55 protein-coding genes and 14 tRNA genes (1 of these 69 running past the window's edge) are annotated in these 57,671 nt (G+C 47.7%); 53 read left to right on the forward strand and 16 right to left on the reverse strand.

Annotated features, from left to right (window positions below):
- Positions 1-14 precede the first annotated feature (14 nt).
- The 20 genes from KNO99_RS08750 to KNO99_RS08845 all read left to right on the forward strand — a co-directional run bounded on the left by KNO99_RS08750 (position 15) and on the right by KNO99_RS08845 (position 6,336).
- Positions 15-89: transfer RNA gene (locus KNO99_RS08750), tRNA-Asn, on the forward strand.
- Between the two features lie 11 nt (positions 90-100).
- A tRNA-Ser gene (locus tag KNO99_RS08755) sits at positions 101-191 on the forward strand.
- Positions 192-211: 20 nt separating this feature from the next.
- Positions 212-286 (forward strand) — tRNA-Glu (locus tag KNO99_RS08760).
- Positions 287-302: 16 nt separating this feature from the next.
- Positions 303-376: transfer RNA gene (locus tag KNO99_RS08765), tRNA-Met, on the forward strand.
- Positions 377-385: 9 nt separating this feature from the next.
- Positions 386-461: transfer RNA gene (locus tag KNO99_RS08770), tRNA-Asp, on the forward strand.
- Between the two features lie 31 nt (positions 462-492).
- A tRNA-Phe gene (locus KNO99_RS08775) sits at positions 493-568 on the forward strand.
- 5 nt (positions 569-573) lie between these two features.
- Positions 574-657, forward strand: a tRNA-Tyr gene (locus KNO99_RS08780).
- Positions 658-660: 3 nt separating this feature from the next.
- Positions 661-731, forward strand: a tRNA-Trp gene (locus tag KNO99_RS08785).
- Positions 732-747: 16 nt separating this feature from the next.
- Positions 748-823 (forward strand) — tRNA-His (locus KNO99_RS08790).
- 7 nt (positions 824-830) lie between these two features.
- Positions 831-905: transfer RNA gene (locus tag KNO99_RS08795), tRNA-Gln, on the forward strand.
- A 4-nt stretch (positions 906-909) separates the two neighbouring features.
- A tRNA-Gly gene (locus tag KNO99_RS08800) sits at positions 910-984 on the forward strand.
- Positions 985-994: 10 nt separating this feature from the next.
- Positions 995-1,068, forward strand: a tRNA-Cys gene (locus KNO99_RS08805).
- A gap of 9 nt (positions 1,069-1,077) precedes the next feature.
- Positions 1,078-1,158, forward strand: a tRNA-Leu gene (locus KNO99_RS08810).
- Positions 1,159-1,224: 66 nt separating this feature from the next.
- Positions 1,225-2,148, forward strand: coding sequence for a HEAT repeat domain-containing protein (locus tag KNO99_RS08815; protein ID WP_214747541.1), 924 nt, complete (start codon positions 1,225-1,227; stop codon positions 2,146-2,148).
- A 336-nt stretch (positions 2,149-2,484) separates the two neighbouring features.
- Positions 2,485-2,555: transfer RNA gene (locus KNO99_RS08820), tRNA-Gly, on the forward strand.
- Positions 2,556-2,622: 67 nt separating this feature from the next.
- The gene (queG, locus tag KNO99_RS08825; RefSeq protein ID WP_214747544.1) at positions 2,623-3,771 is read left to right on the forward strand and encodes a tRNA epoxyqueuosine(34) reductase QueG; all 1,149 of its coding nucleotides are present in this window, start codon (positions 2,623-2,625) and stop codon (positions 3,769-3,771) included.
- Positions 3,752-4,192: a methylated-DNA--[protein]-cysteine S-methyltransferase gene (locus KNO99_RS08830; protein WP_214747547.1), complete on the forward strand. Its 441-nt coding sequence runs from the start codon at positions 3,752-3,754 to the stop codon at positions 4,190-4,192. Before queG ends, KNO99_RS08830 begins: the two co-directional genes overlap by 20 nt.
- A 12-nt stretch (positions 4,193-4,204) precedes the next feature.
- A complete protein-coding gene (gene trmL, locus KNO99_RS08835) occupies positions 4,205-4,678 on the forward strand; it encodes a tRNA (uridine(34)/cytosine(34)/5-carboxymethylaminomethyluridine(34)-2'-O)-methyltransferase TrmL (RefSeq protein WP_026826698.1) in 474 nt (157 codons plus the stop codon).
- Between the two features lie 228 nt (positions 4,679-4,906).
- Complete coding sequence (locus tag KNO99_RS08840) at positions 4,907-5,464, forward strand: DUF5366 family protein (RefSeq protein WP_074032604.1); 558 nt, start codon at positions 4,907-4,909, stop codon at positions 5,462-5,464.
- Positions 5,461-6,336, forward strand: a complete 876-nt coding sequence (locus KNO99_RS08845; RefSeq protein ID WP_214747550.1) for a hypothetical protein — start codon at positions 5,461-5,463, stop codon at positions 6,334-6,336. Before KNO99_RS08840 ends, KNO99_RS08845 begins: the two co-directional genes overlap by 4 nt.
- Positions 6,337-6,386: 50 nt before the next feature.
- Here the strand turns inward: KNO99_RS08845 and KNO99_RS08850 are convergent, their stop codons facing one another.
- The gene (locus KNO99_RS08850; RefSeq protein WP_214747553.1) at positions 6,387-8,174 is read right to left on the reverse strand and encodes a transglycosylase domain-containing protein; all 1,788 of its coding nucleotides are present in this window, start codon (positions 8,172-8,174) and stop codon (positions 6,387-6,389) included.
- Positions 8,175-8,328: 154 nt separating this feature from the next.
- Here KNO99_RS08850 and KNO99_RS08855 point away from each other — a divergent pair, with 154 nt between their 5' ends.
- The 4 genes from KNO99_RS08855 to KNO99_RS08870 are packed head-to-tail and all read left to right on the forward strand — an operon-like array spanning position 8,329 to position 14,517.
- Positions 8,329-9,483 (forward strand): glucose-1-phosphate adenylyltransferase, encoded by a 1,155-nt coding sequence (locus KNO99_RS08855; RefSeq protein ID WP_214747556.1) that lies wholly within the window; start codon positions 8,329-8,331, stop codon positions 9,481-9,483.
- Positions 9,425-10,618: a glucose-1-phosphate adenylyltransferase subunit GlgD gene (gene glgD / locus KNO99_RS08860; RefSeq protein ID WP_251131007.1), complete on the forward strand. Its 1,194-nt coding sequence runs from the start codon at positions 9,425-9,427 to the stop codon at positions 10,616-10,618. Before KNO99_RS08855 ends, glgD begins: the two co-directional genes overlap by 59 nt.
- Before the next feature lie 10 nt (positions 10,619-10,628).
- Positions 10,629-12,062: a glycogen synthase GlgA gene (gene glgA, locus KNO99_RS08865; RefSeq protein WP_214747559.1), complete on the forward strand. Its 1,434-nt coding sequence runs from the start codon at positions 10,629-10,631 to the stop codon at positions 12,060-12,062.
- A gap of 22 nt (positions 12,063-12,084) precedes the next feature.
- Positions 12,085-14,517: a glycogen/starch/alpha-glucan phosphorylase gene (locus KNO99_RS08870; protein ID WP_214747563.1), complete on the forward strand. Its 2,433-nt coding sequence runs from the start codon at positions 12,085-12,087 to the stop codon at positions 14,515-14,517.
- A 53-nt stretch (positions 14,518-14,570) separates the two neighbouring features.
- Here the strand turns inward: KNO99_RS08870 and KNO99_RS08875 are convergent, their stop codons facing one another.
- Positions 14,571-15,386, reverse strand: coding sequence for a sulfurtransferase (locus tag KNO99_RS08875; RefSeq protein WP_074032609.1), 816 nt, complete (start codon positions 15,384-15,386; stop codon positions 14,571-14,573).
- 100 nt (positions 15,387-15,486) lie between these two features.
- On the opposite strand from KNO99_RS08875, the gene KNO99_RS08880 reads away from it, so the two are divergent.
- The 3 genes from KNO99_RS08880 to KNO99_RS08890 all read left to right on the forward strand — a co-directional run bounded on the left by KNO99_RS08880 (position 15,487) and on the right by KNO99_RS08890 (position 18,746).
- A complete protein-coding gene (locus KNO99_RS08880; RefSeq protein WP_214747566.1) occupies positions 15,487-17,214 on the forward strand; it encodes a phospho-sugar mutase in 1,728 nt (575 codons plus the stop codon).
- 126 nt (positions 17,215-17,340) lie between these two features.
- Complete coding sequence (locus KNO99_RS08885; RefSeq protein WP_214747568.1) at positions 17,341-18,099, forward strand: transporter substrate-binding domain-containing protein; 759 nt, start codon at positions 17,341-17,343, stop codon at positions 18,097-18,099.
- Positions 18,096-18,746, forward strand: a complete 651-nt coding sequence (locus KNO99_RS08890; protein ID WP_015880920.1) for an amino acid ABC transporter permease — start codon at positions 18,096-18,098, stop codon at positions 18,744-18,746. Before KNO99_RS08885 ends, KNO99_RS08890 begins: the two co-directional genes overlap by 4 nt.
- A gap of 42 nt (positions 18,747-18,788) precedes the next feature.
- On the opposite strand, the gene KNO99_RS08895 is transcribed toward KNO99_RS08890, so the two are convergent.
- Positions 18,789-19,886 carry an ABC transporter ATP-binding protein gene (locus tag KNO99_RS08895; protein WP_214747571.1) on the reverse strand — a complete coding sequence of 366 codons (1,098 nt, stop codon included), beginning with the start codon at positions 19,884-19,886 and terminating at the stop codon, positions 18,789-18,791.
- Positions 19,887-19,990: 104 nt separating this feature from the next.
- Positions 19,991-20,842, reverse strand: a complete 852-nt coding sequence (locus KNO99_RS08900) for a PucR family transcriptional regulator (RefSeq protein WP_371743066.1) — start codon at positions 20,840-20,842, stop codon at positions 19,991-19,993.
- A 42-nt stretch (positions 20,843-20,884) separates the two neighbouring features.
- Here KNO99_RS08900 and KNO99_RS08905 point away from each other — a divergent pair, with 42 nt between their 5' ends.
- From KNO99_RS08905 to KNO99_RS08915, 3 genes are all read left to right on the forward strand, one after another.
- On the forward strand, positions 20,885-22,003 hold the full coding sequence (locus tag KNO99_RS08905; RefSeq protein ID WP_251131008.1) for a DUF445 domain-containing protein: 1,119 nt from the start codon (positions 20,885-20,887) through the stop codon (positions 22,001-22,003).
- Between the two features lie 36 nt (positions 22,004-22,039).
- Positions 22,040-22,411 (forward strand): YlbF family regulator, encoded by a 372-nt coding sequence (locus KNO99_RS08910; RefSeq protein WP_074032614.1) that lies wholly within the window; start codon positions 22,040-22,042, stop codon positions 22,409-22,411.
- 128 nt (positions 22,412-22,539) lie between these two features.
- Entirely contained in the window at positions 22,540-24,318 is a 1,779-nt protein-coding gene (locus KNO99_RS08915) for an SLC13 family permease (RefSeq protein WP_214747576.1), read from the forward strand.
- A 50-nt stretch (positions 24,319-24,368) separates the two neighbouring features.
- Here KNO99_RS08915 and KNO99_RS08920 read toward each other — a convergent pair whose 3' ends face one another.
- From KNO99_RS08920 to KNO99_RS08930, 3 genes are read right to left on the reverse strand one after another with little or no spacing between them, the layout of a single operon-like run.
- On the reverse strand, positions 24,369-24,587 hold the full coding sequence (locus KNO99_RS08920) for a YhzD family protein (protein ID WP_074032616.1): 219 nt from the start codon (positions 24,585-24,587) through the stop codon (positions 24,369-24,371).
- A 40-nt stretch (positions 24,588-24,627) separates the two neighbouring features.
- Positions 24,628-25,719, reverse strand: a complete 1,092-nt coding sequence (dinB, locus tag KNO99_RS08925) for a DNA polymerase IV (protein ID WP_214747579.1) — start codon at positions 25,717-25,719, stop codon at positions 24,628-24,630.
- A 35-nt stretch (positions 25,720-25,754) separates the two neighbouring features.
- Complete coding sequence (locus KNO99_RS08930) at positions 25,755-26,678, reverse strand: magnesium transporter CorA family protein (RefSeq protein ID WP_214747582.1); 924 nt, start codon at positions 26,676-26,678, stop codon at positions 25,755-25,757.
- An 81-nt stretch (positions 26,679-26,759) separates the two neighbouring features.
- Here KNO99_RS08930 and KNO99_RS08935 point away from each other — a divergent pair, with 81 nt between their 5' ends.
- Positions 26,760-27,719 carry an HD domain-containing protein gene (locus KNO99_RS08935; RefSeq protein WP_214747585.1) on the forward strand — a complete coding sequence of 320 codons (960 nt, stop codon included), beginning with the start codon at positions 26,760-26,762 and terminating at the stop codon, positions 27,717-27,719.
- A 47-nt stretch (positions 27,720-27,766) separates the two neighbouring features.
- Here the strand turns inward: KNO99_RS08935 and KNO99_RS08940 are convergent, their stop codons facing one another.
- Positions 27,767-28,753, reverse strand: a complete 987-nt coding sequence (locus tag KNO99_RS08940) for a peptidylprolyl isomerase (RefSeq protein WP_214747588.1) — start codon at positions 28,751-28,753, stop codon at positions 27,767-27,769.
- Positions 28,754-28,906: 153 nt separating this feature from the next.
- Here KNO99_RS08940 and KNO99_RS08945 point away from each other — a divergent pair, with 153 nt between their 5' ends.
- A complete protein-coding gene (locus tag KNO99_RS08945) occupies positions 28,907-29,245 on the forward strand; it encodes a DUF1878 family protein (RefSeq protein WP_224860194.1) in 339 nt (112 codons plus the stop codon).
- On the opposite strand, the gene KNO99_RS08950 is transcribed toward KNO99_RS08945, so the two are convergent.
- Both KNO99_RS08950 and KNO99_RS08955 read right to left on the reverse strand, forming a co-directional pair.
- Positions 29,229-29,792 carry an HTH-type transcriptional regulator Hpr gene (locus KNO99_RS08950; protein WP_214747591.1) on the reverse strand — a complete coding sequence of 188 codons (564 nt, stop codon included), beginning with the start codon at positions 29,790-29,792 and terminating at the stop codon, positions 29,229-29,231. The two genes, KNO99_RS08945 and KNO99_RS08950, sit on opposite strands and share 17 nt — an antisense overlap.
- Positions 29,793-29,853: 61 nt before the next feature.
- Positions 29,854-30,210: a hypothetical protein gene (locus KNO99_RS08955; RefSeq protein WP_074032623.1), complete on the reverse strand. Its 357-nt coding sequence runs from the start codon at positions 30,208-30,210 to the stop codon at positions 29,854-29,856.
- A gap of 168 nt (positions 30,211-30,378) precedes the next feature.
- Between KNO99_RS08955 and KNO99_RS08960 the strand changes: the two genes are divergently transcribed.
- Entirely contained in the window at positions 30,379-30,714 is a 336-nt protein-coding gene (locus KNO99_RS08960) for a hypothetical protein (RefSeq protein ID WP_214747594.1), read from the forward strand.
- Between the two features lie 38 nt (positions 30,715-30,752).
- On the opposite strand, the gene KNO99_RS08965 is transcribed toward KNO99_RS08960, so the two are convergent.
- Positions 30,753-31,181 carry an HIT family protein gene (locus KNO99_RS08965; RefSeq protein WP_214747597.1) on the reverse strand — a complete coding sequence of 143 codons (429 nt, stop codon included), beginning with the start codon at positions 31,179-31,181 and terminating at the stop codon, positions 30,753-30,755.
- Positions 31,182-31,308: 127 nt separating this feature from the next.
- On the opposite strand from KNO99_RS08965, the gene KNO99_RS08970 reads away from it, so the two are divergent.
- On the forward strand, positions 31,309-32,358 hold the full coding sequence (locus tag KNO99_RS08970; protein WP_214747600.1) for a hypothetical protein: 1,050 nt from the start codon (positions 31,309-31,311) through the stop codon (positions 32,356-32,358).
- A 47-nt stretch (positions 32,359-32,405) separates the two neighbouring features.
- Here KNO99_RS08970 and KNO99_RS08975 read toward each other — a convergent pair whose 3' ends face one another.
- Positions 32,406-32,657, reverse strand: coding sequence for a GlsB/YeaQ/YmgE family stress response membrane protein (locus KNO99_RS08975; RefSeq protein ID WP_031421191.1), 252 nt, complete (start codon positions 32,655-32,657; stop codon positions 32,406-32,408).
- A 170-nt stretch (positions 32,658-32,827) separates the two neighbouring features.
- Between KNO99_RS08975 and KNO99_RS08980 the strand changes: the two genes are divergently transcribed.
- Both KNO99_RS08980 and KNO99_RS08985 read left to right on the forward strand, forming a co-directional pair.
- Positions 32,828-33,565 carry an ABC transporter ATP-binding protein gene (locus KNO99_RS08980; RefSeq protein WP_214747603.1) on the forward strand — a complete coding sequence of 246 codons (738 nt, stop codon included), beginning with the start codon at positions 32,828-32,830 and terminating at the stop codon, positions 33,563-33,565.
- Entirely contained in the window at positions 33,562-34,695 is a 1,134-nt protein-coding gene (locus tag KNO99_RS08985; RefSeq protein ID WP_214747605.1) for an ABC transporter permease, read from the forward strand. Before KNO99_RS08980 ends, KNO99_RS08985 begins: the two co-directional genes overlap by 4 nt.
- A gap of 47 nt (positions 34,696-34,742) precedes the next feature.
- Here the strand turns inward: KNO99_RS08985 and KNO99_RS08990 are convergent, their stop codons facing one another.
- Entirely contained in the window at positions 34,743-36,047 is a 1,305-nt protein-coding gene (locus KNO99_RS08990; protein WP_251131009.1) for an ammonium transporter, read from the reverse strand.
- Between the two features lie 121 nt (positions 36,048-36,168).
- Between KNO99_RS08990 and KNO99_RS08995 the strand changes: the two genes are divergently transcribed.
- From KNO99_RS08995 to lplA, 6 genes are all read left to right on the forward strand, one after another.
- On the forward strand, positions 36,169-36,474 hold the full coding sequence (locus KNO99_RS08995) for a MerR family transcriptional regulator (RefSeq protein ID WP_074032630.1): 306 nt from the start codon (positions 36,169-36,171) through the stop codon (positions 36,472-36,474).
- Between the two features lie 116 nt (positions 36,475-36,590).
- Positions 36,591-37,640 carry a uroporphyrinogen decarboxylase gene (gene hemE, locus KNO99_RS09000; protein WP_074032631.1) on the forward strand — a complete coding sequence of 350 codons (1,050 nt, stop codon included), beginning with the start codon at positions 36,591-36,593 and terminating at the stop codon, positions 37,638-37,640.
- Entirely contained in the window at positions 37,637-38,566 is a 930-nt protein-coding gene (gene hemH / locus KNO99_RS09005) for a ferrochelatase (protein ID WP_214696193.1), read from the forward strand. The genes hemE and hemH overlap by 4 nt, the downstream gene beginning before the upstream one ends.
- Complete coding sequence (gene hemG, locus KNO99_RS09010; RefSeq protein ID WP_214747612.1) at positions 38,559-39,944, forward strand: protoporphyrinogen oxidase; 1,386 nt, start codon at positions 38,559-38,561, stop codon at positions 39,942-39,944. The genes hemH and hemG overlap by 8 nt, the downstream gene beginning before the upstream one ends.
- An 87-nt stretch (positions 39,945-40,031) precedes the next feature.
- Positions 40,032-40,919, forward strand: a complete 888-nt coding sequence (locus KNO99_RS09015) for a Cof-type HAD-IIB family hydrolase (RefSeq protein WP_214747615.1) — start codon at positions 40,032-40,034, stop codon at positions 40,917-40,919.
- A gap of 71 nt (positions 40,920-40,990) precedes the next feature.
- Positions 40,991-41,980, forward strand: coding sequence for a lipoate--protein ligase (lplA, locus tag KNO99_RS09020; RefSeq protein WP_074037667.1), 990 nt, complete (start codon positions 40,991-40,993; stop codon positions 41,978-41,980).
- Between the two features lie 61 nt (positions 41,981-42,041).
- Here lplA and KNO99_RS09025 read toward each other — a convergent pair whose 3' ends face one another.
- Positions 42,042-42,905: an aminoglycoside phosphotransferase family protein gene (locus tag KNO99_RS09025; protein WP_214747618.1), complete on the reverse strand. Its 864-nt coding sequence runs from the start codon at positions 42,903-42,905 to the stop codon at positions 42,042-42,044.
- Positions 42,906-43,095: 190 nt separating this feature from the next.
- Here KNO99_RS09025 and KNO99_RS09030 point away from each other — a divergent pair, with 190 nt between their 5' ends.
- The 10 genes from KNO99_RS09030 to KNO99_RS09075 all read left to right on the forward strand — a co-directional run bounded on the left by KNO99_RS09030 (position 43,096) and on the right by KNO99_RS09075 (position 54,568).
- Positions 43,096-43,569, forward strand: coding sequence for a PTS sugar transporter subunit IIA (locus tag KNO99_RS09030; protein WP_214747621.1), 474 nt, complete (start codon positions 43,096-43,098; stop codon positions 43,567-43,569).
- Positions 43,570-43,669: 100 nt separating this feature from the next.
- The gene (locus tag KNO99_RS09035; RefSeq protein WP_214747624.1) at positions 43,670-45,217 is read left to right on the forward strand and encodes a fatty acid--CoA ligase family protein; all 1,548 of its coding nucleotides are present in this window, start codon (positions 43,670-43,672) and stop codon (positions 45,215-45,217) included.
- A gap of 92 nt (positions 45,218-45,309) precedes the next feature.
- Positions 45,310-45,612 carry a metal-sensitive transcriptional regulator gene (locus KNO99_RS09040; RefSeq protein WP_214739359.1) on the forward strand — a complete coding sequence of 101 codons (303 nt, stop codon included), beginning with the start codon at positions 45,310-45,312 and terminating at the stop codon, positions 45,610-45,612.
- Between the two features lie 11 nt (positions 45,613-45,623).
- Positions 45,624-47,735: a heavy metal translocating P-type ATPase gene (locus KNO99_RS09045; protein ID WP_214747627.1), complete on the forward strand. Its 2,112-nt coding sequence runs from the start codon at positions 45,624-45,626 to the stop codon at positions 47,733-47,735.
- A complete protein-coding gene (gene copZ, locus KNO99_RS09050) occupies positions 47,732-47,938 on the forward strand; it encodes a copper chaperone CopZ (RefSeq protein WP_214747629.1) in 207 nt (68 codons plus the stop codon). Before KNO99_RS09045 ends, copZ begins: the two co-directional genes overlap by 4 nt.
- Before the next feature lie 309 nt (positions 47,939-48,247).
- Positions 48,248-48,910, forward strand: a complete 663-nt coding sequence (locus KNO99_RS09055; RefSeq protein ID WP_015880954.1) for a response regulator transcription factor — start codon at positions 48,248-48,250, stop codon at positions 48,908-48,910.
- Between the two features lie 26 nt (positions 48,911-48,936).
- A complete protein-coding gene (locus KNO99_RS09060) occupies positions 48,937-50,277 on the forward strand; it encodes a sensor histidine kinase (RefSeq protein WP_251131010.1) in 1,341 nt (446 codons plus the stop codon).
- A gap of 127 nt (positions 50,278-50,404) precedes the next feature.
- A complete protein-coding gene (locus KNO99_RS09065) occupies positions 50,405-50,875 on the forward strand; it encodes a competence protein ComK (RefSeq protein ID WP_214747635.1) in 471 nt (156 codons plus the stop codon).
- 86 nt (positions 50,876-50,961) lie between these two features.
- Positions 50,962-54,030: an efflux RND transporter permease subunit gene (locus KNO99_RS09070; RefSeq protein ID WP_214747638.1), complete on the forward strand. Its 3,069-nt coding sequence runs from the start codon at positions 50,962-50,964 to the stop codon at positions 54,028-54,030.
- Positions 54,031-54,157: 127 nt separating this feature from the next.
- Positions 54,158-54,568, forward strand: a complete 411-nt coding sequence (locus KNO99_RS09075; protein ID WP_015880958.1) for a hypothetical protein — start codon at positions 54,158-54,160, stop codon at positions 54,566-54,568.
- Positions 54,569-54,598: 30 nt separating this feature from the next.
- Here KNO99_RS09075 and KNO99_RS09080 read toward each other — a convergent pair whose 3' ends face one another.
- Together KNO99_RS09080 and KNO99_RS09085 are read right to left on the reverse strand one after the other, a co-directional pair.
- Positions 54,599-54,988 carry a hypothetical protein gene (locus tag KNO99_RS09080; RefSeq protein WP_214747639.1) on the reverse strand — a complete coding sequence of 130 codons (390 nt, stop codon included), beginning with the start codon at positions 54,986-54,988 and terminating at the stop codon, positions 54,599-54,601.
- Positions 54,989-55,043: 55 nt separating this feature from the next.
- Positions 55,044-55,424, reverse strand: a complete 381-nt coding sequence (locus KNO99_RS09085) for a truncated hemoglobin (RefSeq protein WP_214696163.1) — start codon at positions 55,422-55,424, stop codon at positions 55,044-55,046.
- Positions 55,425-55,583: 159 nt separating this feature from the next.
- Between KNO99_RS09085 and addB the strand changes: the two genes are divergently transcribed.
- Positions 55,584-57,671, forward strand: partial view of a helicase-exonuclease AddAB subunit AddB gene (gene addB / locus KNO99_RS09090; RefSeq protein ID WP_214747643.1) — the 5' portion only. The gene runs 1,350 nt beyond the window's last position; only the first 2,088 of its 3,438 coding nucleotides appear in the window; it begins with the start codon at positions 55,584-55,586; the stop codon falls past the right edge of the window.

Raw genomic sequence — 57,671 nt, forward strand, 5'->3', positions numbered from 1 at the left:
CCAGGCAAGATCGTTCCGCAATAGCTCAGTGGTAGAGCAACCGGCTGTTAACCGGTAGGTCGTAGGTTCAAATCCTACTTGCGGAGCCACTTTCTCTTTTGGAGAGCTGTCCGAGTGGCCGAAGGAGCACGATTGGAATTCGTGTAGGCGGCAAAACCGTCTCAAGGGTTCGAATCCCTTGCTCTCCGCCAGTTTTTCAAAATTCAAACATGGCCCGTTGGTCAAGCGGTTAAGACACCGCCCTTTCACGGCGGTAACACGGGTTCGAATCCCGTACGGGTCACCATTTAATTTTATATCGTCGCGGGGTGGAGCAGTCTGGTAGCTCGTCGGGCTCATAACCCGAAGGTCGTCGGTTCAAATCCGGCCCCCGCAATTAATGTCCGGTCTCGTGGTGTAGGGGTTAACATGCCTGCCTGTCACGCAGGAGATCGCGGGTTCGAATCCCGTCGAGACCGCCATTTTTATTTTTAGAAAATCAAGACTACATATGGCTTTGTAGCTCAGTTGGTAGAGCAAAGGACTGAAAATCCTTGTGTCGGCGGTTCGATTCCGTCCAAAGCCACCATATGTGGGGGGGTAGCGAAGTGGCTAAACGCGGCGGACTGTAAATCCGCTCCCTCGGGTTCGGCGGTTCGAATCCGCCCCCCCCCACCACTTAGGGGCATAGTTTAGCGGTAGAACTACGGTCTCCAAAACCGTCAGCGCGGGTTCGATTCCTGCTGCCCCTGTTTTAATTTAATCATGGCGATTGTGGCGAAGTGGTTAACGCACCGGATTGTGATTCCGGCATTCGAGGGTTCAATTCCCTTCAGTCGCCCCATTATTATTGGGCTGTAGCCAAGTGGTAAGGCATCGGATTTTGATTCCGACATGCGAAGGTTCGATCCCTTCCAGCCCAGCCATTTTGCGGAAGTAGTTCAGTGGTAGAATACGACCTTGCCAAGGTCGGGGTCGCGGGTTCGAATCCCGTCTTCCGCTCCAATGACTTTTTGGCGCCATAGCCAAGTGGTAAGGCAGAGGACTGCAACTCCTCTATCGTCGGTTCGATTCCGACTGGCGCCTCCAACATAATATGCCGGTGTGGCGGAATTGGTAGACGCGCACGACTCAAAATCGTGTTCCTCTGGAGTGTCGGTTCGACTCCGACCACCGGTATCCGTATGACTCTAACTGAGGTTAGGGTCTTTTTTGTATATCAAAATGTATTGAGGTGATCTTGATATGACGGAGCAACAATTACTCGATTTAATCGAACGAATGAATCACCAAGGTGATACAAATACGAGTGATGACTCCATCTCGTGGCATGCATTTCGTTATGACGAGACGCTACAAGACCGGACTATCATTCCTCTCGCAATCGATTTGGTCGAGCGATTAGAATCGCATGAACAACGTGACTCGCTATATTTTATCCTCTACCATATTGGGCGACACCTAGGTGATCGTGATGTCTTTTTGTTTCTCGTTGATCGGTTAGGTCTTGAATCGAACAAATTTGTATTGTCGAGTTTATTAGGGCATCTCGCAACACTAGACGATGGGTATCAAGGGATTGTATCTGTAAAACAATTGGTTCCGTATGCGACACACTCCGCTTGGCAGGTTAAATATGATGCTATTCAGGTGTTTCATCTTTGTGATCCAATTGAAGCCGAATGTTTCTTACGTACCCAATTAGCGGTTCAAGCTCATGATGCAATGGCTCTTCAATATCTTGTTGGGGAACTGTCGTACGTAGGAAATAAGGAAACGATTCCGTCTCTTATCAAGCTAGCGGAACATCAGAACGGAGGCGTAGCATCATCTGCGATTCGAACACTTACACAACTCGGCGATGAGTCGCTATTACCTCTATTTATTGAATGTATGAGTCGTCGTTCGATTGAAGTGAAGTATAGTGCACTGTGCGCAATTGATGTTCATGGAGATGAACATGCTGTTCCGATTATAATTCAACGTGTCCGGCAACTGATCAGTCGAAAGCGAATCGTTGAGGACGACGCGTTGATTGTGGCGATGACTTTTCTTTCTCGCTATCCTGATCACGTAGATGTGATTCGAATAATTGACTGGATGATTAAGAAAAAGTGGGATTTCTTGTTTTCTCACGAACAAGAGTGGCTGCGGCGAAAGAATATTTGATTTTAGAAAGAGCATCCTGAAACTTACTTGAATGAATCTCCATTATGAGAAGTAGTGAGGGCAAAATAACCATACCTAAGATTCCTTCCTTTAGATCAATATGTATCAATCAGGACGATTGAGGACGTTAACGTATGTTGAGACAGAAGGGCATGGACGAGCATTTCGTGTGATCAGACCACTTGAATCGTTATTTGTACAAACATAATATTAGTGATTAAGGTATATTGAAATATTTTTTTCAGTGATTTTAGAAAAACTTACGAATATTTGTTGACAGTTTAATGGTATAGGTGTATATTAACTGTAGTCGCTTGAACGACAACAATATTTCATGCGGGTGTAGTTTAATGGTAAAACCTCAGCCTTCCAAGCTGATGACGAGAGTTCGATTCTCTTCACCCGCTTCATATCTCTCTGCCGAGTGGCGGAGAGATTTTTTGTATGCGAAAATATATAAAGGAGGTGAACGGAATGGACCCGTACACATTAAAACAACAAATCCTTGAGTATGCCGAAACCATCGGAATCGACGAGTTGAAAGTGACGACGGCTGATCCGTTCATCGTCATGAAACAGCGACTTATTCGACAGCAAGAGAAAGGGTTTGCCTCTGGGTTTGAAGAGCCCGACCTAGAGAAGCGTACAAACCCGGAACTCTTACTCGAAGAAGCCCAGTCAATCATTGCGATTGCGATTGCCTATCCAAGTAAGCTGAAGGACGCACCCCGTAGTGTCGCTGGAGAGAGACGAGGGCTATTTGCCCGAGCCTCGTGGGGACTGGATTACCATCGCGCCGTCGGCAATCGATTAGAGCAGCTTCAAACGTATATTGAAGAGCTGGTTCCTGGAGTGCGTACGCGCTCGATGGTCGACACGGGTGAGCTCGTAGACCGAGCCGTCGCCGAACGGGCAGGGATCGGCTTCAGTGGAAAAAACTGCTCCATCATTTCACCTGAAAAAGGATCGTACTTATATTTGGGGGAAATGATTTTAGATGTTTACTTGCCTCCGGATGAAGCGATTGAAGATGGATGTGGCGACTGTAATAAATGTATGACGGCCTGCCCGACGACAGCACTCGTTGAACCGGGCGTACTAGATGCGAAACGTTGCATTGCCTATTTGACACAAATGAAAACGTTGATGCCACGAGAGTTTCGTTCGAAGCTCGGAGGTCGCTTATACGGATGTGATACGTGCCAACAAGTTTGCCCGTACAATCGCAAAAAGGATTGGCGTCACCACGAAGAACTGTTACCGGAAGCTGAAATCGTCAAGCCGTTATTAGAGCCGCTCCTGACATTGAGCAACCGGGAGTTTAAACAAAAGTTTGGGCACTTGTCAGGCGCATGGCGTGGAAAGAAACCGATTCAGCGAAACGCGATCTTGGCGCTCGCACATTATCGGGAACCATCTGCGATCCCGATTTTACGTGAATTCATCCAAAACGATGAACGTGAAGACATGCGAGCGACTGCGGTATGGGCGATCGGTGCGATTCTTGGTCCCGATGCCGAATCGATTTTTGAAGAGATTGAACGTAAAGAAGTGTCTGACATGGTACATGAAGAGATTCGTATCTATCGAGAGGAGTGGGCACATGAAGATCGTGTCGTCTAAATGGGGACCGTTAGCGTATGAATTAAACACAGCGGGCAAACTGACAGCTCTTGAGTTCACCACACATGAACCGTCAGAAGAAGCCCCTGACTGGTTACAACATCTCATGATGCGCGTCGAGCAGCATGGATTCCATGAATCAGATCGTGCCTACATCGAAATGAAGGGAACACCATTTCAACAGGAAGTATGGGATGCGTTGTTGACGATTCCATATGGTGAGACACGGACATATAAACAAATTGCAGAACAAATCGGTCGGCCGAAAGCGGTTCGTGCCGTCGGCCAAGCACTCAACCGAAACTCGTTACCGATTTTATTTCCGTGTCATCGGGTGATTGGAAGCAATGGGAAGCTTGTCGGCTTTGCAGGAGGGTTGTCTGAAAAGCAACGCCTACTTGAATTTGAAATGAAAAAGTGAGGGAAATGAACTATGGCGATTCATGTCGTAATGTTTCAACCAGAAATACCAGCAAATACAGGGAACGTCTCACGTACGTGTGCGGCGACAAACTCGGTTCTCCATTTGATTCGTCCGCTCGGTTTCTCGACAGACGATAAAATGTTGAAGCGTGCAGGGTTAGATTATTGGCAGTTTGTCGATGTACGCTATCATGATTCGTTAGAAGAATTGTGGGAGAAGCACCCGGACGGACAGTTCTTTTATATCACGAAGTACGGGGAACAATATCCGAGTGATTTAGACGTTTCGGACGTAGAAGGCGACTATTTCTTTGTATTCGGTCGTGAAACGAAAGGATTACCGATGGAAGTCATCGAGAACAACTTAGACCGTTGTATCCGTCTTCCACAATCGAACCTCGTCCGTTCATTGAACGTGTCGAATACAGCTGCCATCATTGTATATGAGGCCCTACGCCAACAGGGATATGCAGGGTTGAAATAAAAAAAGAGCCGGATTCGTAAGAATCCCGGCTCTTATTCGTTACCCTCAGGTTTACGGTTATATCCAGCTGTCAAAATCGCTGCGAGGAAGACGACGCTGATTCCAACCATCAATAATAGGCCCATCCAAAAATCCCCCTTTTAATCTCCATAACTATAAATAGTATAATATACTTGGTAGTAGAATTGCACTGAATATAAGAAATTACTGTGAAATTGGAGAAGGAACATGAAAACGAATGTGTACTTACTGAGCTATGCCCCACTCATCGGAATTATTTTGTTTTCCATGTCACTGGCGATTGCGACGTCTGAGTATGTGATCCAGTGGCTGAATCAAATTGGCGTATATAGTGAAATCATCGAACTGTTATCCGTGCAAGAGACGAAAGTATTCGTACTCGTCGTGTTCTTCACCATCTTCTTTATGTTGTTTAGTGCACTCAAACTGGTCGCCGATACGTTCAATCAACTCGGCTTCGCTTTTTTTGCACGAGAAACAAACGGAACATCACTCCATCGGCTTAAACCTGGGGCGATTATCTTCCTCATCGGTTCTGGGATCAGTTTTCTGTTTCTGAATACATTACTTGCCGTCATGGCCGTACTCGTCTGTACGTTATTGATGTATCTCTTTTACTACGTCTGGCAAGTGAGTCAATCGATGTCCGTTCCACGTGCCATCGGTTTGTTGCTCATGCAAGGTGTCATGTGGGCGACATTGATCAGTGGATTAGGATGGTCGATTCTGCGGCTGTTTAACTCTGTCGGAGATATCATCCTATGAGAGAGAAATTTGAACCGACGTTTGATGAAATAGAGGCGTGGTGTCAGACGTTTGTTCCAAAAGAAACGTTGTACTGGATCGATTCTACTTTCTTTGAAGAATTGCCGAGTAGTGTCCTCATTTTACCGAGAGGAGAGTTTTCCCGTCACCCTGCATATAAAAATCCGTATCTTTCGAATGCCTATCTGACATGGATGATGGGGGAAGGCGTCACACATGTTGTCCATACCCCTTTAAACACGGTTGATAGTTTACGTCAGGACGTCAAGTCGCGTCTTCTTGAATATCAGGTGAAGACGAATCGTGGGCTTGTGTTACCTCTTACGGTTGAGCAGCGGAATGAGGTATCCGATGACGCGATTGTGGAGAAGGATGGGGAAACTTTCATCGTCTTAGACGAGTCGAACTGGAAAAATCTTTCGACAGAAACCCGTCATTCGCTTATCTATCGCTATGCGAAAGAATGGGATACGTGGGAAGGGGAACGATGTGATGAACGGACACCAGCACATCTCGTTACATATGCGAACACATTTCCGATATATGAAGGGAGTAACTGTCTGGCAGCGACGTTATTCGCAGCTACACAACATGAGTGGATGATTCACCAGTGGATTCATCCGGAGACGTTTCTTCAAACGATTCAGCAGAGCGGTTTTGAAACGGTGACGGATGCTGTTCCGGAACCTGGTGACGTCCTTACTTTTTGGAGCGAACAAGAGCAACTCGTTCACGCCAGCTACTGTGTTCAAGAGAACATTTACTTCAACAAGCATGGTCAAGTTCGGTTCAACCCATGGAAACTCATTGATCACGATGAATTATCGAAGCACTGGGGAAGCTATCACATGCGAATCGAACGCAGCGTGTGAGTCATCAAAAAAAGAGTCAGCTGATGAAAAAATCGGCTGACTCTTTTTGATTAATGTGCCTCTGTCCAGACGATTGCCGGGTAAGCACGGTTGGCGAGTTCAGGGAACGGTCGCGGTGTGTCGGCCCCGAGCCAAATCGCAGTGATGGTTTGATCGGTAAGTCCGACGTACCACATATCTTTATTGTCGTTCGTCGTCCCTGTCTTTCCTCCGAGGTACTCATAATCACGTTTCACCTTACTCGCATAACGTCCTGTTCCGTACGTTGTGACGGTCGTTAAAGCTTTCTTCATCACATTCATGGTATCAGGAGACCAGACTGCCTCCTCGGTCAAGATAGGCGTCAATGCGGGCTCATCCGTTTTGAATGTGATTTGTTTAATCGTATGACCCGACGTATAGACGCCTTTGTTTAAGAACGGTGTGTAGGCGGCAGCAAGTTCTTTTGGAGAGACGCCTTGCGTAAGACCGCCGAGCGCGCTCGCCAAGTTCTCGTCCTGTTCACCCCATTGACTGAACATCATATCGGCCGTCTTATAGGCGCGTGGTTGGTCAATGACAGAGAAAGCAGCCAAGGCCGGCGTGTTGTAGGAATAGGCGACCGCATCTTTCAATAACACATCGCCTAACACGCGATTGTGACTGTTACCTGGGCAGTAAGAACCATAGCAAGCTGGTCGTCCATCGAGAACCGTCTCAAGCGTCGCCCCCGTCTCTTCAATGAATGGGGCGAACACGAGAATCGGTTTGATTGCGGACCCCGGTTGACGATAGGCTTGGGTTGCGCGGTTGAATTCACCGACTTGTGTCATTTCCGAATCAACCATCGCCACGATTCGTCCTTGTGGTGTCAGTTCCGTATATCCTCCGTTTAATCCGGATGGAAGCTGACTCATCACTTGCTTCGCTTTCGTCTGTTTGGCCGTCGACAGGTACGTCTCGATCGTCGCTTCGTGCGTCGATAAATAGTCTCGTGCTTCGGCATCATCCAAATCGTATCGAGAGCGTACTAACTGAATCGCTTCACGAACGACCGTATCCATATAGTCCGGATATTGAATCGTTTGACTTCGATAAGCGGCTCGCAGTTTCACACCATGATATTGATCATAGGCGCTTTTTGAGATGGCGCCCGCCTCGAATAGTTGTGTCAAAATCCGGTCTTTTCGCTCGAAATAAGCATCTGACGGATTGAGCGGGTCATACAATGACGGATTGTTTGGCACTGTCAACAAATAGGCGAGTTGGTTCCAGTTGAGGTCGGCGAGCGGTCTCGAAAAGTATGTATCGGCCGCAGATTGAATGCCATATACATTATGTCCGAAAAAAATGATATTGCTATAAGCAGTTAAAATTTCTTTCTTGCTATAGTTTTCTTCTAGTGCTCGTGCAATCAATAATTCTTTTACTTTTCGTTCATATGTCCGTTCATGTGTGAGATAAACATTTCGTGCGAGCTGTTGGGTGATTGTACTTCCACCTTGAACAGATGTCTCGTTCGCATTATTAATAAATGCCCGGGCAATCCCGCTCAAATCGTAGCCGGGATGGGCATTAAATTTTCTATCTTCAATGATCATGATGGCTTCTTGAATGTGTTCAGGTAATGCCTTTGGAGAGACGTCATTTCGGCGACCTGCCAAGTAAACCTGCTGTTCGCCACCGTTGTACGCGAGCGTGATTGCATGCTTCGACGAGAGTGGTTGTTCTGACACCAGTTCCTGTCCCCAAGATAAAATTTCATTTGTCTTTTCGATTTCTTCTTTCAAAGCATTCGCAAGCGTCAAAGAAGTCGCCAGTAGTCCTGCAAAAAACAAGATTCCAATCCAAGCTCTCATCGTTTCACCTCTTTCTACTCATTATATCGTCACATTTACAAAAAAATAAAAATGTAAACGTTATCATATAATAATTCGAGAAGGAATACTTTAGGAAAGAGCGAAAAAGGGTAAAAGAGGTTGTATATTACGATTTTGAGGAGGCTTATTATTTATGAAGCAAGAAATGGTTGCGATGCTCCTTGCGGGAGGAGAAGGAAAACGATTGGGGCCTCTCACGCGAAAAACGGCGAAGCCTGCCGTTCATTTTGGCGGAAAGTACCGAATCATCGATTTCCCATTGTCAAACTGCACGAACTCGGGAATTACAACAGTCGGGGTGTTGACGCAATATGAGCCGCTTGAATTGAATCGTTACTTAGGAATCGGATCAGCATGGGATTTAGATCGTCGCAACGGGGGATTAGCGATTCTCCCACCTTACCAAGCACAGTCGGGGAAAAATTGGTACGAAGGGACAGCGAACGCAATCTATCGTAACTTGAGCTACATCGATGATTACGATCCGGATTACGTTTTGATCCTATCAGGAGACCACATCTACAAGATGGACTACGAGAAGATGCTCGAAGCCCACAAAGAAAAACAAGCCGATGTGACGATCTCCGTCATGGAAGTGCCTTGGGACGAAGCTTCACGTTTCGGGATCTTGAACACGGCGGATGACCTTCGCATCAATGAGTTTGAAGAGAAACCTGAAGATCCAAAGAGTAACTTGGCGTCGATGGGGATTTATATCTTCAACTGGAGCGTCTTGCGCGAGCATTTGATTAAAGATGCGGAAGATGAAACGTCAAGCTTTGACTTCGGAAAGAACATCATTCCAAACACGCTTCTCCAAGGGCTTGATGTTTTCGCCTATAAATTTAAAGGCTACTGGAAAGACGTTGGAACGATTCAATCGCTTTGGGAAGCAAATATGGACCTTCTTGAGGAAGAACCACCATTCGATTTATATGACCCGAACTGGAAAATCTATTCGGTCAATCCGAATCAGACACCGCAATATATTGGAAAAGATGCTTGCGTCGAACAGTCTGTGATCAATGAAGGGTGTCATATTGAAGGAGAAGTACAACATTCGGTTCTATTCTATGACGTTCGTGTCGGCGAAGGATCGCTCGTAAAAGACTCGGTCATCATGCCGGGGGCTAGAATCGGGAAGGATGTAACAATTCACAGAGCCATTGTCGCAAGCTGTGCAGTCATTGAAGACGGCGCGACAGTCGGTGAGCCGGGTGGTGAAATCGTTGTTATTGAACCACACGAAAACATTGAAAGCGGCACCGTCTTCAAACAACGAGTTTGATACGAGTAAAGAGACACGCAAGGAGGCGTTACTGTTGACGAACGATTTATTAGGGGTCATTAACTTAGGCACGGAGCAAGGTCTGTTTCCGGAATTTACAGGTCATCGTAATTTGGCGTCAGTCCCATTCTCGGGACGTTATCGTTTGATTGATTTCACGTTGACGAATATGATTACGCAAAACATCAGTCAAGTGGGGATTTTCACGTTAGACAAGTACCGCTCGTTGATGGACCATCTCGGATCAGGAAAAGAATGGGACTTGGACCGTTCACAGGGCGGACTTCATATTTTCCCGCCTGCCTTAAAACCTGACGGGGAAGCATATCTCGGTGATTTGGCCAACTTCTCGATGCACCGTGAACATTTCATTCGCAGCAAACAGCCGTACGTCGTCATTACGGGATCGAATGTGTTGACGACAATCGACTATAACGACATGCTCGAACACCACAAGTCGATGGGAGCAGACATCACACTTGCCTACACGACGCATGAACAGAAGTGTGGCTACTGTCGCCCGATTCGCCTTGGTGAGAATGATCGCGTCGTCGGTGTTTCAGAACGTGGTTTTTCGCCGGATGATGAATATGCGTTCACAGAAACAATCATCATGTCGAAAAATCTATTCATGCGCCTTGTCGACGAAGCGACGTCTAAAGGAGAATATGACTTGTTAGACGGTGTCATCCGTCCACAGCTCCATCGGTTGCATGTGCACGGATACCATTATGTCGGTAAAATGCAGGCTATTCATTCGGTACTTTCGTACTATAACGAGAGCATGCGACTGCTTCGTGGAGAAGGAATCATCTATGACTTCCCACACATCTATACGAAGATCAAGCATGAGCCACCGACTCGCTATTTGAAAGGGTCAAAAGTGAACGAAGCGCTCGTAGCGAACGGATGTAAAATCCATGGTGAAGTTCAAAACAGTATTCTCTTCCGTGGTGTTCAAGTGAGTAAGCACGCACGCGTGAAAAACTCAATCATTTCGTCGAAGTCGATTATTGAAGAAGGCGCTGTCGTCGAAAATGCGATTCTTGATAAAGAAGTTGTCGTAAAACGGGGGCAAGTCATCCGAGGTACAATCGACGAACCGATTGTCATCGCAAAACGAACAGTGGTGTGAGGAGGATTTTATGAAAATTTGGTATGTTGCTTCAGAAGCGGCACCGTTCATGAAAACGGGGGGGCTCGCCGACGTTGTCGGTTCGCTCCCTCAAGCGGTGGCGGATTTAGGAGAAGAAGTGAGTGTCGTTATGCCGAAATATGGCTCGATTGCTGCTGAATATGTGGACGAGATGGAGTATTTATTTGACCTCATCGTTCCGGTCGGTTGGCGGAAGCAATTCGGCGCGGTCTTGAAATTAGAGCGAGATGGCATCACGTATTACTTCATCGATAACGAATATTACTTTAAACGTGACGGTGTCTTATATGGACATTTTGATGATGCGGAACGCTTCGCCTTCTTCTCACGGGCAGTCCTTGAGATGATTGGAAAAATGGAAGAAGTACCTGATGTTCTTCATTGTCACGACTGGCAGACCGGCATTCTCCCGGCCTTTCTACGAATTCATTATCAACATATTGAAGCGTATCAACGCATTCGTACGGTTTATACCATCCATAACCTGCAGTACCAAGGGATTTTCCCAGAAGAGATTCTTGGCGAACTATTACAGTTCGGTCATGAGCATTTTACGGCCGAAGGGATTCAACATAACGGGCTCGTCAACTACATGAAAGCTGGAATTGTACATTCCGATCAAATCACGACCGTCAGCCCGTCTTATCGGGACGAAATCATGGAACCGTATTATGGGGAAGGCTTAGACGGGGCGTTACGTCATCGTGCGGTCGATGTCCGAGGCATTTTAAACGGGATCGATTTGGCAACGAACGATCCAAACACAGATGCGCGAATCGAACAGACGTATAACCTAGATACGTACAAAGAAGGAAAGCTTGCGAATAAACGAGCGTTACAAGAACGACTCGGTCTAGAAGTGCGAGATGACGTCATGCTCATCGGGTTCGTCAGCCGTCTTGTTGACCAAAAAGGGCTCGATTTAATCAATGGCGTATTTGAAGAACTCGGTCAGTTGCCATGCCAATTCGCTTTCCTTGGTTCAGGACAGCCGGAATATGAAGGGATCGTTCACGAGATGACAGCAGCACATCCAGGGAAAGTGGGCTCTTATATCGGTTTTGACATCGAACTCGCTCACTTGATTTACGCTGGGTCGGATGCTTTTTTAATGCCGTCACGTTTTGAGCCTTGTGGACTCAGTCAATTGATTTCCATGCGATACGGCACATTGCCGATTGTTCGTGAGACGGGTGGACTTCGTGACACCGTGAAGCCGTATAACGAATTCACGCAAGAAGGAACTGGATTCGGGTTCATGAACTACAATGCCCATGAGATGTTGGCAACAATCGAAAAAGCGATTCGTGTCTTCTACGAGAAAGAAAATTGGCATGCCCTCGTCCATCAGGCGATGACCGCGGACTTTAGCTGGAAACAATCCGCCAAGCAATATCGTGAGTTATATTATTTATTCGCATGAGTGGAAGGAGCTAACTTGATTTATGTTCACAGATAAACAGAGCTTTGTCGACGCGTTTAAAGAACGATTCATCGCATTAAATGGGAAGTCGATCGAAGATGGGACAGAGCAGGAAGTGTATCAAACCTTGGCAACGATGGTACGCGAACAGACCATGCCAAATTGGATTCATACGCGAGAACGTCAAGAGGAAAAACATAGTAAACAAGTCATCTACTTCTCGCTTGAATTTCTATTAGGTCGTTTCCTGTACAATAACTTGTTAAGTCTCGACGTGTTAGAACTCGTCAAAGAAGGGCTCAAGGATCTTGGATACGACTTCACGGACATCACGGAGATCGAGCCGGAACCGGGTCTTGGGAACGGGGGACTTGGCCGTTTAGCAGCCTGCTTCCTCGATTCATTGGCCGCGCTCAGTTTACCTGGGCACGGAAACGGCATCCGGTATCGGTATGGTCTCTTCAAACAAAAGATTGTCGATGGGTATCAAGTCGAGTTACCGGACAACTGGCTCCGTGACGGCAATATGTGGGAGACGAGACGTCAGGATAAAGCGGTCGATATCAACTTCGGCGGATGGATTGAGATGAAGCAAATCGGAGACCGGTTACGTGTCGTCCATCATCCGGATGAAGTCGTAAGAGCGGTACCTTACGATATGCCGATTATCGGCTATCAAAATGACGTCGTGAATACGTTACGTCTTTGGAACGCGGAGTCGCCGCTTGACGATGAGGCGTATTTAGAAAAAACGAAAGGGACGTACAAAGACTTATTGCGATACAAACAGTCGATTGCGACCATTTCGGAATTTTTATATCCAGATGATACGACGCATGAAGGAAAAGTACTGCGTTTGAAACAACAGTATTTCTTTGTGTCAGCGGGGATTCAATCGATGCTTGCTTCCTATATGAAGCGGAATAAGTCGCTCAAACAATTAGGCGATCACTATGCGATTCATATTAACGATACACACCCGGTTGTTGCGATTCCTGAGTTGATGCGAATCTTGATGGATGAGCATGGGTATGGTTGGGATGAGGCGTGGCGCATCACGAAGAGCGTCATGTCGTTCACGAACCATACGTTACTCGCTGAGGCGCTAGAGAAATGGCCGGTCGAGATGTATCAACGTCTATTACCTCGCGTGTATCAAATTATCGAGGAAATCAATCGTCGCTTCTGTCGGGACGTATTGGTCAACTATCCTCATCTTGAATCACATATGGGTGAAATCGCAATCGTATCGAATGAGCATATCAACATGGCCAACCTGGCTGTCGTCGGCTCTCATTCCACGAATGGGGTTGCCCAAATCCATACCGATATTTTAAAACAGCGCGAGATGCGTTACTTATATGAGATGTTCCCGCTACGCTTCAACAACAAAACGAACGGGATCACACATCGACGTTGGCTCTTGAAATCGAATCCGCGACTGTCTGACGCAATCACGGAAGCGATTGGACCGTCATGGATCGAGCATCCGAACGACTTGGAAAAGTTGATGGGCGTCTCGAAAGATAAGAGCTTCCAAGAAACCGTGATGGATGTGAAGCAACAAAATAAATTTGATTTGGCTGCTTATATTCAGGAGGAAACGGGAGAAGCGATTGACCCGCATTCTATTTTTGACGTTCAAGTCAAACGTCTCCACGCCTATAAGCGTCAGCTTCTAAACGCTCTTCATATCCATGCGCTTTACTTGAAGATTCAAGCGGATCCGACGTTTACGATGGTTCCTCGTACGTTCATTTTTGGCGCAAAGGCGGCACCGGGATACTATTACGCGAAAGAAATCATTCGCTACATCAATGCCCTCGCCACGTTGATTAATAAAGATAAGCGGGCGAGCCAATTTATTAAAGTCATCTTCCTTGAGAACTATCGTGTCTCAATGGCGGAACGTATTTTCCCAGGCTCTGACTTGAGCGAACAAATCTCGACAGCGAGCTATGAGGCGTCGGGTACCGGTAACATGAAATTTATGATGAACGGTGCGTTGACAATCGGTACGTTAGACGGTGCCAACATCGAGATTCGTGACGCGGTCGGAGACGATCATATCTTTATTTTTGGATTGTCTCCACAAGAAGTCATGAACTATAAAAAGTTCGGAGGATACCATGCGGCGGAAATTTATCATGCCCATCAAGAAATTAAAGATGTGGTCGATGGGCTCGTCAATGGTACGTTCGATAAGGTCGGCGAATATCAGTTCCAGTCAATCTTCGACTCGCTCCTCGTCTATAACGATGATTTCCTCATATTAAAAGATTTCATCTCCTATATGCGAGCACAGCGACGCGTCGACGAAGTTTTCGGCGACCGTCCGCGTTGGGCAGAGAGTTCAATCGTCAACACGGCAAAATCAGGAATCTTCTCGAGCGATCGTACGATTACAGAATATGCAAACGCAGTCTGGAACATTAAACCGACAAGCGTCAAATGAAGATTATTTTGGAATAACATTAACTTCGGTGTAAAATAAAAACGATCCACCCGTTACGGGTGGACCTCGTTTTCTGGATAGCTGATCCAGTCAGAATAGGATCCGGGATAAAGTCGAACATCGTCTTTCCCAAGAGCGTGCAGCGCCAGAATATTGACGCAGGCGGTCACGCCGCTACCGCAATAAAAAATTGGATTTTCCACGGTAAGGACGTCCTTATAAAGTTCTTTTAAATCGTGAAAATCTTCTAATGTGCCTAGCTCGGTGATGGCTTCGGCATAAGAACAGAGTAATGCGTTCGGGATATGGCCGGCCTTTTGGTCAATCGGTTCATGTGTCCCGTTAAAGCGATCCTCTGTTCGTGAATCATAGAGTGAACCGCTTGTAGCGGCTTTTACTTCTTCGAGTGTCGCGATCATGTCGTCTTGAAAATCTGGGGCATAGTCACTCGCTGGATAGTTCGGCACGTCGGTCGTGGTCTCACCGCAATAAGTGATGCCAGATTGAATACCGCCTTCTAGGACGACGACACGTTCGTGACCGGCCCACTTGAAGAGCCACCACGCACGAGCGGCGAATGGGAAGCCGTCATCATAAATGACGACCAAATCTTCTTTTTTCAAGCCGATGCGACGGAGTGTTGCCGTCCACGCTTCTTTTGAAGGAAGCGGGTGACGTCCGCCATGTTCGCCGAGCGGACCGGACAAGTCTTCCATCAAATCGAGAAAGACGGCGTTCGGAAGGTGTCCCTTTCGGTAGACATATTTACCATAGGACGCGTCGTTTAGCGAATATCGGCAATCGATGAAACGAATCGAGTTCGTATGCACGATTTGTTTTAATTCTTGGGCACGCATTGTTGGAAACATTAATATCACCTCGAGGTTTCGTTACTCTCATCGTATACAAGATGGAAGCAATTGGCGAGTACTTCGATTGAATTTTTTGAGGGTGAAAGGGGAATGAATCATGACATGGCAACAAACGTATGACCGTTGGAATCAATTTGAAGGACTTGAACCGCATTTACGAGCGGAACTTGAGGAGCTCGCAAAAGATGAGACAACGTTAGAAGACGCATTTTATAAGACGCTTGAGTTCGGTACAGGCGGAATGCGAGGAGAAATCGGACCGGGTGCGAACCGAATGAACGTATACACGATTCGAAAAGCGTCACAAGGCTTTGCTGACTTTATCGCAGCTTCGGGAGAAGAAGCAAAACGTCACGGCGTCGTGATCGCCCATGATTCGCGCCACTTTTCACCAGAGTTTGCATTAGAAGCGGCACGGACGCTTGCGTCAAACGGGATCAAGACTTACTTGTTCCCAAGTTTGCGCGCCACACCGGAACTCTCGTTTGCCGTACGTCATTTGAATGCGTTCGGCGGCATTGTCATCACGGCGAGTCATAACCCACCTGAATACAACGGGTTCAAAGTATATGGGGCAGACGGTGGACAGCTTCCGCCAGCAGAAGCGGATGAACTTGTCAGTTACGTCAATGCGATTGAAGATGAGTTGAAGATCGATATCGAAGATGAGGCGTCACTTCGTCAAACAGGACTACTCGTCACAGTGGACCCATCCGTCGATGAGGCTTATATGGAAGCACTCCAGTCGATTCGGATTCATCGTGACGTACAGGACAGCCCTCTTCAAATCGTGTATTCGCCACTCCACGGGACGGGACGCCGTCCGGTCATGGAAGGGTTGAAAGCGTACGGGTTTGACCATGTGACGATTGTAGAAGAGCAAGCAGAACCAGATGGTGCTTTCCCAACCGTCAGTTATCCGAACCCAGAAGAAAAAGCTGCGTTTAAACTGGCGATGGAATACGGGGATCGCGTCGGAGCCGATTTGCTCATGGCGACGGACCCGGATGCGGACCGTGTCGGCTTGACAGTACGCGGGCGTGACGGGGAATGGTTCGTCTTGACCGGTAACCAGACAGGTGCCCTCTTAATGGAATATATTTTGTCACAAAAGAGTGAGACGGGAACACTCCCATCGAATGGTTTCGTCGCCAAGACGATTGTCACGTCAGAACTCGGGGCTGCGATTGCGAAAGCATACGGCGTGCATCTTGAGAACACGTTGACAGGATTCAAGTTCATCGGGGAGAAAATCAAACAATACGAGGAATCAGGCGAATATGAATTCCTCTTTGGCTATGAAGAAAGCTACGGCTATTTGATTGGTGACTTCTGCCGTGACAAAGATGCCGTTCAGGCTTGTCTACTCGCAGCGGAGATGGCGGCATACCATAAACAGCACGGTCGGACGCTCTATGATGCGTTGCAGTCGATTTATGAGAAGTACGGTTTCTACGAAGAGTCATTACAGTCGATGACGCTAAAAGGGAAAGCCGGCCTCGAGCAAATTGGTCGTATGATGGAAGCGTTCCGTGCCAATCCGCCGAAAGAAGTCGGGGGATACGAAGTCGTTCGTTTCGAAGACTATAAGAAACAAGTGGCGACTGACTTACGGACGAACACGTCTGAAGCAATCGAGTTGCCGTCATCGAACGTCTTGAAATTCGTCTTTGCCGACGGGTCTTGGTTCTGCCTTCGCCCATCTGGCACTGAGCCGAAAATCAAGTTTTACTTTAGTGTGCATGCGGATCGTGCCGAGAAGACGACTTCGAAACGTGAAGCAATTGAAGCGGACGTCATGAAACAGGCAAAAGCCATCGATTGATGGGAGACATCACTCTAGCGATAGGGTGATGTTTTTTGTTTGACATGAAGACATCGCGCCAGTATGATGAGGTTATTGTTCAAAACCGTGTAATCATATAAGGATTATAGGAAAGGCGGAATCATCATGAAAAAGACATTAACAAGCGTACTCGCAATCGGAGCTTCAGTCGGGCTTCTCGCAGCTTGCGGTAACGAGACAGACAGTGGATCGGACGAAGCAGTCATCACTGTCGGGACAGAGGCGACATACCCACCGTTCACATACAAAGATAAAGGCGAATTGATGGGATATGATATCGACGTCTTGAACGAAGCGGCAGAACGTGCCGGTTATAAAGTAGAGTATGAGGCAATGGACTTCAAAGGACTCGTTCCTGCACTCGATGCAGAACGCATCGACATGATTGCCAACCAAATGAGCATCACACCTGAGCGTGAAGAGAAGTATGCGTTCTCTGACCCATATGCAGTATCAGGTGCTCAAGTCATCGTTAGTTCGGACAACAACGACATCCAAGGCGTAGACGACCTCGACGGCAAATTAGTCGGATCGACACAAGGTTCAGTCTATGCGCAAATGGCTGAAGAAGCTGGCGCTGAAGTGAAATACTACAAAGGGGCGAACCAAGTGCTTCAAGACCTCGAAGTCGGTCGTCTTGATGCAGCATTGAACGACCGTCTCTTCATCTTGACAGAGCTTGAAAAAACAGGCTATGACGTGAAAGCAGTCGGTGACATCTTCAACACGAGTGAAGCTGGATTCATGACACGTCAAGATAGCGACGTTCTTGAGAAGTTGAACGATGCACTTGCGGAAATGAAAGAAGACGGTACGATGCAGGAAATCGGTGAGAAGTACTTCGGTGAGGACATCAGTCAATGAATGAACTGATCACGACCGTCATAGATAACCGCTCGGTCTATCTTGAAGCCGTCCAGCTCACGTTGATCGCCAGTGTCCTGTCGATTCTTCTCGCCTTGGCGCTCGGTCTGATCATCGCGTTACTTCATAGTAGCCCGATTAAAATTGTACGGTTGTTCACACGGACGTATATTTCGTTCTTCCGTGGAACACCGCTCTTACTTCAATTATTGATTTTGTATGTCGGTCTCACTGGGTTCGTGCAACTCAGTGGGATGCAGGCGCTCATCTTCGGATTAGGATTCCACTTTGCGGCCTATATCTCGGAAGCATTCCGGGCAGCCATCAACTCTGTCGACAAAGGACAGGTAGAGGCGAGTGTCGCACTAGGCATCCCGAAAATGAAGCGATTTAAAGACATTATTTTCCCACAGGCGCTCTCTCGCGCCATCCCGCCTGTCTCGAACTCGGTCATCGACATCATCAAGTCGACGTCACTCGGTTCGGTCATCGCGGTTCAGGAGTTAACGTATGTGTCTGACCAAATTGCCGCAACGACGTATTTGGTCATGCCGTTACTCTTGTTCTCGGCTTCGATTTATTGGATCTTATCGACCTTGATTCAAGCCGGTCAACACAAACTCGAACAGCGTTACGCGATTCGATAAGAAAAAGCCTCGATTCAGACGAATCGAGGCTTTTTGTATGGCTTAACGGATGACTTGTTCTGTCTCTCCGTCGAAGAAGTGTGCTTTTGTCATATCGAGTGCGAGTTCGACATCGTCACCCATATGGATGTTCGAGCGGCCGTCGACACGTGCTGTGAACTGGTGTCCACCAAGCTCTGCGTAGAGGTAAGACTCTGATCCCATGAGCTCAGCAACGTCGATGTGCGCTTTGAACGTGTGTGTCGTTGGTGAGTCGATGTAGATTGGCTCATCATGGATCGATTCTGGACGAATTCCGAGGACGAGTTCTTTTCCGACATAGCCACGGTCACGAAGCGTCTTCATTTTACCTTCTGGAACGTTGACTTCTTCACCGTTCGTGATGAATTTGCCTTCAGCGAGTGTACCACGGAAGAAGTTCATCGAAGGTGAACCGATGAAACCAGCGACGAAGATGTTGTCTGGGTTGTCGTATACTTCTTTCGGCGAACCGACTTGTTGGATAAGACCATCTTTCAAGATGACGATGCGCGTTGCAAGTGTCATCGCTTCTGTTTGGTCGTGGGTAACGTAGATTGTCGTTGTGTCCAAACGGTTGTGGAGTTGGATAATCTCTTTACGCATTTGTACACGAAGTTTTGCATCCAAGTTTGAGAGCGGCTCATCCATCAAGAAGACTTTTGCGTCACGGACGATGGCACGACCGATGGCAACACGCTGACGTTGTCCACCTGAGAGTGCTTTTGGTTTACGCTCGAGATACTCTTCCAACCCGAGAATACGAGCAGCGTCTTTTACGCGACGGTCAATCTCGTCTTTCGGGAACTTACGGAGCTTCAAGCCGAACGCCATGTTGTCAAAAACACTCATATGTGGATAGAGTGCGTAGTTTTGGAAGACCATGGCGATATCACGGTCTTTAGGAGCGACGTCGTTCATTCGTTTCCCATCAATGATAAAGTCACCGTTTGAAATCTCTTCAAGACCTGCGATCATACGAAGTGTCGTCGATTTACCGCAACCAGACGGTCCGACGAAGACGATGAACTCACGGTCTTTAATGTGTAAGTTGAAATCGCTGACGGCTTTGACGCCACCATCGTAAATTTTATCAATATGTTCTAAACGAATTTCTGCCATGTCGTTAGCCTCCTAAAGAATCTGTGTGTTTATAATAGCGCTTACAAGAATGATTATATGATGAAACCGCTTGCATTGAATATAGACAAGTTGCACAAAAACCGTCAATCGGATTTGTGCAACGTGACCATTAGTTGAAGGAGACTCGCGTCATAGAACTTCCGTGCATCATAACCCGTCGTCTCGAACAGACGATCAAGTCGATAATTCAGCGTGTTTCGATGCATGAAGAGTGCTTTGGCCGTATGGGAGACATTCAATGAATGACTGAACAACGCCTCAAGCAGGTCAATCGTCGATAGATCAAGCATCTCCATGAGTGAGGCCGTAATATGGTTCCGCTCTTTTAAGTCCTGCTCTTGTAGTAAATAATGGTATAATAATTGACTAGCAGGGTAAGTTTTAGTAGATAGACGAGCGTATGGCATGAGCAGTTGATGTTGACGATACACACGGGCGAGAGGACCTTGAGAACGTTCGCTATAGACAGCGTGTGCTTCAATGAAGCAATCGCTCGCGATGGCACGCAAGACGTCCTCGAACTCCTGAAGGTCGACAAACGTGTCTCGTTCGATAAGTTCGATATGTTTGGTTGTGACCAACACGATTTCAGCATGTGGCATGAAGTCGTGGATAATGCTGATGAATGATTCGAACGCTTCCTCTTCTGCTTCTTGGAGCGAAAGCGAGATGAGCCGAAACGATTGTTCAAGACGGTACGTCTCATCTTGAAGGCGTTCTTGCCATTTTCGCTGATGTGGGTCGGACTGAAGGAACGGTGTCGCCCACATGCGGAGCAATTGTTGTTCACGTTCGGTCAATTCGAATGTTGGGAGCCCAAATATGGTACCATCTTGCGTCTCGAACCAGTCAAGGTCACCAGATGCATCTTCCGACCGATGGACAGCAGTCGGAAAAATCGATTTAATACGATCAAACGTATTCAATACTATCACCTCATCAACAATGTATCATATTTCAGATCGGAGGCTTGCAGTTTGGACGGGTTATTAAAGATTTTACTCATGATTGTGATTGGGGCAACGATTGGTGGCGTGACGAACTTTCTCGCCATCAAGATGTTGTTCCGGCCACATGAACCGAAATATATCGGTTCATTCCGGATTCCTTTTACACCAGGTCTCATTCCGAAACGTCGGGATGAATTGGCATCAAGCTTAGGAAAAACGGTTGTCAAACACTTATTGACGCCGGAAGGCATGCGAAAACGATTACTAGATGACCAAGTGACGACGCATATTACGCACTTTGCGCAACAAGAAGTTCAGGCGATGCTACGCTCGGATAAAACTGTTCGAGAACTCGTAGAACCTCTCTATCCGAATGCAGAGGCACGCATCCTTATGTCGGCGGATGAAAAGTTACGTGACGAGCTAACGAGCGTCATGGCCGACGTGAAAGAACGGAAGTTGTTTGAATTGCTTGGAGAAGAAGGAATGGACCGCGTACGAGCAGTCATTCCTGAAATTGTTGACGCACTTCTCGTCAAATCGGAAGAGTATTTTTATTCTCCTGAAGGTGAGGCGCAACTTCGTCATATGGTCGATTCGTTCGTTCAACGTCGACTTGGGTTTATCGCAGGATTTATTCAAAATATGAATTTTGTTGAGATGGTTCGTCCAGAAATCGTCAATATTTTACGAGGTCAGTCGACTCGTGACGGCATGACGACGATGATTACACGTGAGTTCGAACGATTCAGTGAAAAGACGGTCGATACGTTGATGGATGAACCTTTAGAAGCTCGACTCATCGATGGCATCACCGAACAAGTCGTCACGCGTTTGCCAATCGGACAATTGTTGGATCGACCGGTCTCGTCGTATACCGAGTCCATCGAATCTCGTGTCGTCGATGAACTCGTGCCTCAAGGGGTCAACCTTGTCATTGAGCGCTTCACGAATCAAATGGAGACGATCATGGACCGCTTAAAAATCGATCAAATCGTACAGCAACAAGTCCAGTCGCTCGACACCTCGTACCTCGAAGAGATTGTTTTATCAATCTCGAAACGAGAGTTCCGGGCAATAACATGGCTTGGAGCGCTGTTAGGTGGTATGATTGGGTTGATTCAAGGGTTAATTGCCATCTTATGATGAGCTAGACCCAAATAGCATTTAGGAGGACGTTACATGTCACAAACAAACTTGTACGACCAAGCTTACCAATTGGAGAAAGCACTTCGCGATTCTGAAGAGTTCACAACACTCTCTTCTTTATACGATCGTGTCAATGCGGATGCGGAAGCGAACCAGTTGTTCGCTGACTTCCGTAACATCCAAATGACGCTTCAACAAAAGCAAATGCAAGGAGAGGAAATCTCTGAGCAGGAAATGATGGATGCGCAAACGAAAATGATGAGCGTTCAACAGAACGAATTGATCATGGAGCTCATGCAAGAAGAGCAACGCATGCACCAGCTCGTTACAGAAGTAACGAAAATCATCATGAAACCACTTGAGGAGCTTTACGCGCCGATGGTGAATGAAAACGAAGTTCAATAAGATGTGAGAAGCGGATGGCGATCGAGCCATCCGTTTTTTTGTTGATGAGATTGTCACAACAATAAAGGTAAGCGTTTTCATAGAGGGTTTATAATGAAAGTAGAATGATGGGGAAAGGGTGAACTGGCATGTGGACCGTGCTCATTCTATTCGGAATGATTCTCTTTTTCATAACAGGTTGGCTCCGAGCAGACTTGGTCGCATTGATCGGTCTTTTAAGTCTCGTCCTAACCAATCAATTGACGCCGGGTGAGGCGATGGCGGGATTCTCAAATTCAGTCGTCTTGATGATTGCTGGACTATTCATCGTTGGAGCAGGGTTGTTTCATTCCGGTTTAGCGGAACGATTGGCATCTGCACTCATTCCGTACGCGAACGGAAGTGAGACACGACTCTTTTATTTGTTCATGTTGACCGTCGCCTTACTTTCAAGCGTCATGTCGAACACAGGGACGGTCGCATTGCTCATTCCTGTCGTCATGGCGATGTCACGACAAATCAAACGATCCGCAAAGGCGTATCTGATGCCGCTTGCTTTCTTCTCGAGCATCGGAGGGACAATGACATTGATTGGAACACCGCCGAACCTTGTCGCAGCTGAATCGCTAAGAGGTCTGATTGATGTGCCGATCGGCTTCTTTTCTTTGTTCCCAATCGGTGCGGTCGTGATGATTGTCGGCTTGATCTATTTTCGTCTCGTCGGAAATCGCTTGCTCGATGATGATCGTTCAAGGGAATGGGATGGAGGCGGTGCAATCGAGACGATCAACCCGAACGTGTATGTCCTGTCGATTGACGAGGTACATCCGTTGATTGGCAAACGACTAAGTGAATTGAAATGGTCGCGTGACGGTATCATCGTATTAAAGGAACGAGTGAAAGGAATAGGGCGGCATTACGAAACTGCTCGCGCTGACACCGTATTGCGTGCCGGGTCAATCCTCGTCAGTGGGGATGAGCAGCGAGTCCGTTCTCTCTCGGAACAACAACAAATCCCGTTTCAGCAGGTTGAGGCAACAAACGTCTATGACAAGACCGGTGGCATCGTCATGTTCACGATTCCAGGGTCGAGTCAACTTGTAGGGAGGTGTCTTCATGAGAGCCAGTTACGGAATGAATTTCATGTGAACGTCTTGCGTGTCATCCGCCCACAAGAAGAAATTGCACAAGTACGCCTGAAAGATACGCCGCTAAAACAAGGGGACTTGTTGATGGTACAAGGGAAATGGGAAGATTTAGAGCGAGTTGAACAAGAGGCACGACTACTCCTCTCGAACGAGCGGGTGACGGATGTAGCGAATCGAACGGTGTCGAGTCATCATCAACTTGCGGCAGGTGTAATCATGGTTATGATGATGACGTTGTTCGTGTTTGAATGGGTCGACCCGACCGTTGCGGTTTGGCTGGCGGCACTTGCGATGGTGATGAGCGGAGCCGTGCGCCACCTAGACATTGCGTATCAATCGATTCAATGGTCTTCACTCGTCTTGATTGCCGCGATGATCCCAGTAGGAACGGCGCTTGAGAAGGCGGGAATCATGGCGTGGCTTGTCGACTGGATTGGGCAGTCGTTCGCGGGCTTTGGGCCAGCCTGGGTCCTCGTCGTTTTATTTCTTGCGACGATGGTCCTCAGTCAAATTATCTCGAACACCGCGACCGCTATTTTGTTCATTCCGCTAGCCATCGCTCTGTCGGAATCCATGGCGGTCAGTCCAGTCCCGTTCGTCATCGCTGTCGCCATTTCAGCCTCCCTTGCTTTCATGACCCCGTTCGGTTCTCCGACGAACGCGATGGTGTTTAGTATAGGAAACTATCGATTCATGGATTTCGTCAAAGTCGGTGTGCCATTGCAACTGCTCACCGGAATCGTCGGAATCTTGATGATTCTGTTTCTCTTTCCATTCTAACGTTGTGTTGAATAGAGAAAGGCAGACCGTTTATGTCGGTCTGCCTTGTCTCAGGATGCCGTCCCTTTTAATTTCCCCGGTAATTTGCAACGTTCGAAATAGATGAGTTGTCCCCGGCGAACGATGCGCGCGCCTTTATGTTCATGCCCTGCTGCTCGAAGCATGTCGAGTCCTTGCTGTTTGGCCGATTGATCATCGCTTGCTTCGAACATTTCGTTCAACACGAGCGTGCCATCATTCTCGAATCCTGTCACCGTGTATGTCTCCATTCACACGACCCCCTTTTTCTCTATTTTAATGAATGGTCATTCATTCTTCAAGAGAAGGTTTCGTCAGTTCGTCAAATGTCAGTTGCCGTGTGGATTCAGTTCGAGGAATCAAGTCAGATACGGTCAGTCCAATCAAGCGAACGGGCTCGGTGACATTCATCTCATCGAAGAGGCGTCTTGCCAGTCGTCGAATCTCATCATGGTCATGCGTCGGATGATTCAATTTGATTTGATGACTTCTGGCTTGAAACTCGCTCGTCTTTAATTTGATCGTGACGGTTTGGCAACTTAGTTCGCGGCGATCGAGCTGACGCAACACGTCCTCCATTTCGGGAATGACTCGTTCAAATACTTCTTCGGGGTCGTCGATATCAAACGCAAACGTCGTTTCCGACCCGATTGACTTACGCTCGCGCGTGGCGATGACAGGACGCGTGTCTCGTCCATGTGCTAGTTCATACAGTTGTTGCCCGCGATCATGTCCAAAGATGGCCTTCAGTTGTTCGGGACGAGCTTGTTGAAGGTCACCGATTGTATGATAGCCACTTTTGTTAAGCGTTTGGGCGGTCACTTTCCCGACACCGTGCATCGCTTCGATAGAGAGGGGAGAGAGAAAATCAGCGACTTTCTCAGGTGAGACGACGGTAAGGCCGTTCGGCTTCTCAAAACCGGACGCGATTTTTGCGACAAACTTTGAAGGCGCGACGCCAGCGGATGCTGTGAGACCGGTACGGCGTTTAATCTCTCCTAGAATATAGCGAGCGATATACGGACCCGATGTACTCAATAGCGTATTTTCGGTCACGTCTAAATAGGCTTCGTCAAGGGATAACGGTTCGACGAGAGGGGTGACCGACTTAAAGATGTCCATGACCTGCGCGCTGACTTGTCGATAGGCTTGGAATCGTGGTTTGACAAACGTGGCGTGTGGACACAAGGCAAAAGCGCGACGTGATGACATCGCGCTGTGTACGCCGTACTTTCTCGCTTCATATGAACAAGTGGCAACGACTCCACGACTGTGAGGTGGTCCACCGACGATGACAGGTTTTCCACGTAAATTTGGACGATCCCGTTGTTCGACGGAGGCATAAAAGGCATCCATGTCCACATGAATGATGAGTCGTTCCATAACATCACCTTTCCTGTGCAAATCTCTTTTCTTTATTATAACGAACTTTTGTTCGTTTTTTTAGATTTTTGTTTCACTTTATTCTTTGATGGAGTGGTTTGATTCGGGAATTGTAACAATGAGCCAATCCAATTCTTCCGTTTCAACCATACTTGAATGATAAGAGTGAAGAATAGAATCATTAACCAGGCGAACGCGTAACCAAACGGCCAATCCAGTTCAGGCATTGCTTTAAAGTTCATTCCCCATACGGCACCGAACGCGACGACAGGGGTCGTAAGTGCTGTGAAGACGGTGAGTGCCTTCATGATTTCATTTCCCCGAAAGTTAGAAAGTGTCGAGGCGAGGTCGGTCATCGCGATGACGTCACCTTGATAATGATTGATGAGCGTCAATAGTCGACTGACTCGATAATCTGCGAGTTGGTAAGGTCTCAATGTTTGCAGATCGATATCGAGAAAGGCCTCACGTCCTGCCATGACGAGTTCTTTATAGGGAGTGACGGTGTCGGACCAACGTTCGATTTCACTCCGAAGACCAAAGATTTCATTCATAAACGTGGCAGGGACTTGTCCTGCCATTTCTCGCTGTGCCACGAGAAGTCGTTCTTCGAATTCATCGATTCCGTGAAAGTAATTGTTCATCCGTTCGGCAAGCAACTCATAGAACGCTTCAATCGGTGAGTTGCAGTCTTTCGCAAGGACCGATTCGTGATGCAAATCGTCAAATCCAATCGTCCATAAAAAATCAGGACCGATAAAATAATGCCCGATTTTCTGAGGTTCACGTTCTAACTGCTCGTAGTCGAGTGTGAGTGATCCGTACATATAACCATCCTCGACCACGATTTTTGTGACGCTTGCGGTCGTCAACTGCTCGAGCCAATACGTATAGGCCAGTGCATATCGAGAATCTACTTCCACATAATCCTCGGGGCGCGTGTACCAATCCCATTCCATCGTCAATTCCTCCAATTCGCTATAGTAGTAGTATTCCCAAATTGTCAAGAATGTTGGCATCTGTCGCAAAGTTTCGATAAGATGAAGGTACTGAACAAGAGAGAGGTGCTTTCATTGACGACAAAAATCGGTCAGCTCAAAGTGGGCGACACGCTAGACCAATATGTCATGATCAAACAATCGTATAAGGGACTTGCCGGGAACGGAAAGCCTTATTTAACATTAATCCTTTGCGACGAGAGTGGCGAAATCGAAACGAAATTATGGGATAGTTCGGATACCGAAAAGTATGCGACGAAAAAAATCGTCCATGCGGCGGGTGAAGTGATGGACTATCGTGGACGGACGCAATTGAAGTTGAAGCAAATTTCAATCATCGAGCAAGAAGTAGATATCGCCCCGTACGTTCGGTCGGCGCCGATTCCGAAGTCAGAACTTGAAACGACCATCCGTGGGTTCATCGCGTCTTTGAAACACGATGACATTCGTCGTCTCGTTGAAGAAGTCGTCAATCGTCACGAAGAGGCATACTTCACGTATCCAGCTGCTGTGCGACATCATCACGCGGTCTATTCCGGACTCGCATTCCACGTCATGTCGATGCTGAAGCTTGCGGACACGATGTGTGACCTTTATCCATCGTTGAACCGAGACCTGTTGATTGCAGGTGTGATTTTGCACGACTTGGCGAAAGTCATCGAGTTGTCGGATGCAATCACACCAGAATACACGCTTGAAGGCAAGTTGCTCGGCCATCTCTCACTCATGGCATCTGAAGTAGAAGTCGTGTCACGTGAGCTCGGGACGGACCGAGAAGTGACGACGTTGTTGCAACATCTCGTCTTAAGCCATCATGGGAAACCGGAATGGGGGTCGGCGAATACGCCACAACTCCCTGAAGCGGAGATGCTGTTTTTCATCGACAATATCGATGCACGGATGAACATGTTCGAGAAAGCGTATGAAGGCGTCGAGCCGGGTACGTTTACGGAGCGTGTCATGGCACTCGATAACCGTGCCTTCTATCGTCCAATGTTGTAACATGTCCATAAAAAAATGGCGCTCCAGTAAGGAGTGCCATTTTTGTCTTATTGTTCAGTCGACTCTTCAGAAGACTCGTCTGCGTTTTTGATTGCTTCTTTGACAGCGTCAAATTGTTGCTCTGCTTTTGCATCTTTTACGTCAACGTTGTATTTTTCAATCAACTCCGCGTAAATTTTGTTTGCATCGACAGAAGCAGATTTTTCTGTTGCCAACTCTTCACGAATGCGGTCTTTCTCGTCCTCGAGCTTCAAGTCCTTCTCTTTACGGTCTGTCACTTTGATGACATGGAATCCATATTGTGTTTGGATTGGCTCAGAGATTTTTCCGATGACATCTTCTTTGAAAGCATATTCTTCGAATTCAGGTACCATCTGACCTGTAGAGAAGAAACCAAGCTCTCCACCTTTTTCACCAGAACCTGTATCTGTTGATTTTTCTTTCGCGAGTTCTGCGAAGTCCGCACCGTCATTCAACTGTTTGATGATGTCTTGTGCTTCTTCTTCTGTATCGACGAGGATGTGGCTAGCTTCCACTTCCGCATTTTCTTTAGCGAACTGTGCTTCGATATCTTCGTCCGTCACGTCGACAAGTTCAGATTTAGCTGCGTCGACAAGCATTTGTCCGCGAAGCGCTTCTTTGAACTCTTCCGTGCCGCTCATGCCGGCTTGTTGAATCGCTTGCTCGAATTCTTCTTTTGAGTTGAATTGTTCTTCTGTCTTGCTGAACTCTTCATCTACCTTTTCTTGCTCGACTTGGTCACCATATTCTTTTTCAAGAAGTGCATTCATCGTCTCTTGGAATGCGAGTTGTGGGACCATGCGGTCGTAACTCATGTCTGCGATTTCACCGCGTGTGATTTCGCCGCCTTTATATGTGACGACTGCTGAATCGTCTGATTCGCCACCAGCGTTTGTCGCAGCATACGTACCGCCAGCTCCGATGATGAGTGCGAGTGCAGATGCACCGACGAGAGCACCGGTTGAGAATTTTTTATCTTGCTTTTTTGGTTCGTTAGTCATTCCGTTTGACATGTATTCCACCCCTAATAATTCTTTAAAGTTTCTAAGTCCGACTATATCACATTTTCCTAATCATGACAGCTGTTCTCTTGTCTGTACAGTATCATAGCACACAATCCTGTCGTATAATGATGTAATAGAATGTGAAATGATGGGGTGAGGGTAGTGTCACTAGAAGAGAAGGTCGAGCATTTATCATATCAAATGAAGATCTTACTCGAGATTGTTGATTGGACGGACCGTCCGTTTGAATATGAAGTGATTCGAGCGAATTTGACGAAGCAGGACGTAGAGGCGTTTTATCAGTTGCTCGAGGATATTCGGGCACGACAAAACGAGCAAATGCGCTATGGTTTTACGTCCATAGAGCCGTTGCTCGTCCATTTTGTGGGTATGTTAGATTCAAGGCTCGACGTGAAAACGATTCTTGGGGCATGCGTCCGCCAAGGAATCGAGTTAGACGTCACAGAGCCACTCTATCGGCAGGTTAGGCTTCTTGACTGAGTTCACCCTCATCAGGACGTCTGCCTGCCTCTTCTGTGATCATTTTTGATGTTTCAGCAAAGATATCCATGAAGTTGTCCCCATATAAACGACGCACGATGGCCGTCATGTCTGTTAAGTCAGGGAACTTGCCATAAAGTTCTTGGAGTGGAAGTGAGGCGCGGAATACGCCGTTTCCTTCTGGATCAAACGCGTGAATCGTTTCAAGCAACAACGATTCTCCTTCAGGTGTCAATTGAACATACGTATTTCGCTTGTCCGTCTCTTTTTTCGAAAACGTAAGTAATCCACGATCTTCTAACTTCTTCGAGAAGTTGAAAGCGGTCGAGACGTGCATGACGCCATATTTTGCAATTTCAGAGATCGATGCGCCGCCTAACGCGTGGGCAATCCATAAGATATGGTGCTCATTGATGTTTAAATCAAATGGTTTAATCCAGTTTTGCCAATCTTTTTCGACGGTTTTCCACAAAGCCTTACTCAATTGAATAATTTTGTGGCTATAGAGCATGGCCTCAGGGCCAGTGAATTCTTTTTCGTGTTCCATTTCGATCCATCCTTTCCGGATAAAAAATCAAAAGTAATCGACGGACGATGATCTCAAACACTCATTGTGTTTGATTGACAGTGTTGTCAGTCATAGCAGACTGTACGTTCGAGAGTTCCTGAAGGTTCCCTTGAATTCGCTCGACTGAAGGCTGAATGTCTTGTTGATAGCGTTCGACTTCGGCTTTCACTTGATCAGTCAATTCTTTTCCTTGCAGTTTCCCTGCAGCGGCAACTTGCGATGCATGTTTCGCCACATTCCCAAATTGTTCTTTTAGCGTAGTGATTGTGGATGCTCGATGTTGTTGAGCAGCAGCATCATTTGCGGTACCTCGCGCCAGCTTTTTAAACGTGGCGACTCCTAAAAATGCTAAAACAAAGCCGAAAGCAATCCAATCTCGACGTTGGCGACTCGACAAAACATTCCCCTCCTCAAGCTCGGATAATCCGAATTACATTCTTTTCATATTATTTTACCAAAAAAGAGTGATTAAAAACCTATATCGCAAATAAAATTTTTCAGAACATTCAATTTTGACCGAAAAATCATTTTATTTTAAAATACAGGTAAAGGAAGGTGATCCTCAGTGGAGAAAGCGAAGCGTTGGGTAGATGACATGCTTGACCTGTATCTCGCTGCGAAACGACTGGGAGATGACACTTGGGCCGACTCCATTATGAACACACTAGAGGCGGGGTATGAAGCGTCGAAACAAACAGAACAGGCACGCGAAGAATCGATACGAAAAAAACGTATGCTTGAAATAGATACCCGTCTAACCGAATTACGAAAAGAATTTGAACAAGCGACATCTGTCAAAACGCGTCAACAGTTATATGAAGTGGCAATCAAACTTCAGGTCGAGCGAGCGCAATTAGAAGAAGAACGGAAACGTCACCTTGATTCAATCAATCAATCATAAAAAGGGACCCGTCATCGATTGACGGGTCCTAGTTTGTCTTATACGTGTGCTTGGATATTCGATGCGAGGGTTGTGAGTTCTTCAGATGTGAAGGCATCGTTTTGTGTAATCCATTTTGCTCCGAATCCGTCTTCGTGTCCGAAGCGTGGAATCAAGTGAATGTGAAAGTGATAGACCGTTTGTCCGGCAATTTCTTCGGCATTCGATAAGACGTTCATTCCGATTGCGCCCGTTTCGCGTTGAATCGCTTTCGCAATGGTCGGGACACGTTTGAAGACATCCCCGGCGACATCTTCTGGCAACTCATAAACGTTTTTTGCATGATGTTTGGGGATGACGAGGGTGTGGCCTTTTGTTACTTGAGAGAGGTCGAGGAAAGCGACAACCGCCTCGTCCTCATATACACGATAGGATGGGATTTCTTGTTGAGCGATTTTACAAAAGATACAGTTCGAATCTGTGTGCATCTTCATTCCTCCATTCTAAATGGTCGTTTCTGTTCCATCATAACATGGAAGTTCGGGCGCAAGAACGATAGGAAAGGGGAGTAAATCCTTCTATAATAAAGATAAGGCCAGGAAAGGAGGCGAATATATGTCGTATACAAGAAGTAAACAGAAAAAACGAAATCCGAAAGTTCTTTTGCTACTATCCATTTTGACCGTTCTAGTTGGAGCCATTGTCTTCTATATATATGGATATAAACCTGCGGCAGAGCAAGATAAAATTCATGTCGCATTTAAAGAAGCCTTATTAGAAGAAGATCGTACTTTCTTTGAAGAGAAGGTGGAATATCAAGGAGAAGCGTTATCGCGAGCAGAAGCACTCCGATTTATGCGCTGGTTGAACGATGAAAAATCGATTCGCGGCGATGCGATAGCAGAAGTCGCACAAGACCGTGCGAATCGGACGAAAGGAATGGAAGCGGAAGGCCTATTCCGATTGATTGATACAGGTGAAGGGCGCTTTGGTTTTTCTGATTATCGGATTGAGTTACTTCCGCAACGAATCGATTTCACCTCAGACGTACCATTGACAAATATATGGATTGACGGTCAACGTGTGGGGCGGATTGACGAGGCAGACGGCTTACTCACGATTGAAAAAATGCCAGGTCGCTACGATGTGAAGGCGGTCGCTGTTGCAAATGGTGAGACAGTGTCTGAAACAGAGACGATTCAATTAACATCTCCTGAATCGATCGAGTATTCACTCATGCCGGAATCGAACGAAGCGATTGCGGGACAGTTCGATTTGAAGCGGGCAGAGCTCATTGAGATTGAAGTGGAGGCGCAAACTGGTCAGCCGTTAGAGACGATTGATTCGTTGATTGGACAATCGGAAGGAAAGGTTCAGGAAACGTTAGGAGAGCCAGATGAGAACCGTGATGGGAAATGGGATTATGAACGTTTGACCATCGTGTTTGAAAAGGGAGACGTGCAGTCAGTTTTAATCGATCTTGATAAACGACCAGACGACTTGGTTGCGTTACTCGGCGAACCGAAAGAAAAGACGGAGCACCAACTCGGAACAGAGTGGAATTACGGTCAATCCTTCTTCGAATCATTCTTCACGTTCTTTGGTCTTGAAACGGAGAAGCAGTTTATTGAAAAGAATGACGCGATGTATTTATTGATTCAATGAAAAAAGAGGGACACTCCATTACGGAAGCCCCTCCTGTACATAAATAATTATTTTTTACGCATTGATTTCATGACGAACGATACGATCAAGATAAGGATAATCGCACCGATAAGAGCTGGGATAATCGCGATATCCGCTACGATTGGTCCGAAATCACCGAAGATGAGTCCACCCAACCAAGCACCGATGATCCCTGCGATGATGTTACCGATGATTCCACCTGGTACGTCCTTACCTAAAATTAATCCTGCCAACCAACCGATGATACCTCCGATAATCAAATAAAGAATAAACCCCATCATTCATTTCTCCTTCCTCTGTTTGCCCATTGTTCTTTTCAACGATTTTGTGGAACAATGGGAGTATTGATGTTTTATTTTAAAATGCCTTACAGTTCAGAATATTCCCATGTGACAACATTTAAAACATATACCACGAAAAAAAGTTGAAAATGAAAGGTGTGGTTTTCATGCTGCACGTCAATCGATTGAACGGCGGATATATTGGAAAACAGGTTTTGCACGACGTTTCGTTTGAAGTGAAAAAAGGAGAGCTCGTTGGTTTGATAGGGCTAAATGGAGCTGGTAAATCGACGACAATCAAACACATTTTGGGTCTCTTGTCACCCTTATCCGGAAAAATCGAAATTGATGGAGAAACAGTAGAGTCTTCAGAAAAAAGGTATCGTAAGAAAGTGAGTTACATACCGGAGACACCGATTTTATACGAGACGTTGACTTTACAAGAACATATTGAGTTGATGGGAAAAGCATATGACGTAAGTTCTGAAGAGTTGACCGAACGGACGAAACGCTTAGCAAAAGAGATGCGAATGGAAAAACAGCTCACATGGTTCCCTTCCGTTTTCTCAAAAGGCATGAGGCAAAAGGCCATGATTTTATGCGCCCTCGTGACGAAGACACCGCTCCTCATCGTCGATGAGCCGTTTGTCGGTCTCGATCCGTTGGCGATTCGACAGTTACTCCAATTGTTCGATGAATATAAGCAAGACAGTGCGATTTTGATGTCGACCCATATTCTTGAGACAGCGGAGCGGCATTGCGACCGTTTCGTCTTCCTTCATCAAGGTGTCGTCATTGCGAACGGGACGGCCGCACAGTTGCGAGACAAGTATCAATTGTCACCTGACGCGACACTCGATGACATTTATGTAGAGGCGATTGCGTCGGAGGAACGGTCGTCATGAATCGATTTACTTCAAGACTCGGCAACTGGATGGAAGAGGTCGTCAAATATAGTCGCTACGTCGCAAACGGCGGACTCTTGTTCACGCTCTACTTCACTTTGATTTACGGGGCATTCGTCTACAACAACTTTTTAGAACGTATTGATGGGACGTTCCCGGGGGCATGGATTGCCGCGGTGGTGCTCGTTCTCATCCCGCTCGGTCATCGTCCGAGAACGTTTATCCAAGAGGCGGACCAAGTGTTCCTCCTCCCGGAACTAGGGATGATTCGTTCCTATATGATTGGTGTGCGCTTGTTCAATATCGGCTTTGCGACAATCCGAGCACTTCTCGTCTTACTCATTTTATTGCCGCTTCTCGTGCGGACGGAGAGCTATACGGGAATTGAGGTATACTCGTTCATTGTCACGATGACGTTACTGTCGGCTGCAGGTCGATTGGCAAAAGTGGAAGGGGTACGCGAATGGCTCATCGTCCCGTTCGCGCTCGTGAGCGGCGCATGTCTTCTAATGGATTGGACAGCGTGGGCGTGGGTGCCCGCGTTCATGCCGTTCATTTTCTTACATGTAAAACGAAACGAACGAATCCCACTCTTACACTGGTTGGCGCTTGAGGAGAAGAGTCGGGCTCAGTTTGAACGAGTCATCAGCTGGTTCGTCGACTTGCCTACCTTGAAAGAAGAAGTGCGGGAACGACGACTTCTGACAAAGCTGCTCGAAAAACGAGTGCTCCAACGCGTTGATGCGTCCCGTTACGTGTACGGTCTTCGAATTATTCGTTCGAACGACTCCCTCGACCTGATTCTTCGATTGACGGCGGTGGCGCTCATCGTCATGTGGATGTCAGACGGTTGGTATGTAGGATTCGTCACACCACTATTTGTAGGGTTGACAGCGTTACAGCTCGTTCCATTGTTTAAACGGTTAGAGGCGATTTCCATCGTGTCCTGGCTACCAATCACCCGTCAAGAGCGGATCGAAGGGTATTCGTGGTGGGCGATGCGGTTACTCATCGTGCAATCCATCGTGCTCGTGCTCGGCTCGGTTGGATTTGGTGCGACATGGGACGCGGCAGTCGGTCTGGTTTTATCCATTGTGGTCATTCGTTACTATTTAAGACGGTTGACATGAAAAAAGAAGGACATCCGATTCTGGATGTCCTTCTCGCGTGATTGACGTTATTTCTTAGGAGACATGACCGATACGCTCGAACCGAGAATCTTCGGAAGACGTCCAGGTTTCTCTGTTGTTTCTTCGACTTCACCATATGCTGATACACCATGCTCTGCGATATCGAGACCGACATCTTCTTGTTCTTCCGTGACACGAAGTCCGATTGTGACGTCAAGGAGTTTCAAGAAAGCATAGCTTCCGCCACCGGCGATGACCATGGCGATCAATACGCCGAGTGTCTGAACGCCGAGTTGTGTCAATCCGCCGCCGTAGAAGAGACCGGCAGAACCGATACCTGTAATTTCGACGAGTCGAGGAGAAGCGAAGAAGCCAAGTGCGAGTGTCCCGATGATCCCAGCGACCCCGTGTACAGAGAAGGCGCAGAGTGGGTCATCCACATATTTTGCCATCAAGATGCTCGTTCCGTATGTTGCGATTGATGCGAGGGCACCGATGACGACTGCTGCCCATGGCTCTACGAACGCACAAGCTGCTGTGATGGCAACGAGTGCTCCGAGAACACCGTTGACGATTGTCGGGATGTCCGCCGTTTTACGGTGAATCATGACGATGGCAAGGGCACCGAGTGCACCAGCTGCTGTTGCGAGCATTGTTGTCAACGCCACGTAACCGAAGAATCCGTCAGCGACCGACATCGTTGAACCAGCGTTGAATCCGAACCAGCAAAGCCAAAGTACGAGACCGCCAACGACCGTCAACACGTGGTTGTGACCAGCGAGTGATTCCGTCTTGCGACGTGGTTTCAAGATGATAGTTGCCATGAGAGCCGCCATCCCACCTTGAAGGTGAACGACCGCCGAACCTGCGAAGTCTTGCATCCCCATCGATCCAAGCATTCCGCCAGCCCATACTGAGCGTGCAACGATTGGGTAGAGGATGGCAACGAAGAAGATACCGAAGAGAACGTAGGCAGAAAGCTTAGCCCGTTCCGCAAATCCACCCCAAGCGATGGCGAGGGATACCGCAACGAATGATAACTGGAATAAGAATTTAATGTCGATTGATACGTTCGCCCAGTCGAGGCTTGTAAACGATCCGCTTAAGAAGAATCCTTCTGTCCCAAACCAAGTCGTTCCATCACCGAATGAGAGGCCGAATCCGACCGCCCAAAAAGCGAGTGCCGCCACAGAGAGGCTGATAATTTGTTTGACCGCGACGTGACCGGCGTTTTTCGCCCGAAGCGTCCCTGTCTCGAGTAATCCGAAACCTAATTGCATCGTCAATACGAGCAATGCAGCGATGAGTACATACAGCGAGTCCATATAATAGAGAATGTCTTCCATGTTCATGCCCTCCTTTTTCTTAGGTGCTTTCCAAAAGTTGACTTCAGTGTAAAACGAAAATTTGATGATGGATTGCATTTTGTCAGATTATCTGACATAGTTTTTTTATTAAGGAGGGCGAGGGCGAATGGACTATAAATCGAAGAAAGTAATCGGGATGGGCGTCGTGACTGAGTTGACGGGACTTTCTGAGCGTCAGGTCCGCTATTATGAAGAAAAAGGTCTCGTCTTCCCTGAACGCACGAAAGGCGGTTCACGTAAATATTCTTTCCATGACGTGGAGCGTTTGGTCGAAGTGGCGACCAAGCTAGAAGATGGGTGGCGAATTCAAGATATTAAAGAGCGCGAGCGTCGATTGTCGGCGAAGCAGCGTGACGATTTGATTCGCGGTCAGTTGAATTCGGCTTTCCGAACATTTCCGACAAAAAAATGACACAAAGAAAACACAATGAAAATGCTTCACATTAGCATAATTCTAATTAATTTCTGTATAATGTTTTTGAGTTCACAAACACGAGAATAAAGAGTGTAGGAGAAATTTAGAGGGGAATGACGCGACGTATGAACGATACTATTTTAAAAGCGTTTAAAGGAGAGGCGACAGACTATGTACCTGTATGGTATATGCGCCAAGCCGGACGCTATCAACCGGAATATCGAGAGATTAAAAAGACGAGGTCACTATTCGAGATCACGCATGATCCTGAACTTTGTGCATATGTCACGGAACTTCCGGTGAAACAACTCGGAGTCGACGCGGCCATTCTATATAAAGACATCATGACGCCACTTCCGTCGATGGGGGTGGATGTCGAGATTAAGAGCGGGATCGGACCGGTCATCGACAACCCATATCGAACGATGGAAGATGTGGAACGCTTAAAGCCGTTAAACCCAGATGATATCTCATACGTCTTCGACACGATTCGTTTACTTCGGGAACGATTAGAAGTACCGCTCATCGGCTTTTCAGGGGCGCCGTTCACATTGGCGAGCTACATGATCGAAGGTGGTCCATCACGGAACTACCATCGCACGAAAGCGCTCATGTATGCAGAACCGGATGTCTGGAATGCATTGATGGAAAAACTCGGTGATATGGTCATCACGTATGCGAAAGCGCAAGCGGATGCTGGCATTCAGGCGTTCCAATTGTTTGATTCATGGGTCGGAACGCTCAGTCGTAAAGACTACGCGCGTTACATCAAGCCGACGACGGAGCGAATTTTCAAAGAATTACGTTCTCTTGACATCCCGCTCATCATGCATGGAGTCGGAGCGAGCCATCAAATCGAAGAATGGCACGACCTTCCACTTGATGTGGTCGGACTCGATTGGCGTCTATCGGTACAAGAAGCGCGCGACCGCGGGATCACAAAGGCTGTACAAGGAAACTTGGACCCGTCGTTCTTACTGGCACCGTGGCCGGTCATCGAAGAGAAGGTAAAAGAAATTTTGGATGAAGGAATGAAGCAGCCAGGATACGTCTTCAACTTGGGACATGGGGTGTTCCCGGAAGTCGATCCGGCCGTACTCGTCAAATTGACGGCATTCATTCACGATTACTCACGCGAAAAAATGGGAGGCAATGAATCATGAAAACAGTCGGACTACTTGTCATGGCGTACGGGACACCGTACAAGCCGGAAGATATCGAACGCTACTACACGCACATTCGGTACGGACGTAAACCATCGCCGGAAGCGCTCCAAGATTTGACGGAACGCTATGAAGCGATTGGCGGCGTATCTCCGCTCGCAAAAATCACGATTGATCAAGCGGAGACGCTTCGTGACATCTTGAATGAGCGCCATGTAGGTGAAATCGAGTTCAAACTGTATATCGGATTGAAGCATATCGAACCGTTCGTAGAAGATGCGGTCGCGCAAATGGCGAACGACGGCATCAAAGAAGCGGTATCGGTCGTCTTGGCACCTCATTACTCGTCATATAGCGTCAAGTCATATAACGGTCGTGCCCATGAAGAAGCAGCGAAGTATGGCATCGACATCCGTTCAGTCGACTCATGGTATGACGAGCCGAAATTTATCAATTGGTGGGCAGAGGCGATCAAAGAGACGTTCGCGAACTTGCCTGTACCGGCTGAAAAAGCATGTCTCATCGTATCAGCACATAGTCTTCCTGAAAAGATCTTGGCTGGGGGCGACCCGTATCCAGATCAATTGAAGGAGACGGCAGATAAGATTGCTCAGGCGACAGGTGTACCAAACGTTGAGGTCGGTTGGCAGTCAGAAGGAAACACACCGGATCCATGGATTGGACCGGACGTGCAAGATTTGACGGCTGAACTTTATGAAAAACATGGCTACGAAGCGTTCGTCTACACGCCGGTTGGCTTTGTCGCAGACCATCTCGAAGTACTGTTCGACAACGATGTCGAGTGTAAAGTCGTCTGTGACCGCCTCGGTGTCCACTACGCACGTCCAGCTATGCCAAATGCAGAGCGAAGCTTCATCGAAGCCATCGCGGATCGAATGGAAAGCGTGATCGTGCATCATGCGTAATTTTACGATTGTCGGTGGTGGGATTACAGGTCTCACCGCCGCTTTTTATGCGGAGCGTTATTTGCCGGAAGACGTATCAATCACATTGCTCGAGGCGACAGACCGTCTCGGTGGAAAGATTGACACGTATGAGACGGGCGAGTTTGCGGTTGAACGCGGACCAGATTCGTACGTTTTTCGAAAGACAGCCATGACAGAATTGATTGAAGATGTCGGTTTGGGTGACGAACTCGTTCGAAACGGCGTCGGACAGGCTTACGTTCTCCATCATGATGGACTCCATCCAATTCCAAAGCAGACAGTGATGGGAATTCCGCTTGATGTCAACGCGTTTCGTGAGACGACGTTGCTCTCGGCAGAAGAGCACGAAAACTTGAAACAGATGTTACTGACACCACCTGATGTAGAAGCGCCAGATTCGGACGTCTCACTTGGTCTTTACCTTCGTGAACGTGTCGGAGACCCGATTGTCGACCGCTTGATCGAACCGTTGCTCTCTGGTATCTACGCCGGGGACATCGATCAGATGAGTGCGATGTCGACATTCCCACAGTTCATCGAGGGAGAAAAGAAATACGGGAACTTGTATGAAGGGATGCGTCATCTACGTCCCGAACAACGGGTCGCGGAAGTCGGGGCGAAAAAAGTAGGACAGTTTGCCTCATTAAAACGAGGACTCAAATCACTTACGGATCGTCTGGCTGAACGATTAGAACGGACGGAGGTCGTATTGAACTGTTCCGTCGAGCAAGTGTCCGAGCGTGAGGATGGGTATCGGTTATTTACGAATCGTGGAGATATCGACACGGATCATCTCGTATTGACGGTCCCACCACGCCTCATTCGTCAGTTCCTCCCGAAAGTCGACAGTGACTTCTTGGCGGATATGAAACCACATGCGACAGCGACTTGCTCACTTGTCTTTAAAGAAGACGATATCGAGCTCCCATTCGTTGGGACAGGATTTGTGACGAGTCAGGAAGCAGACGTGACGATAACGGCTTGTACGTTCATCGACCAAAAATGGCCACATGCCGTGCCGGAAGGATATCACGTCCTCCGCGTCTTTTTAGGTCGTCCGGGGGCAGATGATATCGTGGAAGCGTCCGATGAAGAAATTATCGAGACAGCGCTACATGATCTTCGAGGTCTCATGCAAATTCACCGTAATCCGATTCAGACAGTCGTCAGTCGACTTCGTGACGGACTGCCGCCATATGCCGTCTTTCATGCGGACCGCGTCAAAGCGCTCCGTGCCGAGATGAGCCGGGTATATCCTGGAGTCATTCTGGCGGGAATCGCCTATGACGGAATCGGGATGCCGGACTGTGTGAAGAGTGTGCGGGAACAAGTGAAGGCATTGAGTGAAAATAATTGAGATTTGATGAAGGGAGGGTTCGGATTGTTCTGAATCCCTCTCTTTTTGTTATAGTTAGAAGCGAAAGAGAAAAAGGAGTGATGGAAGATGGCAACGTATAAACTTTTTGTATCAGACATGGACGGTACGATTTTGCACAACCACACCAAAATTGCGAACGAGACGGCAGAAATCGTTCGTGAAGCAGAGGCAGCAGGCATTCGATTCGCAATTGCGACGGGGCGCAACTATGTGAATGCGAAACAAATCCTAGATGAGGTCGGTCTTTCTTGCCCAATCGTATCGTCGAATGGGGGACGTGTGCTCGACACATCAGGAGAAGTCCTTCATGAGATCGACTTGACGATTGAAGAGGCACTTCAGGTCATTAAAGTCCTTCATCAAGATCATAAGTATGCGGACGTCTTTTACGAGATGTACACGGAAGCTGGACTTGTGGCGAGCCGTGGTGACTTGATTGAAGCATCGATGAAAAACTTGAAAGCGAATGGTGACGACCGCTCGCTCGAGATGTATGAATTCTTTAAGAATCGCTATTACGTCAATGAAGACGTCAAGATTGTCGACGATATCGAGAGCTTCATTCGTGAGGAAGCGGGGCGTGTCTATAAGTTCATCGCGTTCTCAAGCCATCTCGAGAAAATGACGGCGCTTTGGAAAGAAATCGAAGCACAAGTCGAAGGTGTCTACGTCACATCTTCAGGTAATGACAACATTGAAGTGATGGCACACGGCGCAGATAAAGGGAACGGTGTGACGAAGCTCGCTGAACATTATGGCATCGACTTATCAGAAGTCGTCGTGATCGGCGATAACTTAAATGATGTACCGATGTTCAAAGTGGCCGGAAAAGGGATTGCGATGGGGAACAGCCATGAGGACTTGATTGCTATCAGCGACCACGTCACAGAGCGTCACGACGAGTATGGGGTGGCGAACGCCTTGAAACGAGTGATGACAGGCGAGTGGAAGTAAAAGATTTGTCGAGTCATCGTCTCGTCTCGTATAATACGAGTAACGAACATCCGACTAGGAGGAAATAGACTGTGAAATTTATTTTTAATCCAGATATCCGCGACCCGAAGCTTAACTTGGCGGTCGAAGAGTATATCTTAAAACATTTAAACGTAGACCATGAAGACTACTTCTTGTTTTATATCAACGGTCCATCGATTATCATCGGGAAAAACCAAAACACATCTGAAGAGGTCAACTTGAAGTACATCGAAGAGAATGGCATCGATGTCGTACGTCGCCTCTCTGGTGGCGGTGCCGTCTATCACGATGAAGGAAACTTGAACTTCAGCTTCATCACAAAAGACGATGGCAACTCGTTCAATAACTATAAGAAGTTCACGCAACCGATTGTGGATGCGTTACGTAACCTCGGTGTCGAGGCGGAGCTAACAGGCCGTAACGATATTCAGGTCGGTGAACGTAAAATCAGCGGGAACGCCCAATTCACGACGCGCGGACGCATGTTCAGCCACGGGACGCTCATGTTCAACTCGAATATTGAAGAAGTCGTCAACTCGCTCAACGTCTCGGAAGAGAAAATGCGTTCAAAAGGAATCAAGTCGGTCCGTAGCCGTGTGGCGAACATCACTGAATTTTTAGAGCGTGAGATGGAGATGGAACATTTCGTCGAAGCGTTGCTCCATTCGATTTACGATGGAGAGCAGCCAGAGCGTTACGTGCTTCGTGACGAGGATTGGGAAATTGTCCACGATATTTCGAAAGAGCGTTATGCGAACTGGGACTGGAACTTCGGGAAATCGCCGAAGTTTGATGTCGAGTCAAAACGTCGCTTCCCAATCGGGACGATCGATGTCCGCTTGAACGTCAACAAAGGAACAATCACTGAGGCGAAGATTTACGGTGATTTCTTCGGTGTCGGTGACATCCAAGATGTCGAGCAGGCGCTCGTCGGGACTCGTTTCGAACGTGCGGCCATCCGCGAGCAATTGATGCAACTCGATCTGAAGCACTACTTCGGAAATGTTGAGCTCGAGGAATTGGTTGATTTGATTAGTTAAAAGTAAAAAGGTGTTTCGGGATGAATTTCCGAAACACCTTTTTGATGTGATTCAAGAAAGGTTAACTTATTTCTGCTTTAAGGATGTCTAGGTTTCTCTCATAAAAATCTATATTTTTTTCAAGTCCTCTACGGTTACACCACCCAATACTGTTAAAAGCATCAGTAAATCGATAAAACGGAAGAACGCGATCGAGATCGATCAATGGTCGAATACTTGTGTAACCTTCTTGATAGGCTTCGTATAACTGTAAGTCATGACTCAGATAGTCCCGATAAATCTTAGTGAAATCGACTTCTGTTGAACCAAAACGAACGGTTTCAAAGTCAATCAAACTTGAGACTTCAGATGATGTGACGAGGATATTACCTGGTCTAAAATCCATATGTATAAAACTAGGTCCATCAGGTTCCGGGAGCTGCAGTTTCATTTTTTCAAAAGTATGAATGGCTTTGTTATATAATGATTCCTCCAACAAAGGCTTTGCATCTGTCGCAAAACTATAAAATTGACGATTTAGAAATTGCGGCCACTCTTGAAAAACATTTTCGATATATGTGATTTTTTGATTAGTTGGTGGTGGAATGGAATGCATCTTAGCGTGCACTTCTCCCACCTGAAAAGCGATTGTGGTCGATGAATCTACGGAAAGTTGTACACCGGTTGATTCTTTCAAGAGCAGGGCACCGCTTGAATGTTCATCACCGGTCCAAAAGTCTAGCAATGTCGGAATTGGAATGTGAGCTTTTAAAAGTCGGTAAGCTTCAAGTTCACGAAATAATTTCACTTTCGAGAATGGGATTTTGATATAGACAGTCTCACCATTAGCTTGCACACACCGATAAACAGTTGAACTAAATGAATTTTCAACAGGAGCGGAATGTTGAATGTCCAAATCAAAAATATGGATAAGTTTTTCGAGCAATGTTCTCCCCCCTCAACACAAAAATCTATACATCTGACTAAAATACTTCACTCCAAAGTATAGCACCGGATTGTAGATGTTTGGCAGTTTCGTGAACGTTGATGCTACGGATTGCACCTAGAAAAAATAAGGCGTATCATAATTTATGCAAACGCTTTCGTAGAGGCTGATCAAAATAGGAGGAGTAACGATGTATCGAAAGCTCAATGAATGGATGGATCCAAGTCGGATGTGGGTGACGGAACAAGCGACGTTTGAACGGGCTGTCATGGCGGTAGGACTAGAGTTGGAACGTAAAGAGATTGTCGATTCTTCATTTACACGAGTGATCCTGGATCAAGAAGCGATTATTCCGTCCGGAGTGAGTGACGTGGCCGAGCCGGTGGCTGTTATTGATATCCCAATCTCTATTTCAAAACGAGATGGCATCTCCCTCCTTCACCTGTTGAATCCATGCGAGGTGAAGACGATCACCGGTGAAACGATTTACGCGAAAGCCATCTTATTGATTACAGCTACGACGGAACCGAAAAAGCAGGCGTATCATAAATTGATCGATGATTTACTCATGGATGATGAGGCACTCCAAGCGCTCGTTCACGTGCAAAGCCGAACGGGATTATATCACTTACAAACGAACTTTTTGGAAGCGTTTTCTTATTGAAACATTTCATGTACAATAGAAGTAATTGAAAAGAGCGCGGACAACGTGCTCTTTTTTATGGCTCAAAAGTGAATCATCATTCATTTAAAGGGGGATTACCATGGCAAACTTAGTCAAGTCACTACAAGAAGTGGTGGCCGCTCACCCGCAAAAAGCCGCGTATGTGTTTGGGGAAGACACGGTGAGTTACGGACAGTTTTATGGGCAAGTCAAGGCGATGGCATCGACGCTTGAACAAAAAGGGATTGGACAAGGCGATCACGTCGCCCTTGTTCTCGGCAACAGCCCAGCGTTCTTGATCGCGTACTTCGCCGTGTTGTCACGTGGAGGGGTCGTCATTCCGATCAACCCTACATACACGCCTGATGAAATGGCCTACATTCTGCTTGATGGGGACGTCAAAGGGATTGTCGGATTGTCACCGCTCGTCGCGCAGGCAGAGGCGGCACTCTCGAAGTTGCCTCAGTTGAAACTTGTCATCTCTGTCCCGTATGCGGATGTACCGGCATTGAAGCGTGAAGGTGAAATTGAGTTTATCCCATTCGCGGAAGCGTTCGCAGAAGCGGAAGGGACGTTCATTGAAGTGGACGAGGAAGAGGTCGCCGTCATTCTCTATACGAGTGGGACGACTGGAAAACCGAAAGGTGCTCTATTGACCCACCGCAACTTGTTCTCGAATGCGCATTCGATTGGAGAGTATTTGGACATCACACCGGAAGACAAGGCGTTGGCGGCATTACCGATGTTCCACGTATTCTGTTTGACGGTCATCGTCAACGCGCCACTCCTTCGTGGGGCGACAATCGTCATCTTACCGAAGTTCTCACCACAAGATGTATTCGACTTGGTGCCAAAGCATCGTGTGACGTTCTTTGCAGGAGTACCGACGATGTACAACTTCTTGCTGCAGACGGCGATGAAAGTACCGGCCTATACGTCTGCGTTGAAACATGTCCGTGTGTTCGTCTCGGGAGGGGCGAGCTTACCGGTCCAACTGCTCGAGTCGTTTGAGCAGATGTTCGAATGTAAGATTCTCGAAGGGTATGGTCTGTCTGAGGCGTCACCGGTCACTTGCTTCAACCCGCTTCACGGCGACCGAAAAGCGGGATCCATCGGACCTTCAATTGTTCATGTCGAAAACAAAGTCGTCGACGAGCTTGGGGAAGAAGTTAGCGTCGGTGAAGTTGGAGAGTTGATTGTACGTGGACCGAACGTGATGAAAGGGTATTACAAGTTACCGGAAGAGACGATGATGACGCTTCGCGACGGATGGCTCTATACAGGAGATTTGGCTCGACGTGACGAGGACGGCTATTTCTATATCGTCGACCGGAAAAAAGATATGGTCATCGTCGGAGGTTATAACGTATACCCTCGTGAGGTAGAAGAAGTTCTATATCAACATCCTGATATCGTGGAAGCAGCGGTGATTGGTGTGCCGGATGCGGAGCAAGGGGAAGCGGTGAAAGCGTTCGTCGTCACGAAACATGAAGACGTGACAAAAGAGGATATTCGTGCGTACACACAAACGAAGCTGGCGAAATATAAGCAACCGACTTATATTGAAATCATCGAAGAACTTCCGCGAAATACGACAGGTAAGATTTTACGAACCGTCTTGAAGAGCGAGGCATTCCAAAATAGTTGAGTAGAAAGGAGCGACTTCATGTCGTTCCCTTTTTTATCTTTTCATTTGACACTATTACGGGGTAGGGGTATATTGGTGGTGAGGTGATCAACATGGATGAATTTTTGCATGACCAACCACTCGTTCCGCGTGATGATGCTGAGCGGGAGGCACTCGGAAAGCGTCTCAAACGAATCGAGGGACAAGTCCGGGGGATTCAAAAGATGGTCGAGAACGACCGCTATTGTGTCGATATTTTGACACAGACGTCAGCCATTCAGGCCGCGCTGAAGCAAGTCGAGATGCAACTGTTAGAACGTCATATGCGCAAGTGTTTGGTTCACGCAAGTGAGACGGAAAACATGGAACCTTACATTGATGAATTGATGACGATTGTCAGCCGCATCAAAAAATAAGGAGGGATTTCATGAAAACCGTTGAGTTATCCATACAAGGAATGACCTGTGCGGCTTGTTCGGCACGAATTGAAAAAGTGTTGAACAAGATGGACGGTGTCGAAGCGACGGTTAACCTGCCGCTCGAGACGGCAACCATTCGTGTCGATGAAGGCATTACAGAAGAAGAACTGATCGCCCGAATCGAAAAAATCGGATACGGAGCTGAACCAAAAGTGGAGATGGCGCCACCGCATGACTTACGTCCATTACAGCGGAAAGTCATCATCTCTGCCTTGTTGTCGGCACCTTTACTCCTCGTCATGTTGACGCATATACCAGGACTCGGATTTCATGCACCATGGCTGATGAACCCATGGTGGCAACTCGCTCTGGCGACGCCCGTTCAGTTTTGGATTGGCGCACAGTTTTATCAAGGGGCCTATAAGAGCTTAAAGAGCGGTTCGGCGAACATGGATGTGCTCGTCGCGACGGGAACGTCGGCCGCATACTTTTACTCTGTTTTTGAAATGATTGTACACCCGATGAATCCGCATCTTTACTTCGAAACGAGTGCCGTCCTCATCACGCTCGTCTTGCTAGGGAAATGGTTAGAAGGACGAGCGAAAGAGAAGACGACCGATGCGTTAAAATCACTCTTATCGCTTCAGGCGAAAGAGGCAATCCTCTTTGTTGATGGAGAAGAACGGTCTGTCGCCGTTGAGCTCGTCAAAGTAGGTGACGTTCTCGTTGTGCGTCCAGGAGAAAAGATTCCGGTAGACGGACGCATCATCGAAGGAGAGACGGTCATCGATGAATCGATGTTGACCGGTGAATCGATTCCTGCCGAGAAAACGGTCGAGGCTGAAGTCGTCGGCGGTACGATCAACCAGTCCCACCGGATCCTCATGCGGGCAGAACGAGTCGGGAAAGAGACGATGCTCGCTCAAATCGTCCGTGTCGTCGAGCAGGCACAAACGGATAAGGCGCCGATTCAACGGCAGGCCGACCGTATATCTGGCGTGTTCGTGCCAATCGTCGTAGCCATAAGTGCCGTCACATTTGCCGTCTGGGCATTTCTTTTAAATGATATCGATACGGCCATTCGCGCATCGATCGCAGTACTTGTCATCGCTTGTCCGTGTGCCCTCGGATTGGCAACACCGACATCGATCATGGTCGGAACGGGACGAGCGGCAGAGCAAGGTGTATTGTTCAAAGGTGGCGGGCAACTTGAATCACTCAATGAAGCAAACATCGTCGTTTTTGACAAAACAGGAACATTGACGAACGGAACACCGGAAGTGGTAGAAACGTTCGGAGATGAAGCGGCGCTCCGCCGTGCCGTTATGGCAGAACGCCAATCGACGCATCCTTTGGCAGCTGCCATCGGTCGAGAACAAGGTGATGGTATCGTGACGAAAGTGGAAGAGTTGGCCGGACGAGGAGTCAAAGCGGTCGTTGATGGGAAAGAACTTGTCATCGGGTCTGTTCGAATGATGGAAGAGCTCGGATATAACTTGCCAGATTGGTCGATGCGGGCGATGACCCCGGTCTATGTCGCAGATGAGAGCGGGATTGTCGCGGCGTTCGGGTTGCAGGATCAATTGAAATCGAAAAGCCGTGACGTCGTGCAAGCACTTAGCCAAACACGTGACGTGTACGTGTTGACGGGTGACCGAAAAGAAGTCGCCTATGCGATTGCCGACGAACTTGGCCTTCCCCATCATCAAGTCATTGCCGAAGTCCTTCCGGTCGAAAAGGCAGACCAGATTGAACGCTTGAAGCAATCAGGTCGTGTCGCTATGGTAGGGGATGGGATGAACGACGCCCCCGCCCTTGCGGTCGCGGACGTCGGGATTGCATTCGGTAGTGGTACTGATGTCGCGCTCGAGGCGGCAGATGTTACAATTGTAGGGCAAGACATTGAAGGCGTGAGTCGAGCGATGAATATGAGCCGTTTGACGATGAAAAATATTCGTCAAAACTTGTTCTGGGCGCTCGCTTATAACAGTCTTGGCATACCGGTCGCTGCAGCGGGGTTACTTGCCCCATGGATTGCCGGTGCGGCGATGGCGTTCAGTTCGGTGTCTGTCGTCTTGAACGCATTACGATTGAAAACACAAGGAGGATCATCAACATGAAAGAAACAACATTGACAGTAGAAGGTATGACATGTAATCACTGCAAAGCTGCCGTTGAGGGAGCATTGAATGAATTGAAAGGTGTCGAATCAGCAACCGTATCGCTCCAAGAGCATCGGGTCGACGTGATTCACGAAGATTCTGTCTCACGCGAGGCAATGGTCGAAGCAGTCGAAGAACAAGGATACGACGTAAAGGCATAACGATGAGGGGTCCCGAGTAAAATCGGGACTTTTTTTGTTGTATTCAATGCACAGGATCTATGCTATATTTAAGGTGATAATGAGAATCGGTATCAACAGGAGGCGGACATCATGGAAATCATCATGATCAGTGGAGTGTTGGCGTTGATTAGTGGGGGCACAGCGTTTTTGACTCAACAGCTACGAACAAATTCAGTACGTTGAAGAAGGTGCGATTTCGTTACCTTCTTTTTTTTGACTCTAAACCTTTCCCATCATTTCACGACAATTGTTTGATATGATGAGAAAAAACGTGTTGAGGTGACTTGAATGTATACAATCTACTTAGTCGACGATGAAGCAAACTTGAATAAAATGCTCGTCACGTATCTAGAACAGGAAGGGTACAACGTTCGCTCATTCGCGGACGGGACATCCGCGCAAGAAGCCATCCCGGATCAGCCAGACTTATGGGTGCTCGACATCATGCTGCCGGACTTAGATGGTTTTCAATTGCTGAAACAAATCAAGGCAGTCAATGCCAATACACCGACCATCTTCATTTCAGCCCGAGACGAGGACATCGACAAGATCATAGGTCTTGAGATGGGATCAGATGACTACATTGCGAAACCTTTCCTCCCGAGAGAACTTGTCATTCGCGTTAAGAAGTTGATTGACCGTGTCTATGGGTCGAAGTCGAATGAACATATCGAGTACGGGGAGTATACGATCTATCCGGACAAACGACTCATCAAACATGGGGATGAAGAGATTGATTTGACATCGAAAGAGTTTGATTTACTTCTTCTCTTCCTCGAACATCCTGGTTCGGCTTTATCACGTGAACAGATTCTTGAAGGGGTTTGGGGGAACGATTATTTCGGTTCGGACCGAGTCGTCGATGACTTGGTGCGTCGCGTTCGTAAGAAATTGCACCGACTCGAGCTCGAAACGCTTTACGGTATCGGCTACCGTCTCGTCAGACCATGATGAACGCCATCAAGCCGAAGCGTCTCATGTGGAAGATATGGGTGCTCATCTTGCTCATCATCGTGACCCTCGCGCTCATGATTTTGATTACGGTCCGCTCTTCCATCACCCAGTTCATCGATGAACAAGTATATGAGACGTTACGAGATGTAGACTATTATTTGGGCAATACGAACGAGTTGGAGAATTATCCGCAAAATCCAATCGAGTATGACCGACGTCAGCAAGAGTCACGTTCGGTCAACCAACTGATTTTTCTTCCGAACGGACGAATTATCTACGGATCGGCACCACTCGAATTGACGAACCGGATGTATCAGGAGGCGTTGAACCAAAGTGGTCAAGTCGAGCGATATCAGACGACGATTGACGGGGAAGACGTCTACTACATCATTCGTCAAAACGAATATGATGGTACAATCGTCTATCAAGCATCCTACGCTTGGGATGCGTACCGTCGTGAATTAGTCTCGACGTTGTATTGGCGCATTTCAATTCTGATTGGTGTCATCAGCCTCTTGTCACTCATCCCGGCACTGCTCATGTCTCGCCAGTTGACGAAACCGATCGTCGAGATGGAACGTGCGGTCGAGAAAATTTCGAATCGCCAATGGGAGACAGCACTTCCATTGGATCGTCAGGATGAGCTCGGACAACTGGCCCATTCAATCGATGCCATGCGCAAAGAATTGAAGGAACAGGATCTCGCCCAACAAGCGTTACTCCAAAACATCTCACATGATTTAAAAACGCCAATTATGGTCATCCGTGGATACGCTCAGTCGATCGGCGACGGGATCTATCCGACGGGAGACTTGAAGGGGTCTTCTGAAGTTATTGACGAAGAGGCATCTCGACTCGAAAAGAAAGTTGTCGACTTGCTGTATGTGACGAAGCTCGAATATTTCAAAGGACAAGAGATGAAACTTGAACCGATCAATTTGGATAAATTGATGGAACTCCTTGTCGCGCGCTTTAAACTGAGAGGACAGCTCGATTGGGAAATCAATGGAGAAGGCGGAGAGATGCTCGGGGACGGGGAACAAATTCGGGTCGCATTCGAGAACGTTCTCGACAATGCGCTTCGTTATGCGGAGACATGTATCCGCATTGACTTGAACCGAGACGAATCCGGCGTGGAAATCATTATCTTTAATGATGGACCACCCGTTGACGAGAGCCTCGATTTATTCCATCAGTTCTCTCGTGGCAAACAAGGGAAGTTCGGACTCGGATTATTTATCGTCCAACGGATTGTGACACTTCACACAGGGGAAGTCTCCCTTCGAAATACAGGAGACGGAACTGCGGTGAGATTTTATTTTCCGCGACTCAAACCGAACCATGCTTTAAAATCTAACGCTTGATTTTGAAAACCAGCCAAGAAACGGCTGGTTTTTTTATGGGAAATGTCAAAAAGTCGATTTGCGGGGCGTGCAGAATCCTGGTATGAATGACATGTAAGTCATTACATACGTTATGGGGGATGAAAAGATGAGTAGATTGACCAATGAAACGAGAGCTTTAATTCCTGTATTTAACGAGTTTGGCGAAGCGGAGACACTCGTGTATCAACCGGAAGGTGTGATGCGAGTGAAAGGGTCACCCATCGACCTGTTAGAACATGCATGTTTGTACTATGGATCGAGCATCCAAGGCAGAATCGAAGCGGCGCGTCACGTCCTCGGTCCACATCGGAAGACGCCTGTCGTGATGGATTGGCACGCTGACGCGGTCTTCTTTCCGACGATTGCAAAGGAGAGCCCAGACTGTGCGTGGATCAATTTTCAGCACGTGACAGCCATCAAAAAAGACGGAAATCAGACACTCATTCAGTTTTTGACAGGTGAATCGGTCAAGGTTCACGTATCCGACCATACGGTGGCAAGGCAAAAACAACGATCAATCGAATTATCATACGCATTTCAAAAACGTTTCCATGACAGCACATTGCAACACGCTTAAGGATTGAATTCAATACGAAACCCCTCTATGATGAAGAAGAGATATCATATGTGTATTTGCACATCTTCCGAAAGTGAGGGGTTTTTATGTTTTTTGAAAAAATGATTGAGCGAGGGAAACTGGTCATCGTGTTCCTTCTCGTCGCAATCGTCGTAGGTGTGCTGACGTTCTTCCAGCTCCCTAAACGTGAGATTCCTGAAACGGGAATCAACATCGTACTCGTTCAAACACCATATCCTGGTGCGACTGCCGAAACGGTTGAACGTAGTGTGACTGGCGTGTTAGAAGAAGAACTACGTAGTCTAGAAGGAGTGGAGAACGTGACGTCGATTTCGGCTTCAGAGTTCTCAAACATTACGGTCGAGTATGCAGATGGGACTGACCAGGCAGAGTTTCAGGCGAACGTACGCCAAGCTTTGTCTGACGCGACACCAAAGCTGCCAGAAAATGCACTCGCACCGACAGTCAATGATTCGCTCGGTCAATTACCGGTCGCCTCTTACTTGTTGACAGCGGATGATCGTGAATCATTCGAAGATGTTCGTGCAGACATCGAGGAATTAGAATCGAACCTTCTGCGAACAGATGGTGTGACTGGAGTCACCATCAAAGGTCTACCGGAGCAAGAGTATGTCGTCTCACTCGACTCCGAAGAACTCAGTGCACGGCAGCTCGCCTTCCCTGACGTGTTGACAGCAATCAACGAAGAGTACAAAACGACACCGCTCGGTCGCCAATCGACCGATGAAGGCATCTATCAACTGGCGATCGACAACTTGACGAATGTGAACGACATGGAGCAAGTCATTGTCGGTTCATTTAACGGAGAGCCTGTCTTGTTAGAAGATGTCGGAACGGTTGAAGAGACAGCGAAAAGTGAGACGGACCTCGTTTCACTAGACGGAAAACCAGCCGTTTCCATCACTGTACCGATTGAGTCAGGTTTGGATATCCCGACGATGCAAGACCGTGTCAACGAGGTAGTGGAAGACGGTCTTGGAGATTTGGACGGTTTTGAGCTTGTTCCGTATTATGAACAGGCGAAGGCTGTCGATGCAATCTTCTCGTCGCTGACGCGTGAATTCATTATCGCCATCATCGCCGTCATCGCCGTGACAACGATTGGTCTCACGTTCTCTGGGTCAATCATCGTCAGTCTGGCAATCCCGTTATCATTCTTGATCGCGTTGATCCCGTTACAGTTCACCGGGGTCGACTTGAACCAAATCTCGATTATCGGAGCAATCATCGCCTTGGGGATTTTGGTCGATGACGCAATCGTCGTCAACGACAACATTTTGCGACGGTACCGTAGTGGGGATTCCGCGATGCTCGGAGCAGTGCGGGGAACGAAAGAAGTATGGGGCTCGATTGTCACGTCGACACTCGCTGTCGTCTTTGCCTTCCTTCCGCTCACGTTACTGTCTGGCGCGAACGGAAACTTCATTCGTGCCTTGCCGACGGTGCTTGCGCTCTCTGTTTTGGCCTCGATGGTCATCAGTTTGACGCTCGTGCCGATCGCACAGTATCGCTTGAACCGAAAAGAAGTGAAAGTATCGAAGCGTGAACCGGGTTGGCTCGGCGGACCACTCAATCGTCTCAGTAACTTCTATGCCGACCGTCTGTTACCGAGTGTCGCGAAACGTCCTTGGACGTTCGGGATTGTCGGTTTCGTCATCACGACAGCGTTATATGGCTTGATTCTTCTCACGCCGTTTGAGTTCTTCCCGGCGGCGAACCGTCCGGAAGTCGTGACAAGTGTGACGCTACCTGTACAGACGGATTTAGAAGAGACAGAAGCACGTCTTGAAGAAATCGAAGCAAGGTTCCAAGAAGAAGAAGGGGTCGTTGAAACATCAATCTTTGCAGGTAGTGGACTTCCTGGTCTATTCACGGGTGGACTCGATCAGTCCGGTGAAAACACAGGGCAAGTCGTCGTTCGTGTCGATAATGAATCAATCGATGCCATCGAGTTGATTGATCAATACACGAATGAGTTGCGTGAGGCATATCCTGATGCAGAAATCTTCTTAGATACGCAACAACAAGGACCACCGGCATCGGCTCCTGTCGAATTCACGATGCGTAGCGAAACGATTGATCAGCTCGTCGCTGCACGTGACCAAGTGAAGGCCGACTTGGAAGAAATCGATGGCGCCATCGTCCTCGATAACATCAAAGAGCCGTTCCAAACGCTCACATACGAACTAAATCGTGAGGAGATGGCCCAAGCGGGTGTCACAGCGAAAGCCATCAGTGATCAAATCCGACTCGTCACAGACGGGATTCCAATCGGCACGTTCGATGACGGTGTGGAACAGCGTGACGTGAAGATTGTCATCGATGCGGAAGCGAACCGTGAGGCACTTGCGCTTGATGACATTTTAATCCCGGTCGAAACGGAAGCCGGTCCACCTGTTGCGCCACTTAGCACGTTCGTGACAGAAACGACGACTGAGCAAATTCAACAAATTCCTCGCGAGAACGGAGAACGTTCGGTCACACTCCAAATTTATGCGAGTGAAGGCATGGATGAAGATGCGTTCAAGCAAGATGTCGAGCAAGTGTTGGATGACGCGAAGTCTGGGTTAGAGGATGAAGGAATCACGTTCGACCAGTCCGGAGCGAGTGATACGCAGAATGAGTTCTTCTTAGAGCTTGCGACATTGTTCGTCGTCGTCTTGTTCTTGATTTACTTGATCATCGCGTTCCAGTTCAACTCATTGTCATTACCACTTCTCGTATTGTTCACAATTTATCTCGCAATCGCTGGAGCGGTCGTCGGGTTGTTCGTGACACAGACGCCGTTCAGTTTCATGGCATCGATGGGGATGGTATCGCTTGCGGGAATCGTCGTCCGGAACGCAGTCGTCCTGTTCGAGTTTATCGAACAGCGCATTCGTGAAGGCTTACCGGTCACGACCGCCGTGTACGAAGCCGGACGTGCTCGGATTCGTCCGATTCTCTTGACAGCACTTACCGCAGTCGTTGCCCTCCTACCGGTTGCACTTGGAGAAGACCCGCTCTTCAAACCGCTTGCGATTGGAATTGTATCGGGTATTCTATTCTCGACTGTGTTGACTCTCGTGCTTGTCCCGGCATACTACCTGATTTTGGCGAAACGCCGTCACAAGGACAAACCGTTTACAGAATGATTCAGCTTGAAGATGTGATGCCGTATGGTGTCACATCTTTTTTTGAACCATTTGTCACATGTTTTGGGTGATGTTGTATGGGTATAATTAGAAGAGAGGTTTTGAACAGTATGGGAGGGAATTGAAGATGAACGATTCATATACTTGGCTTAATCGCCGTAAAGTACGACCCGCATACAGTGTGACGGGGAGCCGTTCTTGGTCGAGTGAGCGTGTCGTTCGACCAGACCGTGCGCGTGGGAAGATGGTACGCGACGTGAAACGTGTACGTCGTCCATATGTAGACGAATACGGCAATCGTCGTTGGACGACGGGACGTGTCGTCGTCACGGATGCGTCACGTAAGGCACGGGCGCATGGACATGGCGATACAGCCGTACAGTTAGAGTTCTCGACACCAACACCGTATGAGCGTGTGAAAGAGATGATCCCGACGAAGCGCGTTCTCGTTCCGGTTGTGGCCGGACTTGCCGTTGTCGGTGGGATTGCTGGTGTCGCATATGCACTCCGTAAAAAGAAACGAAATAAGAAGAATTAAAAAAAATCGCCGAATTTTTCGGCGATTTTTTTATTTGAAGCGTTCAGCGAGGATACGCTCGAGTTCACGTTGCCCGAGTTCACGCATTTCTTCCTCGTTTTCTTCGTCGTATGCATCGTCCGTGAAGCGTCCGACAAATTCGACTTTGCCGTTTCCAAGTTCACGGAACACTAAGTTTTTGCGATCGTTGTAAAAGACGACACGGTACTCACGACCATTTTCATGATCGTAGTTGAAGACGCCTTTGATGTGATCCATGTTCTTCTCTTCCGGTTGATCCTCATCATCGTCCTCATCTTCTTCTGCTTCAGCAGCTTCGTTAGCTTCATCAAGCGCGTCGGCGAGGACTACCGTTTCTTCTTTTTCTTCTGTCTCCTCTTCTTCAGATGAGACGACTTCTTTTTTTTCTTCTTCTGTCATGTGAAACGACCTCCTTTACTTACTTTCCTATCATACCCACTTTTTATAGTTGTGACTACTCAAAATGATGCGAGCAAACACGGACGACATTCGAAGAGGACATGATCAGTCGCTGGAAGAGCTGACGTTTGATCGATTCTGGCGCATCGACTGTCTTGAGCGCTTGCTCCATGCATCCGAGCCAATGTCCGGCATGTGTCTCAGAAATCGGATGTTCATGATGAATCATCGCTAAATTTCCACCACCGCGACGTTCCGAATACAACTTCGGACCACCGAGCAATTGGGTCAAAAATTCGAATTGGTGTTGCTTCACCCGCTCTTTGTCTTCCGGAAACAGCGGAAGTAGAATTGGGTCGGCATAGACGAGGTCATAAAACGCGTCAACGAGTTGTTGAACGCCGCTTTCGCCTCCAAATTGTTCATAGGCACTCACATTCATTCCCCCTCATATGTTCAGTCTAATCGATTTCGAACCAAAATGGGAATGATGCAAGCTGTGACTTTTTTGACTAGGGTAAAGAGGAGGTTTCCCTCTACAAATAAGAGCAGATGGTTCATAATGAAAGAAAAAAGGGAAGGAGTGTTCGCTAAAATGACAGTAACCTTTCACGTCGGTCGATCGGGGACGGGGAAAAGTGAACGAATGATCGAACAGGTCATTCAGGAACTGAAACAAAACCCGAGCGGACCAACGATTTATATGATCGTGCCGGACCAAATGTCGTTTGAAATGGAGAAGAAGATGGCGACAGTGGACGACCTGCGCGGCTCGACAAGAATCCAAGTACTATCGATGCGCCGTCTTGCATTTTTGATGATGCGGGATGCGGGAGTGGCGACCGACCAATTTTTAGATCAGACGGGGACACATTTGTTATTGCGGAGAGTCGTCGAGATGAGCGAGGAACGATTGACCTTGTTTCGTCGAACGATGAACCAGTTCGGATTTTATGAAGAGTTGAACCAACTGATTTCGATGTTGAAGCGAGGACTTGTCGAACCTGAACATCTGTTGCGGTTGAGTGAACAAGCGCAACACCGTGCTTTGAAGTTACAGGACCTCTCCATCATCTATGAAGGATTTTTAAAGATGACTGAAGGTAAGTCACTACATGCGGAAGATTACTTCAACGTCCTGTTGCAACTGTTGCCCGAGACGGATTTGACGGGAGTCCGTGTTTACGTGGACGGATTTAATGAGTTCTCGGAGCAGGAATTAGCCGTCCTCGTCGGTCTTGCGGAAAAAGTCGACGTCGATGTGTTGCTGACGCTCGACCCTTCATCGATGTATCGTCCTGACCCATTGTTTGGACCGACGCAACGGACGCTCATGCGCTTCAAGGAACTCTTGTCGGAACGGCAACTTCAATCGGTCGACAAACCGTATGACACCATCTATCGCTATAAGCATCCAAGCCTTCGCTATTTAGAGGCGACGTTTGACCAGATGACGGCAGAGCCGTATACAGGGGCAGAGAACCGCGTCGATTTACATGCTGCCGTCGACAGGACTGTCGAGGTGGAGGCGGCCGTTCGAGAAGTCATCCGACTCACCCGTGAAGAAGGATATCGTTACCGGGATATCGCGCTCATTTCACGTTCACTCGAAGAGTATGGCGATTTGGCATCGCAGGCGTTACAAAAGATGGGACTTCCTTACTTCCTAGATGAACGGCAACCGATGCTTGACCATCCGCTCGTCGAATTGTTGAAAGCAACCATCGACATCGCCTTGCGTAGCTATCGGGAGGAAGCGGTCTTCCGGGCATTGAAGACGGAACTCGTCGTCCTCGACCCGACACATCGACGCACGTCCGTTGACCGTCTCGAAGCGTTCGTCATTGAGCGCGGAATCAAACACTATCATTGGCACGATGCATGGCAATTGCGTCGTCGTACAGGGGAAGAAGCGCGACTGACGAGTGAAGAGCTAGACGTCGAAGCGGAGTTGAATCGATACCGGGAACGCGTCATCGAAACGTTCGATCCGTTGTTAGCGGATTTGAAGCAGGCGAAGACGATGCAAGCCTACACACATGCCATGTATGCCTTTTTGGAGCGGATTGGTGTATCCGACTGTCTGACCCATTGGCGTGACGAGGCGATTGAAGAAGCGCAGTTGCTCGAAGCCCGTGAGCATACGCAAGTATGGGACGCGGTCTTACATTTGCTCGAACAGTTGGAGGCGGCAGCTCCGGAAGAGACGTTGTCGACGGAACTGTTTCTCCAGATGATGGACACTGGGCTAGACAGTCTACGTTATGCGCTCATCCCACCTTCACTCGATCAGTTGACGGTGACGGACTATGTCCGTGGTCGATTGATTGATAAAAAAGTGGTGTTCTTGCTCGGGGCAAATGAAGATCAAATCCCTCTCGTCACGACACAGTCCAAACTGTTGACCGATCACGACTTGGACTTCATGCATGAGAACGGGTTGCGTGCCGGAAAAGCGACCGAGCACTTGTTCGATGATGAAACGTATTACTTATATAAAGCAGTGACGGCACCGAGTGAGCGTCTCTATATTAGCTACGCCCTCGTCGACAGAACCGGTAAGGCGGTTCAACCGGCACGTTTTATCGCTGATTTGAAGGCGCGTCTCCATAAAAACATCATCAAGACACACTTTGCTGAAGCAGGAGAGCACCGACCACGTGACCAATTCGCCTTTTTGACG

This window comes from Exiguobacterium sp. s189, from assembly GCF_018617615.1.
Lineage (GTDB): Bacteria > Bacillota > Bacilli > Exiguobacteriales > Exiguobacteriaceae > Exiguobacterium > Exiguobacterium aestuarii_A.

Excerpts from the sequence above, each read along its gene's own strand:
- KNO99_RS08815 (WP_214747541.1), top strand. The coding sequence starts at position 1,225 with ATGACGGAGCAACAATTACTCGATTTAATCGAACGAATGAATCACCAA.
- queG (WP_214747544.1), top strand. The coding sequence starts at position 2,623 with ATGGACCCGTACACATTAAAACAACAAATCCTTGAGTATGCCGAAACC.
- KNO99_RS08830 (WP_214747547.1), top strand. The coding sequence starts at position 3,752 with ATGAAGATCGTGTCGTCTAAATGGGGACCGTTAGCGTATGAATTAAAC.
- trmL (WP_026826698.1), top strand. The coding sequence starts at position 4,205 with ATGGCGATTCATGTCGTAATGTTTCAACCAGAAATACCAGCAAATACA.
- KNO99_RS08840 (WP_074032604.1), top strand. The coding sequence starts at position 4,907 with ATGAAAACGAATGTGTACTTACTGAGCTATGCCCCACTCATCGGAATT.
- KNO99_RS08845 (WP_214747550.1), top strand. The coding sequence starts at position 5,461 with ATGAGAGAGAAATTTGAACCGACGTTTGATGAAATAGAGGCGTGGTGT.
- KNO99_RS08850 (WP_214747553.1), bottom strand. The coding sequence starts at position 8,174 with ATGAGAGCTTGGATTGGAATCTTGTTTTTTGCAGGACTACTGGCGACT.
- KNO99_RS08855 (WP_214747556.1), top strand. The coding sequence starts at position 8,329 with ATGAAGCAAGAAATGGTTGCGATGCTCCTTGCGGGAGGAGAAGGAAAA.
- glgA (WP_214747559.1), top strand. The coding sequence starts at position 10,629 with ATGAAAATTTGGTATGTTGCTTCAGAAGCGGCACCGTTCATGAAAACG.
- KNO99_RS08870 (WP_214747563.1), top strand. The coding sequence starts at position 12,085 with ATGTTCACAGATAAACAGAGCTTTGTCGACGCGTTTAAAGAACGATTC.
- KNO99_RS08875 (WP_074032609.1), bottom strand. The coding sequence starts at position 15,386 with ATGTTTCCAACAATGCGTGCCCAAGAATTAAAACAAATCGTGCATACG.
- KNO99_RS08880 (WP_214747566.1), top strand. The coding sequence starts at position 15,487 with ATGACATGGCAACAAACGTATGACCGTTGGAATCAATTTGAAGGACTT.
- KNO99_RS08885 (WP_214747568.1), top strand. The coding sequence starts at position 17,341 with ATGAAAAAGACATTAACAAGCGTACTCGCAATCGGAGCTTCAGTCGGG.
- KNO99_RS08890 (WP_015880920.1), top strand. The coding sequence starts at position 18,096 with ATGAATGAACTGATCACGACCGTCATAGATAACCGCTCGGTCTATCTT.
- KNO99_RS08895 (WP_214747571.1), bottom strand. The coding sequence starts at position 19,886 with ATGGCAGAAATTCGTTTAGAACATATTGATAAAATTTACGATGGTGGC.
- KNO99_RS08910 (WP_074032614.1), top strand. The coding sequence starts at position 22,040 with ATGTCACAAACAAACTTGTACGACCAAGCTTACCAATTGGAGAAAGCA.
- KNO99_RS08915 (WP_214747576.1), top strand. The coding sequence starts at position 22,540 with ATGTGGACCGTGCTCATTCTATTCGGAATGATTCTCTTTTTCATAACA.
- KNO99_RS08920 (WP_074032616.1), bottom strand. The coding sequence starts at position 24,587 with ATGGAGACATACACGGTGACAGGATTCGAGAATGATGGCACGCTCGTG.
- dinB (WP_214747579.1), bottom strand. The coding sequence starts at position 25,719 with ATGGAACGACTCATCATTCATGTGGACATGGATGCCTTTTATGCCTCC.
- KNO99_RS08930 (WP_214747582.1), bottom strand. The coding sequence starts at position 26,678 with ATGGAATGGGATTGGTACACGCGCCCCGAGGATTATGTGGAAGTAGAT.
- KNO99_RS08935 (WP_214747585.1), top strand. The coding sequence starts at position 26,760 with ATGAAGGTACTGAACAAGAGAGAGGTGCTTTCATTGACGACAAAAATC.
- KNO99_RS08940 (WP_214747588.1), bottom strand. The coding sequence starts at position 28,753 with ATGTCAAACGGAATGACTAACGAACCAAAAAAGCAAGATAAAAAATTC.
- KNO99_RS08950 (WP_214747591.1), bottom strand. The coding sequence starts at position 29,792 with ATGGAACACGAAAAAGAATTCACTGGCCCTGAGGCCATGCTCTATAGC.
- KNO99_RS08965 (WP_214747597.1), bottom strand. The coding sequence starts at position 31,181 with ATGCACACAGATTCGAACTGTATCTTTTGTAAAATCGCTCAACAAGAA.
- KNO99_RS08970 (WP_214747600.1), top strand. The coding sequence starts at position 31,309 with ATGTCGTATACAAGAAGTAAACAGAAAAAACGAAATCCGAAAGTTCTT.
- KNO99_RS08975 (WP_031421191.1), bottom strand. The coding sequence starts at position 32,657 with ATGGGGTTTATTCTTTATTTGATTATCGGAGGTATCATCGGTTGGTTG.
- KNO99_RS08980 (WP_214747603.1), top strand. The coding sequence starts at position 32,828 with ATGCTGCACGTCAATCGATTGAACGGCGGATATATTGGAAAACAGGTT.
- KNO99_RS08985 (WP_214747605.1), top strand. The coding sequence starts at position 33,562 with ATGAATCGATTTACTTCAAGACTCGGCAACTGGATGGAAGAGGTCGTC.
- KNO99_RS08990 (WP_251131009.1), bottom strand. The coding sequence starts at position 36,047 with ATGAACATGGAAGACATTCTCTATTATATGGACTCGCTGTATGTACTC.
- KNO99_RS08995 (WP_074032630.1), top strand. The coding sequence starts at position 36,169 with ATGGACTATAAATCGAAGAAAGTAATCGGGATGGGCGTCGTGACTGAG.
- hemE (WP_074032631.1), top strand. The coding sequence starts at position 36,591 with ATGACGCGACGTATGAACGATACTATTTTAAAAGCGTTTAAAGGAGAG.
- hemH (WP_214696193.1), top strand. The coding sequence starts at position 37,637 with ATGAAAACAGTCGGACTACTTGTCATGGCGTACGGGACACCGTACAAG.
- hemG (WP_214747612.1), top strand. The coding sequence starts at position 38,559 with ATGCGTAATTTTACGATTGTCGGTGGTGGGATTACAGGTCTCACCGCC.
- KNO99_RS09015 (WP_214747615.1), top strand. The coding sequence starts at position 40,032 with ATGGCAACGTATAAACTTTTTGTATCAGACATGGACGGTACGATTTTG.
- KNO99_RS09030 (WP_214747621.1), top strand. The coding sequence starts at position 43,096 with ATGTATCGAAAGCTCAATGAATGGATGGATCCAAGTCGGATGTGGGTG.
- KNO99_RS09035 (WP_214747624.1), top strand. The coding sequence starts at position 43,670 with ATGGCAAACTTAGTCAAGTCACTACAAGAAGTGGTGGCCGCTCACCCG.
- KNO99_RS09040 (WP_214739359.1), top strand. The coding sequence starts at position 45,310 with ATGGATGAATTTTTGCATGACCAACCACTCGTTCCGCGTGATGATGCT.
- KNO99_RS09045 (WP_214747627.1), top strand. The coding sequence starts at position 45,624 with ATGAAAACCGTTGAGTTATCCATACAAGGAATGACCTGTGCGGCTTGT.
- copZ (WP_214747629.1), top strand. The coding sequence starts at position 47,732 with ATGAAAGAAACAACATTGACAGTAGAAGGTATGACATGTAATCACTGC.
- KNO99_RS09055 (WP_015880954.1), top strand. The coding sequence starts at position 48,248 with ATGTATACAATCTACTTAGTCGACGATGAAGCAAACTTGAATAAAATG.
- KNO99_RS09060 (WP_251131010.1), top strand. The coding sequence starts at position 48,937 with ATGTGGAAGATATGGGTGCTCATCTTGCTCATCATCGTGACCCTCGCG.
- KNO99_RS09065 (WP_214747635.1), top strand. The coding sequence starts at position 50,405 with ATGAGTAGATTGACCAATGAAACGAGAGCTTTAATTCCTGTATTTAAC.
- KNO99_RS09070 (WP_214747638.1), top strand. The coding sequence starts at position 50,962 with ATGTTTTTTGAAAAAATGATTGAGCGAGGGAAACTGGTCATCGTGTTC.
- KNO99_RS09075 (WP_015880958.1), top strand. The coding sequence starts at position 54,158 with ATGAACGATTCATATACTTGGCTTAATCGCCGTAAAGTACGACCCGCA.
- KNO99_RS09080 (WP_214747639.1), bottom strand. The coding sequence starts at position 54,988 with ATGACAGAAGAAGAAAAAAAAGAAGTCGTCTCATCTGAAGAAGAGGAG.